Consider the following 56,142-nt stretch of genomic DNA (forward strand, 5'->3'; position numbering starts at 1 on the left):
GATGTGTTCTATCATCGAACGTGCGGCCGCTGTGGAACCGGTGACCCGCCAAGCATCGGGCGCACGAGATCAACATCAACTCCAGGGAGGACGAAGCAGATCAGTCCGCGTGCGATCCGAGCAACTCGTCACCGGCTCGGGCCACGGCAGCTGATCAACCATAGGCGTGATCCAACCGATCACGCTCAAGCGTAGCGGGGCAACGATTGGGTGCAGAACGGCGCCGTAACGCCGAAGTCGGACGAAGTTGCTCACTTAGTAAAGCGTATCCGGGGGACGACAAAGTTGCTGGACGACATCACCATCGAGACGCGTGATGCGGGAATGGATTCGGGTCGAGGGGCGGCCCGCAGGGTTGAATACTTGATCATCCTGCGCCGGATCGGTCCGCTGAGACGAAATACGGTCGCCAGGTCGGCGGTGAATCGCGCCGATCGCGTGCGCGCAGCTCTGGAGGCGCACGCATGAAGATCCGCAAGACCGACTATGGAACGATCATCCTGCACTGGACCCTGGTTGGGGCCACGGTGATCGCGTTCCTGACGGGGCTTCGCATGGCGACCGAAGCGCCTGGGCACGCATGGATCGCCAACAATCTCGACTGGCTGCTGCCCCGGCACCGGACCTGGACCTGGCACATGCCGGCTGGGGTCGTGCTCGCGAGCGTCGCCGTCGCCTACATGATCTATATCTCGAAGTCAGGGCTCGGCCGTCGCGTCACCATCGACAAGATGCGCTTCAAGGGCTTGCTCGGCCGCCGGCCGGCGCGGCTGGGCTCGATCAGCGTGATGCTGCATTGGGTGCTTTTCATCTCCATGGCGATCCTGATCGTCACCGGAGGCATGCTCTTCTTCGGCGTAGCCTCCGGCTACGTCACCATGATGATCCACTGGTACGCGACCTGGGTGATCCCGGCCTTCGTGGTGCTGCACGTCCTGGTTCACTTCAGCATCGGCGGAAAGATGCAGCTCTATCGCGTGTTCCGGCCGGCGCCCTTGCCGCCGCCGCCGCCAAAGCTCGATCCCGTCGAACTCCTCACGATGCTGGTCGAGCAGTCGGAAAAGCTGGAGGAAGCGGAGGCGCCTCCGAGGAGGCCGGCGCCAGCTGCGCGACCTGCAGCGCGTGAGCCGATGCCGGCGCCGCGGCGCATGGAGGAGCCGATGCGGGCCCGCTCCGAGCCGCGTGTGCCGCCGGGCCGCATGCGTCCGCCGCCGACACCTGCCAAGGGCAATTCCCGCCGCCGCAATCCGAGCTTCCAATCCAACCCGTTCATGGTCGCGATCGCCGCAGCCATCGTGATCGGTTCGGCGATGTTCGCCGCCGACTACTACGCCGAGGACACCGTCACGGTGTATCGAATCGCGACATCGGATGCGCCGACGCTTGACGGCGATTCGTCGGATCGTGTCTGGCGCAACATCCAGCCGCACATGGTGACGACCAACCAGGGCGACAATTTCGACGGTACCGGCGAATCGCGCGTCTGGATCAAGGCGGCGCATGACGGCACGTGGGTCTACTTCCTCGTCATCTGGGAGGATCCGACGCGATCGTTGAAGCAGCTGCCGCTGATCAAGAAGGCGGATGGCTGGCATCTCCTGCAGAATGGATTCGACAAGGGCGACGAGAACGATTTCAACGAGGACAAGTTCTCGCTGTTGTTCACGACGCTGCCGATCACCTTGGCCGCGGACCGAACGTTTCACATGAGCTCGCAGCCGATGCCGGACAAGCCGCCGACGCTGTCGGGTCGCGGCATCCACTACACGCCGGCGCCGAATCTCTATGCCGACGCCTGGCTGTGGAAGGCGACGAGCGGCGGCCCGACCGGATGGATGGACGATGATCATTTCGGTCCGCCTGCGGAGCCGACACCGGATCAGGTCAAGGGACTCACGCCCTACAAGGGCGGGTTCGCACCGGATCCGGGGACTGCGAACTATTCGGACAATTTCGTGATCGACAGGGAGGCCGCAAGACTGGGGAATCGGGGCGTGAGACCGAAGCGCCTTCCGAAGGACGTCGCCGCGATGACCGCGGCGATGGGCGAGATCAATCTCGATCCGAACATCGGCGAGAGTGAAGGCGCGCGCTGGTTCATGACAGAGGCCGAATCGGTGCCCTATTCGGCCGAGGCGGATGCCCAGACGCCGATCGGGACCGTGGTGCCCGGTGTTCTCGTCAGCGGCGAGTTCACCGGTGATCGCGCGGACATCCGTTGCGCTGCGCGTTGGGCCGCGGGCCACTGGACGCTCGAAATTGCCCGCAAAATGGACACGAAAAGCAAGTACGACGTTCCGATCAAGAATGGCGTGTTCATGCGTGTCGCAGCGTTCGACCATACCCAGATCAGACATACCAGGCAGATCCGGCCGATGCGACTTGAGGTGCAGTAATGGGTAAGATTTGCAAGATCCAGTACAACAGGGAAACGTTCTACGCGAATGTGGGCGATATCCTGCTCGACGGCGCCATCAACAGTGGCGTGGATCTGCCCCATGACTGCCGCAGCGGAATCTGCGGCTCCTGCAAAGTGACGGTCATCGACGGCAAGCTGTTCGGCGGCATGGAGGGCGACATGGCGCATGCGTGCCAGGCGCGTGTCGTGTCCGACCTCAAGATCATCACGGAGCCCGTGCCGGATACGGTGACGATGAACTGCGAGGTGGGCGATCTCGTGCGGCTCGCGCCCGACGTCGTCGGTGTCACCCTCGAGATGCCGAAACCGCTGCGATTCTTCCCCGGACAATACGCCAAGGTCCAGTACCGCGGTTTTCCGACACGCTGCTACAGCCCGACCTATCCGATGGTCGGCGCGCCCGATAGCCATCTGCTGTATCTGCACATCCGCATCCTGAAGGATGGCCTGGTGTCCTCGGCGCTCGGCCGTGACATCCAGGTCGGCCATCGCGTCAAGCTGACGGCGCCGCTCGGCACCGCGTTCTTCCGTCAGAAGCATCGCGGCCGGATCATCCTGGTGGCGAGCGGCACCGGCTTCGCGCCGATGTGGGCGATCGCGGTCGCCGCCATCACGGAGAATCCGAAGCGCGAGATCGTCTTCATCGTCGTGTCACGCACCTTGCAGTCGTTCTACATGCATCAGGCGCTGTGCCGCTTGGCGCGCTTCCCGAACGTGAAGATCATCCCGATCGTGTCGGAGCCGCAGAACGTCTCGCCGGCGATTCGCAGCGGTCGGCCGACCGAACACATGCCGGAACTCACGCCGAACGACGTCGTGTACACCTGCGGCGCGCCGGCTATGACGGAGGCGGTCGCGAAGATGTCGCGCGCGGCCGGAGCGAAGTGTCATTGCGATCCGTTCGTCTCGTCGGCGCAGCCCTCCGAGTCGAGCGGCGGACTCATGGATCGGCTGGTCGGGTGGCTCGACAGCCAGCGAGGCCGGCCGGCCATGTTCCAGCCGGCGGAATGAGATCGTTGCGGCCGCGACGCGCGCGGCCGCAGTCCGGCGCTCAGCCGGCCATGAAAGCGAGCAGAGTGCCGGTGGCCGACGCGGGCGGAACGATCAGGCTCGCGCCACTGCGCACCGCTGCCGCGCCCAGAGCCTTTTCGGTGGCGGTCAGATCGTGTGAGGCCAGCACCAGGCCTGCGCCGCCTCGCTCCGGCAGGCCGGCAAGCGACACACCCGGATAGCGCGCTGCGAGCTGGTCCCTGGTCAGGAATACGAAATCGGCGCGGTCACCGCCCGAGGTGACGGTCACGGCGCCGTCGGCTTCGTCCCGGCCGTCGCGATCGATCAGGCGCGACAGGTGAGCCGCGTCCTTGGCCGGATCCGGCGTCACGATCAGCGCCTGCTTCAGTTGCTTGGCGGCGTTGGCATGGCGCATCAGTTCCGGGATCCACACCGTTTCGCGCGTCTTGTGCTGGCAGGCGAAGATGCGCAGGCCGCCCGGAGCCTCCGCGACCGGCCATTGAAACACGCGGAATTTCGCTGCCGAGATGCTGCCGTCGGGCAGCGGCACCGGACGCTCGAAGTCGATGGGACCAATCGGCTCAAAACCTTTCGCGCGGATTTCCTCGGCGCCGGCCGCGGAATCGGTCGCCGTGAAGGCGATGCGCTCGATGCCTTCGCCGCGCTGGGCAAGGAAATTGCGGGTTGGAACGTTGTGATCGGTCTCGGCGAGGATGCCGAGCAACTCGATGTAGTCAGGATCGAGCATGATGGTGTAGTTGCCGGATCCCATCTTGGCACTGTGCGTGCCGCGCGGAGACAGCGTAAAACCAAGCCGCTTCCAGGTCTCCGCCGCGGCGTCGAGATCCTTCACCACGACGACCGCGTGATCGATACCGATGACATTCTTGAGGGCCACGCGTTTGTCTCCTTGCAGCGAACTTGGCATATTGGCGGCCGAACTATGCCCAATCGACCCATGCGCCGCAACCGGCGCTGCGGGGCGCTGGGCGCAAGGCAAGATCGATCTCCGGCAGGGTGGTCGACCAGCAAGGATGAGCTGTCCGCGATGAGCACCACCACAGATTCCGTTCAATGGCCGCCATCCCTTTGGGCGGCGCAGACCCCGCCTGGACCCGACCTGTCCGAGCTTCAGGGCAGTGTGCAGGCCGACGTGGTCATCATCGGCGGCGGCTTCACGGGGCTGTCGACGGCGCTGCATCTGCGCGAAGCTGGGACGGACGTCGCCATCGTCGAGGCGATGGAGCCCGGCTGGGGCGCATCCGGCCGGAACAACGGTCAGGTCATTCCGACGCTGTCACGTCCCGATCCGGACGACCTCGTCGCGCGTCATGGCGCCGCGGGCGAGCGCTTCGTGGCGATGTTGCGCGACAGCGCGTCCAATCTGTTCGATACCGTGAGACGGTACAACATCGACGCCGAGCATGAACAGGCCGGCTGGGTCCAGCCGGTGCATACGCCCGGCCGCATCAAGATCGCCGAGCGCAGGTTCAAGCAGTGGTCGAAGTTCGGTGCGCCGGTCGAGCTGCTGTCGCGCGATCAGGCGCGAGACATGCTCGGCTCGGACGCCTGGCATGGCGGTTTCTGGAACAAGACCGGCGGCCACATCAATCCGCTCGCGCTGGCGCGTGGCTTGGCGCGGACGGTGCTGAGCCTGGGCGGCCGGATCTATGCGCGCTCACCGGTCATCGACTTCGCCCGGCGGGGGGATCGCTGGATCGTGCGCACCGCACGGGGGGAGCTGTCGGCGCGCGCGCTGGTGCTGGCGAGCAATGCCTATAGCGGCGAGTTCTCCAAGGCGCTCGCACCGGATATCGCGCACGAGGTGATGCCCGTGCTGTCGTGGCAGATGGCGACGCAGCCGCTGTCGGACAATGTCCGCAAGACCGTCATCCCGGCGCGGCAGGCGATGTCCGATACCCATGGCGAACTCTATTTTGCGCGCTACGACGCCCGCAACCGACTGGTCACCGGCGGCGCCGTGATCGGCCCCGGCAATAAGGCCGAGCGGCTGAAGGCGCGGGTCGCCGAACGCCTGCAGCGCCTGTGGCCGCAGATCGGCGAGGTCAGGTTCGACTATGTCTGGAACGGCTATGTCGGCATGACCACGGACTACATGCCGCGGATTCATCGCCTCGGTCCTGATGCCTATGGCTGGACCGGCTGCAACGGCCGCGCGGTCGCGCTCACGATCCCCCTCGGTGCGGAGCTTGCGAAAGCGGTGCGGGGCGTGTCGGCGAACGAGCTGGCGCTGCCGTTCACGGAGCCGGTCACCATTCCGGCGCACGCCCTGCTGCGTCCGTTCGCGCCGCTGATGCTGCTGTTGTACCGATATCGCGACGCGCGTGAGATCGGCTAAGACGTGGGATGTTCGGTCCGGGCGAAGTCGCCGCCCGGAATGGCCTCGAGCAGAGCCTGCGTATACGGATGCTGCGGGTTGCCGAACACGTCGTGCGTGGGTCCATGCTCGACGACGACGCCGTCCTTCATGACCGCGACCAGATCGCAGATCTGGGCTGCGACGCGCAGGTCGTGCGTGATGAAGATGATCGACAGGTCGAGGCGCTCGCGCAGGCTGGTCAGCAGCTTCAACACCTGCGCCTGAACGGAGACGTCGAGCGCGGACACCGGTTCGTCCGCGACCAGCACCTTGGGCTTCAGTGCCAGCGCGCGCGCCAGCCCGATGCGCTGACGCTGACCTCCGGAGAACTCATGCGGGAAGCGATCGGCGGCCGACGGGTCGAGCCCCACCAGGCTGAACAGCTCGCGCGCCTCCGTCAGCGCCTGCTCTCGCGAGGTGCCGTGCACGATAGGTCCCTGCGCCACCAGATCGACCGCCTTGCGCCGCGGGTTCAGCGAGGCGAACGGGTCCTGAAACACCATCTGCATCTGCTGGGTCCGGTTTCTGACCTCGCTGCGGGAGAGGGGCGCCCAGTCCTCACCGTCGAGCAGGATCGTTCCTGCGTCGGGATCGATCAGGCGAATGATGCAGCGGGCGAGGGTGGATTTGCCGGAGCCCGACTCGCCGACGATGCCGAGCGTCGCGCCCTTTGGCAGCGCGAGCGAGACGTCCCTGACCGCATGGGTGACGCGCTCGCCGCGGCCGAGGAAGCCGCCGGTGCGATATGTCTTCGAGACAGCGGAGATGGTGAGGATCATCCGGTCCGACAGCTTGCGTGCCGGGGGCGCCGCTACCGGCGGCACCGCGGCGATCAGTTGCCTGGTGTAGTCATGCTGCGGCCGTTGCAGGACATCCGCCGCCGCGCCCTGTTCGACGACGCTGCCATGTTGCATCACGACGACGCGGTCGGCGATCTCGGCGACGACCCCGAAATCATGCGTGATGAACAGCACCGCAGTCTTGCGCCTCTGCTGCAGCTCGCGGATGAGCTTGAGGATCTGGGCCTGCGTCGTGACGTCGAGCGCCGTCGTCGGCTCGTCGGCGATCAGCAGCTTCGGATCGAGCGCCAAGGCCATGGCGATCATTGCGCGCTGGCGTTGTCCGCCGGACAACTCGTGCGGATAGGCCTTCGCCGCGCGCGGCGGATCGGGAATGTTGACGTCCGACAGCAGCGACAGCACGCGTGATTTGATCTCGACTTTCGACAGATCGGTATGGATGTCCAGAACCTCGCCGATCTGGTCGCCGATCGTGCGCAATGGATTGAGCGCGGTCATCGGCTCCTGGAACACCATCGCGATTTCGGCGCCGCGGATGCGGCGCATCTCGGCCGCCGTGGCGGTGCAGAGGTCGTGGCCGGCAAACAGGATGCGGCCGCCGTCGGTGGTCACGCCGTCCGGCAGCAGCCGCATGATCGTGTTGGCCATCATCGACTTGCCGGAGCCGGACTCGCCGACGATGCAGACGATCTCGTTTTCGGCGATCGAAAGCGAGACCTCCGAGATCGCATGCATGCGGTCGGCGCCTTTCGGCAGACGTACGCTGAGGCGGTCGACGGTCAGAACGGGCTTGGCTGGACTCATCGCTGCTTCAGCCGGGGGTTCAGTGCATCGTTGAGGCCCTGGCCGACCAGCGACACCGCAAGCACGGTGATGAGGATGGCAACACCGGGGATCGCCGATACGTACCACTGCACGCGCAGCACATCGCGTCCCAGGCCGATCAGATTGCCCCAGGAGGCGACGTTGGCGTCGGACAGCCGCAGGAAGGCGAGTGCACTCTCCAGAAGGATCGCAACCGCCATCACGACGCCGGCATAGACGATCACCGGCGGCAGCGCGTTGGGCAGGATCTCGCCCAGCATCAGCTGGGTGTCGCGCATGCCGAGGGTGCGGCCTGCCTGGACGAATTCGCGGCTGCGCAGCGAGAGGAACTCAGCCCGCGTCAACCGCGCCGGCGCCGGCCATGAGACGATGCCGACGGCGATCGTGACCGTCGTCAAGGTCGAGCCGAACACCGCGACCAGCACCAGCAGCAGCACGAAATTCGGCAGTGTCTGGAAGGCCTCGGTGATGCGCATCAGGATGTTGTCGACCCACCCGCCGTAGTAGCCGGCGAGCGCGCCGACCATGATTCCGATCGCCACGGCAATGAACGTGGCGACGCCGCCGATCAGGAGCGAGATGCGGGCGCCGTGAAAGATCTGGGCGGCGATATCGCGGCCGGAATTGTCGGTGCCGAGCAGGAACCGTGGATTGGCGAACGGCCAGATCAGCGGCCGGCCGGCGAGGGCGAGCGGATCGCGCGGATACAGATAGCCGGCGCTGATCGCCATGCCTACGACGATCAGCAGCAGGATCAGGCCCAGCACCGCAGCCGGACTGCGAAAGTAGCGCTTCGCGGCGTCCATGTTCAGCCCTCCGCCGTGATGCGCGGATCGAGCCGCGCGTAGAGCAGGTCGGTGACGAAGTTGACCAGGATCACCAGCAGCGCGGAGACGAAGACGATTCCGAGCAGCGTGTTGAGATCGCGCTGGACCACCGATTCATAGGCGAGGCGCCCAAGGCCGGGCAGCGAGAATACGGTCTCCACCACGACCGAGCCGCCGAGCATCGTTCCGGCCTGGAGTCCGATCAGCGTCACCATTGGCAGCAGCGCGTTGCGCAACACGTGGCGGGTGATGATGCGGGTTTCGTCGAGGCCCTTGGCACGCGCGGTGCGGACGAAATCGAGGTTCAGGACCTCGAGCATGGATGCGCGCATGATGCGCAGATAGATGGCCAGGAAGATCAGGCCGAGCGTCAGCGACGGCAGCACCAGATGGCTCGCAATGTCGAGCACGCGCCAGATCCCGGTGCTGACGGCGCCGATGTCCTCGAAGCCGCCCGCGGGCAGCCATTGCAGATAGATCGAGAACACCACGATGGCCATCAGGCCGAACCAGAACGAGGGCGTGGCGTAGAAGATCAGGCCGACCGTCGAGATCAGCGTATCCGGCCAGCGATTGACGCCGCGCGCCGCGATCACGCCGAACACGAGGCCGAAGAAGAACGCAAAGGAGAGAGCGGAGGTCATCAGCAGCAGGGTCGGCGGCAGCCGCTCCAGGATCACGGCGGCGACCGGCTTGCCGTAGATCGCGGAGAAGCCGAGATCGAGACGCACCAGCCGCCACAGGTAGTTGGCGAGCTGCATCGGGACCGACAGATCCAGCCCGTAGAAGCGGCGCAGCTCACGGGCGGTCGCCGCATCGCCGCCGCCCATCTGAGCCATCATCGCGTCGACCGTATCGCCCGGCGCGAGCTGCAGCAGGAGGAAGACGCCGATCAGGATCAAGAACAGGGTGGGGATCGAGGCGGCGAGCCGCCGCCCCGCAAGGCTCAAGATGCGCATGGCCTTATCCTGACGGATTCCGGCTCAGGCGGAAAGCCACAGATCGTGCCAGCTCGACGATCCCCAGCGCGGCGTGTTCGAGTGGTTGCGCGCCTTGGCCGTGATCACGGTGACGAAGATCTGCTCGATCGGCATCCACACCGGCAGCTCGGTATTGGCCTCGCGCACGAAATCTGCGTAGAGCGCCTTGCGCTTGGCCGGATCGACCTCGGTCGCCGCGTCATCGATGATCTTGTCGATCTTGGCATCGTCCCAACCCCACTGATTGGTCCACGGCGCGCCCTTGGGCTGACCGGAGCGATACCAGACCGTGGTCGAAACCGCGGGGTCGTTGCGGTACTGGTGCCAGCCGGTCGCGAGATCGAAGGCGTGCTCGTCATAGACCTGCTTGAGGAAGCCGCCGCCATCGTTGCGCACGATCTCAATCGCGATGCCGACCTCGCCCAGCGACTGCTGGAGGAAGGTCGCCCACAGCGAGATGTCCTCCCCCCATGGCGCGGGCAGCAGCCGCAGCGAGAAGCGGGTGCCGCCAGCGCCGGGCTTGTAGCCGGCCTCGTCCAGGAGCGCCGCCGACTTGGCCTTGTCGTAGGGATATTGCGGCGTATTGGCGCCGGGGTAGAAGTCGGTCGAGGTCGACGGGATCGGACCGGTGCCCAGCTTGGCGAAATCGCCGAGGAAGTTCTCGATGAAGAAGGGAACGTTGATCGCGTGCGCGATGGCGCGGCGGACCTTCACGTCCGCCAGCTCCTTGCGGCGGACGTTGAACTCGAGCGTATTGGTGCGCGCGTTGCCCTCATTGCCTTTGGTCGAGACAATGAAACGCTTATCCTTGCCGAGCCGCGCCATGTCGGAGATGGTCAGGCCCGAGAACGGGCTGTAGTGCAGCTCGCCTGCCTCCATTTGCGCCGCCGCCGCTGCACGGTCAGTGATCACCTTCCACACGATGCGGTCGAGATAGGGCGCGTTCGGCCGCCAGTAGTCGGCATTGCGCTCGGCGATGATATACTGGCCGCGTTCGTACTTCACGAATTTGAACGGACCAGTGCCAATGGGGGCGAGGTTCGCGGGGTTCTGCCTGATGTCGCCGCTCTCGTAGATGTGCTTGGCCGAGACGTAGCCGAGATCGGGCAGGGCGCGCAGCAACAGGTTGAGCGGCATCGGCCGCTCGTAGCGGAAGATCGCGGTTTGCGGATCTGGCGTGTCGACCGCAGTCAGGAACAACTGCAGGGTCGATCCGTAGTTCAGGATCTTCTTCCACATGTTCATCGCGGTGAAGGCAACGTCCTCCGACGTGAACGGCTTGCCGTCATGCCAGGTGATGCCCTTGCGCAGCTTGAAAGTGACGGTCTTGCCGTCCGGCGTCGCCTCCCAGCTCTCGGCAAGTACGCCGACCGGCTGGCCGTTGGCATCGAGGTCGACGAGGTTCTCCTGGATCTTGCCGCCGATGATGTAGACGCCGGTCGAAGCCTGGAGGCTCGGGTTGAGCTGGCGCTGCTCGGCGCCGTAGTGAACGTTGAACACGCCACCCTTGCGCGGCGTCTCCTCGGCGAAGGCGCGGAATGGATTGACCACGTTCGCCGCGATGGCAGCGGAGGTCAGGAGGGCGGTCCGGCGGCTGATCTCGAAACGGCTCGAATTCATCAAGGTCTCCCGAAGGCCAAGCGGGACGCTGGCCGATGGCGCAATCGGCGCGAAGATTACGCGGATCGCGGGTCCAAGTCATTTGCGAATTGCCATGCAGTTCTGCGGCATTCTCGGCCGGCCCATGCAGCCGGCGGCACCGTGGCATACATTGCTCGTATACGAACGATTGGGAGAAGATATTCGCCGACAGGGACTTGACTGAGGTGGGGATTGCCGGCTGCCACGAACAACCGGAGGCAACTCTGACGCGGCGCCAATAGACTGCGCTATCTCAGATCGACGTCATGGGGCGCCTTCGATCGGCAGCCGCAGCTCGAACGCGACACCTTTGTCGCCCGGCCCCAGCGAGATCTCGCCGCCATGGCTTGCCATGATGGCGCGCACGATCGCCAGCCCCATGCCGGTACCGCCGCTGTCGCGCCGGGTCGTGAAGAAGGCATCGAAGATGCGGTCGCGGTTCTCCGGCGAGATCGGATCGCCGTCATTGCTGGCGATGACGATCAGCATCCCTTTGCTCTCCTCGGCCTCGAGGCGGATGCGCCGGGCGCCATGCCGGACGGCGTTGTCGACGAGATGCGTGAGCACGATCAGCACGGTCTCGTTCGGGAGCCTAGTGCTGCGCTCGACCGGGCCGGACGTCTCGATGACAGTCGAGGGGAAACGCACTCGCAGCGTGCCGACGGCCTCGGCTATGCTACCGGCCTCGACCGTCGACACCGTCTCCGCCCGTGCCAGCTCGCGCAAGCGTTGGGCCAGCGCCGCGAGCCGGTCGGCGTCGCCAAGGATGTTGGTGAGGAATTTCTCCTGCTCGGCGCGGGTCAGGGTCTCGGAAGGGCTGGCCAGAGAGTCGAGCAGCAGCTCGGCTGCGCCCTTGATCGAGGTCAGCGGCGATTTGAGCTCGTGCGTCAGATGCGCGGAAAAGCTCCTGATGTAGTTGGAGCGTTGCGCCAGTTGCTCGGCCATGGCGAAGAAGTGCTCGGCGAGCTCCGCGAAGTCGCGGGTGCCGTAATGGGCAAGCGGACGGAAACCCGCGGGATCGTTGCGTCCGATCCTGCCGGCGCGATCGACCAGCTCGCGCATCGGCCGTGTGATCGTGCGTGCCACGACGAGGCCGACCAGCAGCGTCGTGAGGACAATGGTGGAGCCGGCAGCGATGAACTTGCCGCGCTCCTGATAGAGATGCTCGAAGATGTTGCGGGGCGTGCGCGAGGTATAGATGACCCCGGCAACGTGATCGTCGACGATCACGGGCATGGCCGAGAACACATGGACGCCGACGCCGCGGCTGATCGAATAGATCGGTGGCGGGGCCTTGTCCGGAATGCGAATGCGGAGCGCGGCGCTGTAGCGTCCCTTCAGGGCGGCAGCCACCTCGTCGATATGAGCGAGTGATTTGCCCATCTCATCGCGGCCGGCGATCACGACCCCCTGGGGATCGAGCACGCGATACCCGGCCAAGGTGACCTTCTGCGTCTCCCTGACGATCGGCAGCAGCCGCGTGCCGATCGCGACGTAGGCAGGATCCGCAGGATGGACCGCGTCGCGGGCGTCCGGGCGGCGGACGAAAAGATCGTTGGCCAGAAGATCGAGCAGGGGGCGAATGGGCGTCACCTCGTCGGACGCATCCGGACGTGACTCGGGCGGGACCTCGGCGCCGAGCGGAACGCCGGTGGCAAGGCGCGCGGAAACCTCCTCGGCGAAGACCGCCGCGAGGACACGGCTCTGCGCGATCAGTTCCGCCTGTGTCTGGCGGATCAGCTGGTTGTCATAGATGCGAAAGAAGAACAGCCCGACGAGCGGCAAGGTGCCGACCAGCGCCAGCACGCCAAAGACGATCTGTCCTAACGACGGCCGCCATTTTGCCTTGGGCTTGGGCGCGATCATGGGGTGCCGCAGCGGCCGAGCCGGAAGCCCACGCCATGGACCGTCTCGATCGCGTCCTCGCAATGCGCGGCTGCGAGCTTCGCTCTGATGTTGCGGATGTGGCTGTCGATCGTTCGGTCGGAGACCTGAATGTTGAGCTGATAGGCGGCGGCCATGATCTGCTCGCGGCTGAACACGACCGCAGGACGCGTCATCAGCGTGCGCAGGATGCTGAACTCCAGCGCGGTGAGCGTCAGCGGCATGTCATCGAAACGGGCCAGGTGCTGCTGCGGGTCGAGCCGGAGCCGGCCATGGACGAGCTTCTCCGGCTCGGCCGAGCGATCACCTCCGCCGTTCGCGACCCGGCGGAGAATGACGTTGACGCGGGCAACCAGCTCGCGCGGACTGAACGGCTTTGTCACGTAGTCGTCGCCGCCGATCTCGAGCCCGAGAATGCGGTCGATCTCCTCGTCGCGGGCCGACAGGAACAGGATCGGCACTTGCGAGGTCCGGCGAATGCGCCGGCAGACCTCGAGGCCGTCGAACTCCGGCATGCCGACGTCGAGCACGATCAGGTCCGGACGGTCTTCGGTGACCCTGGCCAGCGCGGCGCGGCCGTCGGCGGCTTCCCTCACCGCCATGCCGGCCTTGCTCAAGGCCACGCGCAGGACTTCGCGGATATGCGGGTCATCGTCGACGATGAGGATTCGGGGAGACACGAGCTTTACTCCGCGGCGAGGCATCAGCTTGGTTTCTGCGACACAGGATGTGTATCGAGATAGCGCTGCAGGCGCCAGCCGCGAAAACTCCAGGATCGCCAGGACGCCATGCTGCTTTCCTGTTGCTCAAGGAGCCGATCACGGTCGCTGGCCAGCCCTCGGTCCGTCGGTCGCAACAGCATCGCCCGCTCGATGGCCGGCAGTGCCTCGGGCCCGAGCCAGACGAGATAGGAGCCGTCGATGAGAGGGCCGCTCTGTCCTGCCTCACGACTATGGGAGACATTGAAGTCTGCGATCGGTCGGTCGAAATTGATCAGCGCACAGCCGTAGATGGTCGCCGAGAGCACGAGCAGGTTCATACGGATGAGCCATGCGTTGGACTTGTCGAGAGCGATCCTGAGCACGATGAGGATCAGGCCGATCGCGACCAAGATCATCCATATCAGGGCCGCGATTCGCCAATAGGTCAGAGCATAAGTCTCGATATACATGTGAAGCCGTTGAATCGAGGACACGACCAGCATCACGTTCTGAGCCACCCAGAGACAGACCAGCGGCCGGACCAGTCGCGACTCGTTTGCCGTGGTCTCGGAGCGGACGGCGACGATGACGAAGGCAGCCGCGAGCAGCGCCGTGACGATCAAGGGGTAGGCGCCTCGGTGCGCATAGGTCGCATAGGTCATGCCGTCCGGAAGCGCAGCATGTCCCCACAGATATGCGCCGTCGAGCGCCGTCTGGAGGGCAAACAGGATGTTGAACAGGATCAGTGCCCGGATCACGGTTTCAGGGCCGAGCACGGTCGTCAGCATTGACGGCTGATCGGGCTCGCTTTCGATCGGCGGGCTCGAGGTCTTGGTCCGCTCGCGCCAGCGAAGGTTGACGAATGGCCAGACCATGGACAACGTCACGAGCCAGAAGATCGTGTGCCCCATCGTGAGTTGGGAGGCGACGCGCTCGGGACTGAGGACGGCGAACCACCGCTCAATGACCGGATTGGCTGCTGCGAACAGAGCCAAGAACACGCAGCCGAGTGCCAGCGGGATGCTCCAGACAACGAGAGTTCGCGTGATCATGTTCGTGCGCAGCGTCACGATCGCATCAGGTATCAGTCGAAACGGCCCGATCAGGAGCAACTGCCGCGCGGCGGTCAGCGGAAGCCGGAAGCCGCGCGCGGATCGGTTGGTCGCCAGCGTGATAGCCGACAGCGTCGTGAGCAGCAGGACAGGAAAAGAAAGCAGGTTCAGCTCCTCGATGGCGGGAGCCAGGCCGGCAACGAAGAGAACTGCAGCTCCGACCAGACGGTTTCGATCGGTCTTGGCAAGATTGGCGAGAATGCTCGCTGCGGCGAGCGCGGCGAAAAACAGCGGGAATGCCAGGCCGATCGGCCGGCCGTTGTAAAGCAGCGTGTCGGCGAGGCCGACGAGGCCGGCAGTGATGGCGAATTTGAGCCACATGGAATCGGGCGCGACGGGCGCAGCCGTCGGCTCGGCGAGAGTCGTCATGGAGGAATCCTTGGTTTGGGTCATCGTTCGGGCCGGGAGGCACAAGCCGATGAGCCAAGCATGACGCCTGCCCATGCAGCAGCTCACGAGGGGATCTGCAGCATTTCAGGATTTGTTTGCAGATTTCGTGCAGACGCGATTCCACATCTGGCGCAGGGAAAACGTGGTTGTTACGGCAATGGCCGTCTTTCCCCTCGGATGATCGGCTGCACACATGCTCGGACTTATCAGGACCGCGGTTCTCTGGATCCTCGCTCTGCTCTTCATTTTCGTCACGCTGAACAGCAACGAGCCCTATCTGGTTCGGCTGCGGGGCAGCGGCCACGCAGCCCTGCTCCTCATCGGGCTTGCCGTTCCGCTGCTGCTGATGCTCGGCGGTCGGTGGCGGCGGGGGCCCGCCGGACGCGCTCTGGTCGTAGCATGGTGCGTTCCGCTGATCATGCTGACGTCGACGCAGTTCATGTTTGCCTGGCGCAAGTACGAGACGTTCCGGACGCCCCCCGACGTGGCGCATCTGCTCGGCCGGCATTTCATCGTCGGTTACACGGCCGTCGATGACGCAGCCGCGTTGGCCCGGCAGGGGTTGATCGCGGGCGTCTATGTGACACACCACAACATCCGCGGCCGGACCGAGCCTCAGCTGCGCGCCGAGATGGCGCGATTGCAGGACGCGCGCCGGAGTGCCGGGCTGCCGCCTCTGCTGGTTGCGGCGGATCAGGAGGGAGGCGCCGTCGCACACCTGTCTCCGACCCTGCCGAACATGCCCGGCCTCGCAACGCTGGCCGATCTGCCGGCCTCGCGGCGCGCGCAGGATGCGTTCGCGATGGGGCGCGCCCAGGGTGAGGCTCTCGCGGCTGCCGGCATCACCTTCAATTTGGCTCCGGTCGTCGACCTTCGCCCGAGCTGGACACGCAACCGACTGGACTTTCACACCTTGATCGGCCGCCGCGCGATCTCCAACGATCCCGCGGTGGTTGGCGACATTGCGCTCGCTTACGTCCGTGGCCTGGAAGCAAGCGGTGTCCGCGCGGCCGTCAAGCATTTCCCTGGTCTGGGGCGCGTCGCAGCCGATACGCATCATTTCTCGGCACAGCTCGGCACGCCGGCAGATGTCTTGGAACGGTCGGATTGGCGGCCGTTCCGACAGGTGCTGCAGGGCTCGCACGCGGCGATGATGGTCGGTCACGTGACGGTCGATGCGATCGATCCAGAGCGGCCTGCCTCACATTCCAAAGCCGTGCTCGAGGGACTCATTCGCGGCCGCTGGAACTATCAGGGCGTGATCGTGACGGATGATCTCGTGATGGGGGCGATCTACGGCCGCGATCTCTGCAAAGCTGTCGTGGAGGCTCTCAACGGCGGCGCCGATCTGTTGCTGGTGGCCTATGACGGCACCCAGTTCCACCGCGCGCTCGCCTGCGCCAAGGAGGCTCTGGCGGAAGGACGCATCGACCTCGATGCAATCAGCAGGAGCGATGAACGGCTGAAGCGATGGGCGCCGACGGTTGACAAATCACAGCCGTCGAATGTGTCTACGGTTCTGCAAGAACCTGGAGGCGTGCATCAGAAGATCGTGGACTGAATGGCAGCGAGCCCTCAGCGCGGGCCATTGCCGGTCCAGTTGCGCCAAGCGACATTCGAGAGGCTTCGCAGGTCGGTCGCCAGCGGGCGTCGCGTCTGCTTGTCGTGCTGAGCGATGAGGTGCTCGGATTCGCGGATCTTGACCTGGAGTTCCGCAACCTGCCGCTTGGTCTGTTCAAGCGCCTTCGCATCGGCGCTCTCGCCCACCGTGAACCGCGCCGTCTCGATCTGTTTCAAGGTCGCGCGATTCTTTTTGAGCTGGGCGCGATGCCAGGCAACCTTGCTGTCACTGTCCGCAACCATGGTGGACTCCCGCGAAATGCCGCGGAGACTAAACGACCGATTTCTGATTCGCGACAGCTTCGGACCGGCGTCGCCAACATTGGAGTACCGATCTGCCTTCCCATCGTCCTGGTGAGTCGAATATGCCGGTTCAATCCAACCCTGCGGCGCGTCTCATCTCATCAATCAGTTCTGACGCTTCAGCCTTCGTCATCTCCGCTCGCGTGGGATCGGATCGGCCAGCCTGCTCGCTGAGCGTTCTCAAGTAGGAAGCTTGGGCATCCGTCATCGGATCGGCTCCGGAAACCCAGTCCTCGGGATCTTTCTGCAGCTGTTCGGCCATGGGGATCTCCCGTTGTTGCCCGGCTTCAACGGGAAAGCTTGCAATGTGTTCCTATTTTGTTCTATTGTGCGATCCTACTCTTGCTCGGGTGCTTCATGCGCGATCTATGTGTGGTTCGAGCCGAAATCGACCGTATGCGTCTCCGGGTCGGGCGGCAGCGCCGTGAAATCGTGCAGCTACGGCGAGCTCGGGCCTCGACGGCGGCCGCCGAAGTGCTTTTGCACCACATGTTGGAGACGCTTGACCGGCTGCGGCAACAGCGAGAGCGGCTCAAGCTGGAGGAAGCGAGCCGACTGCCTCGCAAGCAGCGCGGCGCCCGGCGCGCATGAGACGCTGGCGGTAAGGCCGAGCGATCCGCCGCTCGTCCGTAGTCCGATGATCAGGCCAGGAACCGACATGGCCGACGAACACCTGAGCCGCAAAGGCCAACCTGCGCCGGGTCATGAGGACGTCCGCATCTTCAATTTGGCCGGTGAGGAGAAAGATTGGTCGGTAGTCCGGCTCCCTCGATCAGCATCGGGCGTGTGAGCTTCGGGCAATACGATGTCCGGCGGCGCGGCGGTAAGCTCTTCCGGTGTGGCCTCGCATGATTTGATCTCGAAATTGTTGTCGAGGATTTTCTCGCCATGCGTGCCGAGCGTGATGAGATCGGCCTGTTCCGCGGCCTCCCAGACCTCGCGCTCGGTGCGAAACGGGCGGGTCATCTGTTCGTCATTCTCAAACAATGCGTAGGGCACGAGCGCCTCCAGATTGCGATCCGCCGATGCAGCGATGCCGTGCCGCTCGACGCCGCCCATCCATTCAAGGCAGGGACGTCCAAACAAACGGCGCCATAGGCAGGCTGGTTCCACCCAGGCGAGCGCTGACTCGATCGACCAGTTGTGACGATCCGCCCGGCCTGCCAGGCGGAACATGGAGGCCAGCGCGAGGTTGCCGGCGGTGTCGAATGGCCAGGAGACTCCAATGGATATCAAGGGAAAGAAGATCGCGATCCTCGCAACCAACGGGTTCGAGCAATCCGAGCTCGAAGTGCCGCGCGATCGTCTCAAGCAGGCGGGCGCGACCGTCGAGATCATCTCGCTCGCGCCGGGCGAGATCAAGGGCTGGGATGAGAAGGACTGGGGACGGACCGTCAAGGTCGACAAGACGTTGGACCAGGCGTCTGCTTCGGACTACGACGCCGTCGTGCTGCCGGGCGGTCAGATCAATCCGGATCTGCTGCGGCTCGAGCCGAAGGCGCTGCGGTTCATCAAGGAGATCTTTGAAGCCAAGAAGATCGTTGCGGCGGTCTGTCATGCGCCGTGGCTCCTGATCGAGACCGGAATTGCCAAGGGGCGAAAGATGACGTCCTACAAATCGATCAAGACGGACGTTGCCAATGCCGGCGCGCATTGGCAGGACGCGGAGGTCGTGGTCGATCAGGGCGTGATCACTTCGCGCAATCCCGGAGATCTGGAAGCCTTCAGCGCCAAGATCATCGAAGAGGTCAAGGAAGGCCGCCATCTCAAGCGCAGCGCGGCTTGATGCTGAGATCGGAAGCCGGGAGAAAACCCGGCTACCTCAGTGGGACGGGCCCAGCGCCCGAGGGGTCGAACGCTGGGCCGCAGTCCACACGGAGTGCCTCCAGCGAGATGGGGGAACGCCGCCAGAGGCATGGAAATGACTCGCGGCGGGCCGGGTCGTTCCCAATTCCTAGCGCGGACCTTCGCCCGCGGGACTTCGACGATAGCCTCGCAACGTTCAGTGAGGAATCGGAACTTCGCTGCTCATCCCGGGTTTGCCGCTTTTGAACAGGCCGCGGAGAGCGTCGTGAGCGAGAAAGCAAAAATCCAGGACTACAGGGCTCCGGCCGGCGGATGGGGTTCGGTGCACGCGGTCGCCAGCATCCTGACGCAGGAGGAGGTGACCCTGCTTGGCAGCGAGATCCTGTTGAAACAGAACAAGCCAGGCGGCTTCATGTGCGTCAGCTGCTCCTGGGCCAAGCCGGCAAAGCCGCACCCGTTCGAATTCTGCGAGAATGGCGCCAAGGCGACCGCGTGGGAAATCACCGGCAAGACAGTCGGACCGGAGTTCTTTGCTCGGCACAGTCTGACAGAATTGCGATCCTGGTCGGATCATCAGCTCGAAGAGCAGGGGCGTCTTGCTCATCCGATGCGCTATGACGCTGCGGCGGATCGCTATGTTGCCGTGAGCTGGGACGAGGCCCTTCGCGACATCGGGGCGGAGTTGAACAGGCTCGATCCACGCTCGGTCGTCATGTACACGTCGGGCCGGGCCTCGCTCGAGACGAGCTACATGTATCAGCTTTTCGGCCGCATGTACGGCACCAACAATTTTCCCGACAGCTCCAACATGTGCCACGAATCCACATCAGTTGCTCTGCCGGAGGTGATTGGCGTCCCCGTCGGTACGGTGCTCCTTGAGGATTTCGACAAGGCGGATTGCTTCTTCTTCTTCGGCCAGAACACGACCACCAACTCGCCGCGCATGCTGCATCCGTTGCAGAAGGCGGCACAACGCGGCGTGCCCATCATCACGTTCAATCCGCTGCGGGAGCGTGGGCTGGAGCGCTTCACTAATCCGCAAAATCCCATTCAAATGGTGCTGACGGGGGGAACGCGGATCAGCACGCAGTATCATCAGCTGCGCATTGGCGGCGATGGTGCGGCACTACTCGGATTGTGCAAGGCCGTGATCGAGGCGGATGATGCCGCGGTCGCGACCAAGAGCCCGCCCGTGCTCGATGTCGCCTTCATCGAGCGGCACACGTCCGGCTTCGAAGCTTTCGCAACCTGCTGCCGGCAGGCGTCGTGGAGCGATATCGAACGCTCCTCCGGCCTCACGCGCGGCGCCATTCTGGAGGCTGCCAAGGTCTACGCAGGCTCGCACGCCGTGATCGCCAATTATGGGATGGGAATAACCCAGCATCGGCATGGCGTCGAAACCGCGAAGATGATTGTCAACCTGCTGCTGTTACGCGGCAACATCGGAAAGCCGGGGGCCGGCATCTCGCCGGTTCGTGGCCATTCCAACGTTCAGGGGCAACGCACCGTCGGCATCTCCGAGAAGACCAAGTTGGTGCCGCTCGACAAGCTTGCCGAGCTCTATTCGTTCGAGCCGCCGCGTTGGGACGGTCTCAGCACGGTCGATGCCTGCCAAGGCATCATCAAGGGCGACGTGAAGGGCTTCGTCAGTCTCGGCGGCAACTTCCTGCGCGCCGTCCCTGAACGCTCGCTGATGGAGCCGGCGTGGTCGAAGCTGCGGCTGTCGGTGCAGATCGCAACCAAGCTCAATCGCAGCCACATCGTGCCAGGCGAGGTGACGTATCTGCTGCCGTGCCTCGGCCGCATCGAAATCGACCGGCAGGCAGGCGGAGATCAGGCGGTCTCGATGGAGGACTCCACCACCTGCATTCACGGCTCGCGCGGGCAGCGCCAACCCGTCGCAGAGACCCTGTTGTCGGAACCAGCCATTGTCGCCGGTCTCGCCAAGGCCACCCTGAAGCCAAATCCGCGCGTCGATTGGGATGCCTGGGTGGGCGACTACGCGCGCGTCAGAGACGCGATCGAGCGGACCTATCCCGAGCAGTTCAAAGACTTCAACAAGCGCCTGTTTGAGCCCGGCGGCTTTCCGCGGCCGCTTGGTGCCCGCGAACGCAAATGGAAGACGCCGACCGGCAAGGCGAACTTCACCGTGCCCAAGGCGGCGCTCAATCCGCCGGAGGAAGGCAATGGCGTGTACCAGCTGATGACCTTGCGCGCCGACGGCCAGTTCAACACCACCATCTACAACGAGGACGACCGGTTTCGCGGCGTCACCGGTGGCCGTCAGATCGTCTTCATGAACGCGAGCGACATGGCTGATCTGGGCATCAAGCAGGGCGAGCCGGTTCGGCTCTCGACCGAGGCCGATGACGGCGTGGAGCGCTCGCTGGGCGGGCTCCAGGCAGTGGCGTTCGACATTCCGCGCTACAGCGTGGCGGCCTACTACCCCGAATGCAACGGATTGATTCCGCTATGGCACTACGCGGAAGGGAGCAAGGTGCCCGCCGCCAAGTCGATCCCGGTCCGGATCTCGCGCGACATGGCCTGAGCTATCCGGAGCGGTCAGCCCGCAGCCCGTTGTCGTGCGTCGCCCGGCGCCGCCGTCGCGCAAGGGCTCGTGATCTCCGGCGGGGTCGCGCCGGGGCGGAGCGGGACGACCAGCCGGCACACCAATCCCTCGGGACGCCAGTCGAACGAGGCGCGCCCACCGAGCTGGCTTTCCACACTGGCCATCAGGCTGCGCGTGCCGAAGCCGCGCGAGGTCGGCGCGCGCACCAAGGGACCGCCGGTTTCAATCCAGATCAGATCCAGGCGCTCATCCTCGATGCTCCATTTGACCGAGAGATGCCCGGAGCGGACCGACAGCGCGCCGTATTTGGCCGAGTTTGTCACCAGCTCGTGCAGCGCCAGCGCCAGCGTCTGCGCGGTCGCAGGCTCAAGTTGCAGATCGACGCCGTCAAAGGCGACCTGGCCGCCGGTTGCATAGGGCGCGAGCTCCTCGGCCACCAACCTACCTATTTTCGCACCTTCCCAGCTTGATAGCGAGAGGATGGTGTGAACGCGGGCCAGTGCGCTGATGCGCCCCTCTACCGCGTTGACATAGGTCTTCACGCTGTCGGCTTTGGTCAGGCGAACGATCGACTGAGCCAAGGTCAGCGCATTCTTGGCACGATGATCGACCTCGCGGGTCAGCAGGTTCTGGCGTTCCTCGGCGCGCTTGCGCTCGGTGATGTCGATCGTGACCCCGCTGACGCGGACCACGCGGCCGGTCCTGTCGGTGGTCGCCGCGGCCGTTCCCACGCACCACCGCTCTTCGCCATCGGGCCGGTGGATCCGGAACTCAGCCTCATACGACGTCGCGCCACGGCTGAATTCCGTGACCACCTGGCGGGCGCGCTCGGCATCCTCCCGGTGCAGCAGCGCCATGATGTTCACGGTGTTCAGCTCGAAGTTCTGCGGCGTGACGCCGAAGATGCGGTACTGCCCCTCGTCCCACATCCAGTCGCCATTGACACCGTCCCAGTCCCACGAGCCCATCCTGCCGGCCGCGATCGCCATGCTCCGACGCTGCTCGCTCTCGACGAGCTTTGCTGTCGATCGCTCAAGCTCGGCGGTGCGGGCCCGTACCCGGTCCTCCAGCTCAAGGTTCAGATGTTCCAGCTCGCGTGTCTTGCGATAGAGCTCGGCAAAAACCTTGATTTTGGCGCGCAGCACCTCCGGCACGACAGGAACCGGCACGTAGTCGACGGCGCCCATCTCATAGCCACGAAGGCGATCGAAGTCGCTCACCTGGATGGCGGAGATAAAGATGATCGCAATCTTCTGGAACCTCGGATGCTCACGGATCATTTGCGCCAGCTCGAAGCCGTCGAGCTCAGGCATGCAGACGTCGACGAGAATCACCGCGATCTCGTTCTTCAGCAGAATTTCGAGCGCCTCGCGACCAGACGTGGCGACTACGAGGTTTTCGCCGAGTTCCTTCAGGATGACCTCGTAGGCCAGCAGCTTCGCCGGCTGATCGTCGACCAAGAGGATGTTGACCTTCGCATGTTCCATCATGATGAGCCGTTCAGCGGTGCAGCCACATGCGGATCGCAAGAAGCAGCTGCTCGGTGTTGACGGGTTTTGCCAGATAATCGGAGGCGCCAGCTTCGAGACACTTTTCGCGGTCTCCCTTCATGGCTTTCGCGGTCAACGCGATGATGGGGAGCCGGACGAAGGCGGGGTTTTGCCTAATGACGCCGATCGTCTGATAACCATCCATCTGCGGCATCATGATGTCCATGAGGACGATCGCGATCGCGGGATTGCTCTGCACCAGGTCGATCGCTTCGCTGCCGGTGGTGGCCGTCAGCACTTTCATGCCGCGGCGTTCCAGCACGCTGGAAAGAGCAAAGATGTTGCGGGCGTCGTCGTCGACCAGCAGCACCGTCTTGCCGATCAGATCCTCGTCGGAACTGTTCAGCTTCTCGAGCATGCGCTGCTTCTCGAGCGGCAGTTCCGTAATCACGCGGTGAAGGAACAACGACGTCTCGTCGAGCAGCCGCTCCGGCGATTCCACGCCCTTGACGACGATGCTCCGCGCCATCGTATGCAGTTCCGCATCCTCTTCGGCCGACAATTCCCGCCCGGTGAAGACGACCACCGGAACGCTCGACAAGAACTCGTCGGAGCGCAATTGATCGAGCACGTCGAACCCGCTCATGTCGGGCAGCCGCAGATCGAGAACCACGCAGTCGCACGGTGCGCTGCGCAGCGTCTCGAGCGCCGCAGCTCCCGTATCCGCCGCGATGATCTCGATGTCGTCGTGATCCAACAGCTGGCGGATGCTGAGCTGCTCGGCCGCGTTGTCCTCCACGATCAGCAGCCGCTTGCGTCGCGGCTTCGCGTATTCCTTGATCTGCGACAGGGCCGCGCTGACGCCTTCCGTTGTCGTGGGCTTGCTGACGAAGGAGAAGGCCCCACGCGCCAAAGCGTGCTGGCGGTCTTCGTCGAGCGTGATGATCTGCACCGGGATGTGCCGCGTCAGCGGATTATGCTTGAGCTGGCTCAGAACGGTCCAGCCGAGCATGTCCGGCAGGAAGACGTCGAGAGAGATCGCGGCCGGTTGATACTGTTTGGCGAGATCCAGCGCCTCGGCGCCGCGGCTGGCGGTCAGGACCTTGAAGCCCCTGTCGCGCGCGAGGTCGATCAGGACGCGCGCGTAGTGTGGATCGTCCTCGACCACGAGCAGGATCGTATCGCCGGGTTCGAGATCGAGACGATCGTCCGGCGGGGGCTCGATCCCGCGCTCTGGCGCGGCCGCTTGCTGTAGGGCTGGAGGTTGAACGTAGGGAACGGGCGATGCCGGACTGACGCGCGGCGCCGTTGCGGGACCTGAATATTTGAGCGGCAGATACAGCGTGAAGGTGCTGCCCTTGCCGGGGGCGCTCTTGAGGTGGATCTCGCCGCCCAGGAGGTTGGCGAGCTCGCGGCTGATCGCGAGCCCGAGACCAGTGCCACCATATTTGCGGCTCGTGCCGGCATCCGCCTGCTGGAACGCCTCGAAGATCAGCTTCTGCTTGTCTTGCGGAATGCCGATGCCGGTGTCCGAGACTTCGAACGCGATCACGGCCGGTGCCGTATTGAGCACCGGATGTTCTGCGCTCCATCCGCCGAGCGCCGCAGACACCTTCAAGCGCACCCCTCCTTCGGCGGTGAACTTGAAGGCGTTCGAGAGCAGATTCTTCAGCACCTGCTGCAAGCGCTTGGAATCCGTGACGATGCTACGCGCAAGGTTCGGGTCGACGTCGATGTTGAAGGCGAGCAGGCGATTTTCCGCCTCGTGGCGGAACGGACGCCCCACGGTCTCCAGGAGGTTGGTGGTGAGGATCTCCTCGGCGTCGACCGTCACGGTGCCGGACTCGATCTTCGAGAGATCGAGGATGTCGCTGATCAGATTGAGCAGATCGGTGCCGGCGCCATGGATGGTGCGGGCGAACTCGACCTGCTTGAGCGTGAGATTGCCGTCCGGATTCTCGGTCAGCTGCTGGCCGAGGATCAGGATGCTGTTGAGCGGCGTGCGCAGCTCGTGCGACATGTTGGCGAGGAACTCGGACTTGTACTTGGATGTCAGCGCGAGCTCGGTCGCCTTTTCCTCGAGCGCGCGGCGGGCCTGCTCGATTTCCTGGTTCTTGCGCTCGACCTCGACGTTGCGCTCGGCGAGCTGTTGCGCCTTCTGCTCGAGCTGCTCGTTGGTCTGTTGCAGCTCGCGCTGCTGGGTCTGAAGCTCCGCGGCGAGCTGCTGCGACTGCTTCAGCAGTCCCTCGGTCTGCATCGTGGCTTCGATCGAATTGAGCACGATGCCGATGGAGTCGGTGAGCTGCTCGAGGAACGTCATCTGCGACGTCGTGAACGGACTGAGCGACGCCAGCTCGATCACCGCCTTGACCTGGTTCTCGAACAACACCGGCAGCACCACGAGGTTCTTAGGGACGGCGCGGAGCAGGGCGGAGCCCACGGGGATGACGTCGGATGGGATCTCCGAGACCAGCCGCTGGCGTTTGTCGATCGCGCATTGCCCGATCAGCCCCTCACCGAACTGGACGTGCGTCCGGTGAGGATAGATGCCGTCATCGGCGTATGAGGCGAGCAGGCGCAGCTGCGGCGCGGACTCGGTCTCGACCTGGTAGATCACACCGCGGTGAGCGTTCACCAGTGGCGTCAGCTCGGTCAGCAGCAGGCGGCCGACGGTGGTCAGGTCGCGCTGGCCCTGCAGCATGTTGGTGAACTTGGCGAGGTTCGTCTTGAGCCAGTCCTGCTCGGTGTTGAGGTCGGTGGTGAGCCTCAGATTGGTGATCATCGTATTGATGTTGTCTTTGAGCTCGGCCACCTCGCCGCGGGCATCGACCTGGATGGAGCGGGTGAGATCGCCCTTGGTCACGGCGGTCGCGACCTCGGCGATGGCGCGCACCTGGGACGTCAGGTTGGCCGCGAGCAAGTTGACGTTGCCGGTCAGGTCCTTCCACGTGCCGGCCGCGCCGGGCACGTTGGCCTGGCCGCCGAGCCGGCCCTCGACGCCGACCTCGCGGGCCACGCTCGTCACCTGGTCGGCGAAGGTCGCCAGCGTCTCCGTCATGTTGTTGATGGTATCGGCGAGCGCTGCGACCTCGCCCTTCGATTTGACCGTGAGATTCTGCTTGAGATCGCCGTTGGCGACGGCGGTCACGACCTTGACGATGCCGCGGACCTGCTCGGTCAGGTTCGCGGCCATGAAGTTCACGGTATCGGTGAGGTCCTTCCAGGTGCCGGCAACGCCCGGCACCTGCGCCTGTCCGCCGAGCTTGCCTTCGGTGCCGACCTCGCGTGCCACGCGCGTCACCTCGCCGGCGAAGGCGTTGAGCTGATCGACCATGGTGTTGATGGTGTTCTTCAGCTCCAGGATCTCGCCCTTCACGTCGACGGTGATCTTGCGCGACAGGTCGCCGCGCGCCACTGCCGTGGTCACCTCGGCGATGTTTCGGACCTGCGTGGTCAGATTGGCCGCGAGCAGGTTGACGTTGTCGGTCAAATCCTTCCAGGTGCCGCCGACGCCGGGCACAACGGCCTGGCCGCCCAACCGGCCCTCGGTGCCGACCTCGCGCGCGACCCGCGTCACTTCGGCCGCGAACGAGCGCAACTGCTCCACCATCGTGTTCAGGGTGTCCTTGAGCAGCAGGATCTCGCCGCGCACGTCGACCGTGATCTTCTTCGACAGGTCGCCCCCGGCGATCGCGGTCGCGACCTCGGCGATGTTGCGGACCTGCGCGGTCAGGTTCGAGGCCATGAAGTTGACGCTGTCGGTGAGGTCCTTCCAGGTACCTGCGACTTCGGGCACCTCGGCCTGGCCGCCCAGCTTGCCTTCGGTGCCGACCTCGCGCGCCACGCGCGTCACCTCCGATGCGAAGGCGTTGAGCTGATCGACCATGGTGTTGATGGTATTCTTCAGCTCCAGGATCTCGCCCTTCACATCGACGGTGATCTTGCGCGACAGGTCGCCGCGCGCCACCGCCGTGGTCACCTCGGCGATGTTGCGGACCTGCGCCGTCAGATTGCCGGCCATCGAGTTGACGCTGTCGGTGAGATCCTTCCAGGTGCCGGCGACTCCGGGCACGTTGGCCTGGCCGCCGAGCCGGCCCTCGGTGCCGACCTCGCGGGCGACGCGCGTCACCTCGCCCGCGAAACGGTTGAGCTGATCGACCATCGTGTTCAGCGTCTCTTTGAGACTCAGGATCTCGCCGCGCACGTCGACCGTGATCTTGCGCGACAGGTCGCCGCCGGCGATGGCCGTCGCCACCTCGGCGATGTTGCGCACCTGCGCCGTCAGATTGCCGGCCATCGAGTTGACGCTGTCGGTGAGGTCCTTCCATGTGCCGGCCACACCGGGCACCTCGGCCTGGCCGCCGAGCTTGCCGTCGGTGCCGACCTCGCGCGCCACGCGCGTCACCTCACCGGCGAAGGCGTTGAGCTGGTCGACCATCGTGTTCAGCGTCTCCTTCAGCTGAAGGATCTCGCCGGAGACGTTGACCGTGATCTTCTTCGACAGGTCGCCCTTGGCGACGGCGGTGGCGACCTCCGCGATGTTGCGGACCTGGCCGGTCAGGTTCGAGGCCATCGAGTTGACGCTGTCGGTCAGGTCCTTCCAGGTGCCCGCGACGCCGCGCACCATGGCCTGGCCGCCGAGCTTGCCCTCGGTGCCGACCTCGCGGGCGACGCGGGTCACCTCGCCGGCGAACGCGTTGAGCTGGTCGACCATCGTGTTGATGGTGTCCTTCAGCTCCAGGATCTCGCCGCGCACGTCGACGGTGATCTTCTTCGACAGGTCGCCGTTGGCGACGGCGGTCGTCACCTCGGCGATGTTGCGGACCTGCGCCGTCAGGTTCGACGCCATCGAGTTGACGCTCTCGGTGAGATCCTTCCAGGTGCCGGCAACGCCGAGCACGTTGGCCTGGCCGCCGAGCCGACCGTCGGTGCCCACCTCGCGCGCCACGCGCGTGACCTCGCCGGCGAACGCATTGAGCTGGTCGACCATCGTGTTCAGCGTCTCCTTCAACTGAAGGATCTCGCCGGAGACGTTGACCGTGATCTTCTTTGATAGATCGCCGCTGGCGATGGCGGTCGCGACGTCGGCGATGTTGCGGACCTGTGCCGTCAGGTTCGACGCCATGAAGTTCACGTTGTCGGTGAGATCCTTCCAGGTGCCGGCAACGCCCGGCACCTGCGCCTGGCCGCCGAGCTTGCCCTCGGTGCCGACCTCGCGCGCCACGCGCGTCACCTCGGATGCGAAGGCGTTGAGCTGGTCGACCATCGTGTTGATGGTGTCCTTCAGCTCCAGGATCTCACCGCGCACATCGACCGTGATCTTGCGTGACAGGTCACCGCGGGCGACCGCAGTGGTGACGTTGGCGATGTTGCGGACCTGAGCGGTGAGGTTGCCGCACATCGCGTTGACGGAGTCGGTGAGGTCCTTCCAGGTGCCGGCAACGCCGGGAACGATGGCCTGACCGCCGAGCTTGCCGTCGGTGCCGACCTCGCGGGCCACGCGCGTCACCTCCGACGCGAACGAGCGCAGCTGGTCGACCATCGTGTTGATCGCCTCCTTCAACTGCAGAATTTCACCACGCACGTCGACCGTGATCTTCTTCGACAGGTCGCCATTGGCAACCGCGATCGTCACCTCCGCGATATTGCGGACCTGGCCGGTGAGGTTGTTGGCCATCGAGTTGACGCTCTCGGTCAGGTCCTTCCAGACGCCCGTGACTTCGGGAACCTGGGCCTGTCCGCCGAGCTTGCCCTCGGTGCCGACCTCGCGCGCCACGCGGGTCACTTCGGACGTGAAGACGCTGAGCTGCTTGATCATCGTATTGACGATGGTCGCCGACTGCAGGAACTCGCCGCCCAGAGGCCGGCCATCGACATCCAGCTTCACGGTCTGCAGGAGGTCGCCTTGGGCCACGGCGGCGACCGCGCGAGTCACCTCGCGCGTGGGCCATAGAAGATCGTCGATCAACGTGTTGATCGAGCTCTCCATATCCGCCCAGGAGCCGCTGGCGATGCCGAACCGCACGCGCTGGCGCGTCTTTCCCTCGCGTCCCACGACCTGGCCGACGCGCTCGAGCTGCTGCGCCATCCGCTCGTTGGCTGCAATGATCTCGTTGAACGTGTCAGCGATTTTGCCGTCGATGCCGAGATAGTCGCCGCTCATGCGCACGGAGAAATCTCCGGAACGCATGGCCTGGAGGACGCGGAGCAGATCCTGGCTGGCATCGGCCGCCTCGGCTCCGTTGCCGTGGCGACCGAACCCCTGGCGCATGGGCATCGCACCGGCAGCAGCATCATCGCTCATCAAGTTCCCCCAAGTCAGAATCGTCTACCATCAAGAATCTGAGACACTTATGACGGGCGGCATAGAAGCCGCGGCAACTAATCAAATCAAGCCGGGAGGCCGATTTCTCCGGCTGATGGAACCGGCATTTGCCGGCACAAATGGCTCAACTCCACTCCAGGCGGAACGTTCCAGAATTCTTTTTCTCTCTTGCGAGGATGAGCCATCCCTTTCCGGAACCAAGCCAGAGATTAGCCTTCGCTGGTCGTGCCGAGGGGTTACGAGAAGCACGATTCTCAACTCAGTGTCGTGGCCGCCTTCATGGTCGTCCACCGCCAAGTCCCGCGGCCCGGGAGCGACGGGCGATGCGCCCGCCAGTTCCGCAACGCTCCGACCGCAGCGCAGCAAGTAGCGGGTGCAGCGGGGACCTCGTTGTTCGGAGCGCGGGATGACAATGCAGTCCAGGGCTGCGCCGCGATCCCGAAGGGGAAGAGGTCAGAGAGTCAGCAAACCACGGCAGAGCGTTGTGATGCTCGGTCTCACGACCATCTTGCAACTTGGAACAGAACGTACTGCTCCCCGCTTTCGATAGAGAACTGCCGACAGTTCCATGATCATTAATATCGTGTAACACGATTGCATCGGCGCGCGGCGCCCACCAGCTAAATTTGTATGAAACAATCAGATCTTTTCAGAGAGAACGCGGACAACTGCCTCCAGCTTGCGGAGCGCACGCAGGAAGAGCCGGCCTTCCGGCGCTATCGGCGCATGGCCCAGGGCTGGAATGCGCTCGCCCTCCAGCAGGACTGGCTCGACGGCGAGATTGCGCCGCTCGGCGAGCCGAAGGCTGCGCGGCACGAGTAACCAATTGGAATGCAGGAGCGTCCGATGACCCCACGAACGATTCTCATTGCCCTACTGACTGCGTTCAGCTTGGCGTCGGCTGTCGCTGCGTTCACAACGATCCGTCAGGTGCATACGGAAGCGTATTCGCTTCCGCAGCCTGTCACCCGCATTTGAGCGAGGCGGGCGGCTTCAGGGCTGCCCGGACCCTCCCGAAGATCCATAGACCTGCCCGTTGGCGTAGCTCGCGTCCGCAGCGGCCAACTGGACGTAGATCGATCCAAGCTCCACCGGCTGGCCAGGACGACCGAGTGGAGTCTGACCACCAAATTTTTCGAGCTTCTCCATAGTGGCCCCGCCTGAGACCTGAAGGGGCGTCCAGATCGGCCCGGGAGCGACGGCGTTCACGCGAATGCCCTTCGGCCCGAGCTGTTTGGCCAGGGACTTCACGTAGTTCATGGTCGCCGCCTTGGTCTGCGCGTAGTCATAGAGGTCGGGAGAGGGATCGTAGGCCTGCTCGGACGAAGTGCCGATGATGACCGATCCCGGCTTCAGATGGGGCAGGGCGGCCTTGATGATCCAGAACGGGGCATAGATATTGGTTTTCATCGTCGCGTCGAAATCTTCGGACGAGACATCCAGGATCGATTGGCGTGCCTGCTGCCGCGCGGCGTTGTTGACGACGATGTCGAGTCCGCCCAGCGCTTCGACGGCCTGTTGCACCAGGCGCCGGCAGAACTCCTCTTCGCGCAGATCGCCGGGGATGGCGACGGCCTTTCGCCCCTCGGCCTCGATCAATGCGATGACCTCCTGCGCATCCGGCTCCTCGGTCGGGTAGTAGTTGATCGCGACGTCGGCTCCTTCCCGCGCGTAGGCGATGGCGGCCGCGCGTCCCATACCGGAATCGCCTCCAGTGATCAGCGCCTTGCGCCTGGCGAGACGCCCGGAACCCTTGTAGCTGGCTTCACCGTGATCCGGCCGCGGCGACATCTTGCTCGCAAGACCCGGCCAGGGCTGCGACTGGTGTTCGAACGGCGGCTTCGGATATTTGTCCTTGGGGTCCACGAGCGGTTCGGGCGGGGTTGAATTTGCGGCCATCGTCTCGCGTCCTTTCGCTGTTGCCGAGGTCAGCGATGCGGCCGCAAGTGTTGCGGTGCCTCCGACCATCTCGCGGCGGGACATCGACGTTGTGCGATCGCCTGCCATGCGGTGTCTCCTCTCGAGGGACGTGGTCAACGGCCTGAGACCGCCAACGTTTCATTTGGATCGCTGAAAGCACCGTGTCGCGCGCCAGATGCACTGGTCGGCTCTGCGGCCTGTTGGCTCAGGGAGGAACGAACAGGCGCGGCCCGCGTCGTTTTCGATCGAATCGGAGTGGCGTCGGCACTATCCAATCCGACGCCCTGCGTGGATTACCAACCAAGGAGAGCCATCCGATGGCGCAGCAAGGCCAAGGCATCGTCAGGACAGGACGCGGGGAGGATCAGCCCGCCGACAAGGAGCGTGCGCAGCAGGTTCATAGGACCACATCTCCCGATGCTCCGTCCCGCGAGGCGACACGTCATCCCGAGCAGGACAGTAATCCGTCGGCGAGTGACTGAGAGCCCTTCAGGCCCTTGGGAACGGCCGGTGACGGCCGAACGTTATCGATCCATTAGCACCGGGAGGATCACGTGACATCGATGCTCGATGAACGCGAATATGGCAACCTGATTGGAAGCGACAAGGTCGAAGGCACGGCCGTCTATGGCGCCGACGACACCAAGATCGGCACCATCGAACGCGTGATGATCGACAAGCTGAGCGGGCGGGTCTCGTATGCCGTCCTGGGCTTCGGCGGTTTCCTCGGGCTTGGCAATGATCACTACCCGTTGCCCTGGCAATCCCTGAAGTACGACACGCGACTCGACGGCTACGTTACCGGCGTGACCGAAAACCAGCTGCGGGGCGCGCCGAAATATTCCGACGAGCGTGAGTGGGACTGGGGGGATGCCGGGGCGGGGCGCAAGGTCGACGACTATTACGGCGTCCAACTCGCTTAGGACCGCCGACCTCGTTCATTGCGCTGGCGAGGCTGCCGACGAACCTCGCGTATCGCGGCCTTGTCCGCGACCCCCGATGAAATCTCAGGCGGCCGGCGGCTGAGCGCCGTTTTCGGCCGCCGATCCAGCCATCATGCTGCGGCGGCTCGATAGCCAGATCGGAATCTCGCGGTAGCAGGTGCCTTTTTCATTCATCTCTGCGACCGTCCACCGGCTCGGATGCCGTTCCTTGCCGACGAAGACCCAGTCATCGGCGGTGGGGGGCGGCTCATTCGGCCTCGTCCTCAGCCATGCCGAACGCGCTCCTTTCGGCAAGCGATCCTGCTTCATCTGATAGAGATCATATACTGGTGAACGCATGACGCTACTCGTCCTCAAGCAACCGCAATTCTCAACACCCCCAGCGTGTCGCGTCGTCGCGGCGGAATTGTGGGAGCGGCGCGGCCAGGCTGTGCAAAAGCACGATCAAGCCTGTGATTGACGGCATCTGCCATATTCTTCGCGTGGCGCGTATCGCTTCGAAAAGGCGACGCGCGGGGCCGTTCAATAACCCCGCGAGTCGGGACCGACGCCGATCGCGTCCGGCAATGAAGAGTCGCCAGCCCGCGACCGGTTGACTGATCAAATCAGAAGAAGGCGTAGCTGAGATCGAGACCGTAGGTGGCGTGGAGGATGAAGCCAAACGCCGTGGCGCCGCAGAGCATCAGGATCGTGCGCAGCTTCTCGGTGTCGATACGGGTCTCTTCGAGATGGGTCGGGAGAGCCTTGATGAGTGTTGTCATTGTGGGACCTCTGTACGCGAAACGAAGACGGAGAGTGAGTTATGAAAAGTATATCCGAGGTTGTTAGATCCCGTTTCTGGGGAGGTGGTTTTTGTAGAGTCCCAGAAGAGTTCTAATTGTGAAAGAGGAACCCAGCATCGTGCAGTTTTTGGGGCAAAGTTGCGGAAAGTAAATGATCAGTAAATTAAATCTGAGGTTGATATTAGTTGCGTGCAGTATTGTTGCACGTCTTGGCTGTTGAAAGAAGTTGCCAGGTTGCGGAGACGCGGCGCCGCACGTTTTTAAGCTTAATTCCTTCAGGGAGGCGGTTTGAGCGTGCTCATCCGGTGCGGCCCGGTGCCGATGAGCACCGTGCGCGCCACGGCGCCAATGCGGTTGCAAAAGCAATTCTAAGTATAGAGGCAGCTCACCTCGACCTCGGCCAATTTGTGGCGAGGTGTTAACGGCTATGGCGATGTCGCCACTCGCTCGCCGGGTTCTTTGGCATGACTGGTATCATGTGGGTGGTGACGACGGAAGCGGGTCGCTGAAATCTCGCTGGCGGGTGTGCTGATCATACAACAGCCCCACCATCATCGAGCGGGGATCGCACGGGCGTCTCGTGTCGAGCCCAGTTGAGGCGCCAGCATGATGGGCAGTTCATGAATCATGATGGAGGAAGCGCGCGTGGCATGCCCGCCCTCGGTGATGAAGGCGCGTTGCTAGGCTTGAGCAAGAAGAGAAGGCCCAAGGTTGAGCAGTTACCGACACCCGAGCGGCCGTCGGGTCGAAGGCTGCGTTGGGCAGCGCGCGCGAGCGCGGCGCATGGATCTGGCTTGCTCGCAAGGTGGGCCTGGACGGATGCTGCGCGTTCTCGCTGCTCTGTCGAGCTCTCGATCACCGTCCCCATGTCAGTACCGGGATGTCGCGACCGATCGGCAATCCTGCCGATGCGAAGCGGATGACGCCGCAGGCGGAATGGGCGCCGGCCGTGCCCGCTATCCTCCAGCATCCCCGCGTGATGGGCTCCTGAGGCGGTGCGGCAATTCGGATACACCAACCAACAACGGTATTTCCGTGTGTTTCTGAACGTTGCAATTCATTTTGGAACATGTCAGCAGGTAGCCTGTTAGGGCGAACGGCCCGCCCAGGCTGCCAGCATGACGCGCACAAAGGTTTTGGAATACCGGCCGGACATCAATTGGCTGCGCGCCGTAGCCGTGATTTCGGTCATTGGATTTCATTACGAGCTGCCGGGCTTTGGCGGTGGGTTTGTCGGCGTCGACATCTTCTTCGTCATCTCCGGTTATGTGATCTCCCGGCTCATTTGGACGGGCATTCAATCCGATTCGTTTTCCTTCATTGAGTTCTACGAACGGAGGGCGAGGCGGCTGCTTCCGGCGCTCTATTTGATGATCGTCGTCACCGGGATGGTCGCGTGGTTCTTGGCGCCTCCAGGCGACTACCGAATGTTCTTCGGAAGCGCGATCTCCACGGTGCTGTTTTCGTCGAACGTCTTCTTCTGGTCGCAGACCGGCTATTTCGATCTACCAACGATCGGGAAGGTTCTCATCCACACCTGGTCATTGTCGGTGGAGGAGCAGTTCTACTTCCTATTTCCGGTCGTGACTTGGCTCTGGAGCCGGCTGTTTCCCGATCCAACGTCGAAGCCGTCGCTCGGGCTGGTCATCCTCGGAACGATCGCGCTGTGTGTGCTCGACGAGCTTTGGATCAAGCAATCGCCCTCGACCGCCTTCTACATCGCCCCGCTGCGGGCCTGGGAGTTCCTGATCGGAAGCATTGCGTTTTTCCTGCATCGATGGTCGCCGGTTGGAAGCGTGACGCGCCTGGCCTTCGCGGCCGCGGGCATGGTCTCCATGCTGCTTGCCGTGGTCATCTTCCGCGCAGAGACCCGCTTCCCGGGATTGCACGCGCTGGTCCCCTGTGTCGGTGCTGCGGTCTACATCGTCGCGTTCAATCAGGAGAAGGGCAGACCCGGGCTGCCATTCAGTGAGCTCGGAGCATTCCTCGGCCGTTTGTCCTACTCGCTCTATCTTTGGCACTGGCCGGTTTTCGTCCTCGGCAGGGCCGCGCTGCCGCTGGATGTGGCGACCTCGGCGGCAGCTACGGTTGGACTCCTGCTGTGCTCGCTGCTGCTGGCCTATCTGTCCTACGTCATCGTCGAGCGGCCTGCGCGCGCACGAACGGTATGGGGTGGCGTGCGTGGCTCCCCGGTGATCGCGGGCATTGCCACCGTCATGGTCGCGGTCGGAGTTCACGGCGTCGCGCATGACGGCTACGCCGATCGCTTCCCGCAATCACAGGCACGAATGCTCCGGTACGATTCCCGGACGATGGAGCCGTTCTATCGTGCGCACAGCTGCTTCTTGCAGCCCGATGAGCCGGCATCGGCCTACGATTTCGAGGCGTGCCTGAAACCGGCTGCGAACAAGCGCAACATTCTGCTCGCCGGCGACAGCCTTGCCGCGCATTATGCCTGGGCGTTGCGCAGCTACCTGTCGTCCGATGCCTACCATCTTCTGCAGCTCACGTCAGGGGGCTGCCCGCCGTTCGTCGAGCTCAAGCTGAGCAGCTCGCGAAACTGTAACGACGTCAATCAGCTGCTGCGCGATCAGATCAAGGCGCACCGCTTTGACGCCATCATTCTTTCCGGCAATTGGCGCGCCTATCTCGAAACCTATGGCCGGCCTCCCGCACGGCGCGTCGACGGTTATTTGAACGCGCTGCTGGCGGTCGCTCAGGAAACGGGTGTTCCCGTCCTGCTGCTCGGTCCCTCGATCGAGTTTCCAGTTCCCTTGGCTTCGACGTTGTTCAACCATGAGCAGACGCACGTCCCGATCGGCAATTCGCTGGTGCCGAAAGACGCGTCGTTCGAGGCGGACGATCGTCTGAGAGAGATCGCCCGCGCGTATCCGCTCGTTCAATACGTTTCCATTCTCGACACGATTTGCAGCAAGAGGCGTTGTCCGCTGACGATTGACGCGGAAACCCCGATCGTCTGGGATACCATCCATTTCACCCCGGAAGGCTCGAGGTTCGTCGTCTCGCAACTCGCGCCGCAACTGGATGCCTTCTTGCGAAGGCTGGAGCAGCCCTCCGAGACCGGAACGAACGAGCTCATGGCTGGTGACGGTCCGGCGGCAACCCGGAACCTTGCCCCCTCCCGCGTTCAATGATGGAAGCGACCGAGCACGGGACCTCGGGAGCCATGAACTTCGGCGGGTGTCGTGCGTTCGCCTGCCGTTGATGTCGGACATTGCCTTCGGGCGGCCGCGAAAGTGATCCAACGTCATCGCGTTCTCAAGCCGTTCGGGACGACACACATGAATCCGATCATCAAGGCGATGGCAGTGCTTGCGTGCGCCGCCTGCTGGAGCACCGCCGCGACGGCCCAATCGGTTCGCTGGAACACCTATAGGATCCCGGAGACCGGCACATCGGTCGACATTCCGGTCTCGATCTTCAGCGACACGGCGGGCCAACCCGAGGGCTACGGCCAACGCTTCCAGACTGCCGACGGCCGCGCCAATCTGACCGTGCAGTCGGTATCGAATAACGCGCGGGAGTCACCTGCGCGGTTCCTTGCCAGGAAGAACCCTCCGCCGAATATTCAATACAAGCGCGTCACCTCGCGATTCTTCGCGGTGTCGAGCTACAAGGGCGACTATGTCTGGTACAATCGCTGCAACTTCGTTGGCGGCTACGTGCATTGCGTGCTGATCAACTACCCCCGGGTCTGGGAGCGCGCTTGGGACGGCATCGTCACCCGCATCAGCCTGTCGCTGAACCGAAGCTGAGGGGGGCGCTTAGCGAAGTCTTCGGCTGGCTGCTTTGATCCACCTCAATGATACCGTCGGGCTCCTCTGAATAAGCTTCGGCTTCATTTCAGCCGCCGCTTACAGATGAGCCAGTCCTTCATGGCCGCAGCGTCCTTCACCGTACGGGCCGAAAGCGCCAGCGCGATCGCCACCATCAGGTGCCGCAGCGCGCAGGACGCGCTGCTGACGGCCAATGCCTATCTGCGTCTCGGCGCCGCCTGCGTCAGCATCGAGATGCCCGGCGGACAAAGCATGAGCCCGGACCGGCTCGATGCGCTGCTTAACGATTCTGGCGGGCGCATCGGCTTCTGAAATCGGGCGTCGGGCGCACCGCCACTCTTCCCTGGCGTGATCGCGACGGCTTGTGCGGGAGCATTCCGGGAGTGCGTCCAGGCTCAGGATGACGACGCTTCGACGCGGTCGTCGGGGAGCGCCGTCCGCCACGAGACATCGGTAATGTAGGGGCCGTACAGGACATCCTGGCGCCGCTGGTAAATGATCGTAAGGGCGACGGCGGCGATGAAACAGATTGCAGTCAAAATGGCTAGTTCGAACATGGTTCAACTCCATCGCCCAGCACGTGGCGGACGAAGGGCGTCGGCGTCAAATGGAAGCCGGCGTTAAGCTGAAGAGGAAAGCTTAATGCACGCGAGGCATCCTGCGTCGCAGGCGAACAGCCAAAGCAGAACCTCTGGGTCCGCGCGGCTGAACCTCGGGTCGAGAGTCCGGCCGCTCGGCGCGCGCTACTCAGCGACGGTCGGCTGACCGGTATCAAGCTCCGGAAACATCGCCCGGCAGCTCAGGCAATAGGATTCGAAAATAAAGCTCAGCAACGTGGACATCGGTAACCCCCATCAGTCGATGTGATGCTGGGCAACTTGCCGGGGGACTGTTTCAGGACGACTTCGTGCGCCCGGCGAAGTGGTTTCGATCGGTGCCAGGAAAGCTTCGTGGTCACAGGACGTCGGCGCGCGCACGCTCCTGAAGATGAAGTTGTTGCAATAGTCCTTCCGCTTCCAGAACCATTCGCCATCGGCGCGCTGATGGATTTCCGGGTCGAAGGCAGACAACGGAAGCAATCTCCCGCGGCTCAGGAATTGGCCCCGATAGCCGAGACCCCGCAGGAGCAAGAATGTCTCCTTCACCCTGTCGAGCGTCGCCAGGCGGCGGTCGCACTCGACCACGATCAACGGCCGGCATCGGCGCAAGGTGCGCTCGGCGCCGCGCAGTACGTCGAGTTCGGCACCCTCGACGTCGATCTTGATCGCAGAGACGTTTGCGGTGTCAGGGAGATAGTCGTCCAGCGACGTCGTCTGCACCTGGATCGCCTTCGAGGTCTCGGCGGGCCGGAGCAGCGAAGCTCCGGGCTGATGCCCTTCGGGAACGAACAGGGTTTTCCTGCTGGAGCACGAATAGACGGCGCGCGGTTCGACGACGACATTGTCGAGCGAGAACCGGGAGCAGAGCCGCGCCAATCGTTCGGCAAGGTCCGGCTGGGGCTCGAAGGCGATGACCCGCCCCGGCGCCGACCACCGTGCCAGCCAGTAGAGAAAACTGCCCTTGTTGGCGCCGATGTCGCAGACGATGTCGCCGCGCCGGATGTGACGCTGCAACTCGGACAGCTCCGTCTTGTGGTCGCGGAATCGGGACCGCAGGATTCTGACCAGAAACCGGGATGCCTCATGTTTCGCCAACCGAGCCCCCCAACGCCATGGCTACGCGCCCGCCAAACGAGGGCGGGCTCGGGTGCGCACGCCCTGTCGTTCACGGCAATGCTTCAAAATGGACGAGTGGCGGGGCGCCAGGATGGCGCTGGCGTGGCGATTGGCGATCCCAGCAGGACTCGAACCTGCAACCCGCGGAGTAGAAATCCACAAGTGATAGTCAAAAATCTTTAGGAATATCAGGGTGATATTCGCAGTAGATTGCGAGCTTCGGAGAGAAGTACGGGACTTGGAACTTTCAGTCTCTGAACGTCTTTGGTTGTGCTATCATCGCGCATGTCCGAAACAGCGCCTCCGCCTCATCCACTGACGCGACGTTATTCCATGGCTGCATTGATCGTAGCGGGAGGTTCTCTCGCTGTTGGTCTCGTTTTCGGCGCACTCAACTACCTGAAACCATCGGGCACAGTCCAACATGTTTCGACTCAGAATAATACGGCGATTGCTGGAAGCAATAATTCAGCATCGATCTACAATGGTCCCGTCTATCAGAATAACCTTGTAAAGCCAGCTCAGCCAGAGACCGCGGCAGCTGGCACAAAGCCATTTTCTTGGATCTGGGAAGCACTGACACACGATGAGATGGAACGCTTATATGGATCCCTCCAAGGTCTAGGGCTGCAATCGGTACAAGTCGTTTGCAACAGAGACACGTGTACGGGGCTGGCCGAGAGTTTTAAGGAAGTCTTTCGACGGCTAGGATGGCAGCTGATGGAAGATGGACGGGCGGCGTTTTTATATGCAAATGGTGTGACGGGCATTCAGCTAAATAGAACTGATAGCACGGGCGCTGCATTTAAAAGTGCAGTAGAATCTGCAGCGCGCCTGTCGATCCAGTTGCAAGCGCCAGCGCTGGGTAAGCCGGTGATAGCGCATATCTTAGTAGTTATCGGAGGCAAAAATCTCCCGGAGCCCATGCCAATTGAGTTGCGTAATGGCCTGCAGGACTTAGGCTACAAACTCACTGATCTATCGATGGAGCTGTTCAATTTTAGTGCAGACAGAGAACGCGACAAGCCTTCGCTTCAGGAGGGTTTCGATAAGTCGCGGGCTTATGAGAGGGAAACTGCGTCGATCGTTAAAAGAAGTTTTGGAGCCAAGATCCTGGCCTATGAGTCAGACCTAAGGATGCTTGGAATCGACGTTCCGTTTGGGTTTCAACCTGGGTCCGCAGACTATCGTCCAGAACTGTGGGCTAAATGGTTTGGTGCTGTTGGAGGTTATTTCAAGCAGGGAAAAGTTGCGGAAGCAAGAATTATGAGTGCCGATCGGGACCTATGGTTCCATCAGTGAGATAGACTCATCTTCGGGGTGAGGCCACTACTTTGTTTTGAACGCGTCTCGGGAGCTTTCAAATTCAAGCTTCTCCGGTTCGCTCCGACTGCTCTATTTTAGTACCCTGCGAGTGGTGTGCGGCTTTGGCGCGTCCGCGCGTGCGGTTGCTTCCTCCATCGCCTCGCGAAGGTCTTCGACCAGCGCGTCGGTGTAGAAGGTCGCGGTGGTCTTGATATCAGTGTGACCGAGCAGTGTCTGAACCACTTTGAGATTGCGTGTCTTGCGCAGCGTGCGCATCCCGGTGGTGTGGCGAAGATCGTGAATGCGCGCCGTGATGCCGTGTTCTTTCCACTTCCGGCAGTAGGTGGTGAACCCGTAATAGCTCATTGGATAGCGCTGGCCTCTGATCCGCTTCTCGCCGTTTTTTGGATGCTTCTTCCAGGTCCGCTTTGCGATGAACGTGAAGACGTGCACAGGGTGGTCGCCGCGGCGGCGCCACAGCATCTGATAGGCTTCCTTGGTCAGCGGGATGACGCGCGGCTGGCCGCCCTTGGTGATGACGCGGATCACGGCAAGGTCGAAATCGACCTGCGGCCAGGTCAGGAACAGATTGCCCTTGCGCAGGCCGGTGATGATGGCGAAGCGCCTGACGTCGGCATAGTCGCGGTCCTCGGCGGCGTCGAGCGTCGCTTCCTCGGCCGCCGAGATCTCGCGAATGTGGCGCTTCACCTGCTTCAGCCGGTGCTTGCGCCACTTCGGCATCTTGACGATCGCCGCGTTCCAATTGTCGGCCGCGCGGTACATGACCTGGCGCAGCAGGTCGATGGTGCGATTGACCGTGCGCGGGGTGATCGGCCGGCGCAGGATGACCTTGCGGTCGTTTTCGACCACGGTGCGATCGCGCCTGGTATCCTTCCGCCGCTCGGCGACCATGCGCGAGACGGCGTCGTCGTTGATGGTGTGCAGATAGGTCCGGGCGCCCATGATTTCGACCAGGCGGTCGAGCACGCTGCGGATGCGCTGATCGGCCAGGGTCGAGCCGTGCTCGGTCCACCAGCGGTCGCAGGCAGCCTTGAGCGTAAGGGGCGACGAGCCCTCGGCCTTCAGTCGCTCGACGAGGGCGCGGGCCTCGATCTTGCGCGCTTCCTCGAAGGTCTGAGCCTGACGTTCATCCCGGAGCTTGGTTGAGCCGTAAAAGCGAAAATGTTCGATCTCGAAGTCGTACTGCCAGTAGGGGCTCTTTCGGGTCTGGTAGATGGACATGAGCGCGCTTTCGGCTGGGCTGGCTCCGGGACGGCCAGGGCCTCGAGGAAGGCGACCACGTCGCGTGGCATGAACACGCGGCGGGGCTTCTTCCGACCGCATCCCTTGATCCGCCCGGTGAGCCGCCCGGCCTCAATATGCCGCGCCAGCGTCTTGCGGTCCATGGGGAGCAGGCGGCAGAGCTCCGGCAGCCCGATTGTCGCTTGGATGGCGAAATGGGCCTCCAGTGCGGCCGGAAGGGCTGGCAGGGGCATGGCGCGTCAGGCCTTCGGTGGATCGCGCGCGGGCAGGCCAGGGACGGCGGCGACGGCCTTCTCGGCAACCTCGGACGTGCGCTCGATGACGGCGCGCAAGATCTCGGCGCAATCCGCGCGGCCGATGCCGAACACGCCGCGCGCCTGGAGCTCCTCGTCGAGGTACATGGCCATGACAGTGATCACGCTCATTCTGCCGCCTCGCGAATGACCAGGAAGATCTTATCGCCCCTGCGCTCGGCCAGGCCGCGCGCGATCGCTTTCTCGACGGTGGCGTTTCTGAAGCGGCGTCCGCGGCCGGCGGCGCGCCACTGAGCGTTGCCTTCCCGGTGCAGCGGCCCCCGTGCCAGCACGGCGATGCACTGATCGACCGTGCTCGGCCACGGCTTGCGGTGATATTCGTAGATGCGGCGCTCGCCACGCTTGGTGATGTAGGTGACCCGCTGCACTGGATGTTTCAGCTTCATGACTCGGCCTCGATGCGGGCGAGGAGGGCAGACCGTCTGATGATCATCGCGACGCCGCGCAGTCGGTCAAAACGGCGAGAATGGGCCTGTCGTAGCAGGCCGGACGCTCCGACGATGCGAGGCGGGCAATCAGTCCGGCGCCGGCAAGCGGCACCATCGCAGCCAACACGATGACGACGAGTGCGGCGGCCAGCGGGGCATGGGTCTCCTGCGGGCCGTGCCGCAGCAGCTGTTCGCGCCGCCAGCGAACAGTTTGTTTCTGTCTGTTAACCATCGGAACTAACCTTTCGTTAGCCACGGCTTGCGCCACCGGAGGTAGGCGAGCACAGTTGCAACCAATCAAAGGGCAACGCTGCCGTCTGCCGAATGTGCTGCACCTTACTCAAATAATTTGAATATGCAAACCGCTTACTCAAATATTTTGAACAAAGAGCTGCGCCTGCCCCGGGGTTAGGGTCAGAAGGGCGGACTGGGAATGGGGAAAAGGGGTGAGGGTTGGCACCGGCGCCGCGCGATGGAGCTGTGCTGCCAACTGCCTGAAGATCCGGAGGACGCCGCGATCGTCCTCGCCTATATGCGCGATTTTCTCGATAGTTTCCTGGCAGCCGACCGTCAGCCTGGCGGGTTAGGCCCGCGCGCGGTCCTGCCCGGGCTTCGGCTCGTTGAGAGCCCGATCCAGATCCACGCTCAGGCCCCTCCGCTCGCCGTTATAGAGCCAATCGAGGGTCAGTCCGGGGATGATTCGCACTAGTTTTTGCGCGACGTCGATACTCAAGGGCATCCCGCCAACAAAGTTGGCCCATCGCTGCGGAGAAATCCCCAATCGATCAGTGAAGGCCTTTTGCGTATCGAGCTTTAATAGGGCCTGCACGCGCCTAAGCCGTTCGATACGTTCAAGAACTTCCTGGGGGAGTTGTGGTTTTGAAGGGGGCTTTGGCATCGCCGCGGAGGATGGCGCAGGCATCACTAAAATCCCATTAAGGAAACTTGAGCGTTGCGTATTCAAATAATTTGAGTATCGCTCGGGTGCATGAAGAAGATCACCCGACGATTCGAAACGACCGGACAGGTTTTCGACGCCCTCGGTGTTGGCGGCGTGATGGCTCTGACACGCGGCAACAAAACCGCAGTCTACTACTACAAGGCCTCCGGCAAATTCCCGCCCAAGACCTACGTAGTCCTAAAGGCCGCTCTGTCTGCCATCGGCGCCGATGCACCTGACAGCCTCTGGCAGATGATCGAGCCCGACCCCGTCGCGCTTGCCGGCGTCGTGCAGCGCCTGCCGTCCGCTGCTGGTGATGAGGTGCAACCATGAGCGGCATCGTATCGGGCCGAGGCGGCGCCGGTCGATCCGGCGGGCAGGGCGCGCAAGGCGATTATTTCGGCCTGTGGATATCCGGCTTTGGCGCTTCGCCGCGCGGCTGTGCGCGGCTGTGGAAAAGTCTCGCCGCGCCTGTATTTCAAGGCGTTTGCGCAACGGGCTCCCGGGGTGGGCCCTCACCGGCTGGGGCGGGTTATGACGCCGCCTCAGAAATCGAAGCTCAACTGGGTCGGCCAGGAACGGGTGTGAGCACAGACGTGCTCTTTCCGTCCCAGCCGGCGCCGGTCGTACGCTCGCACGTACACGAACTGCGGCTTCGCCATGTCTGTCATGGCGGACTCCTTCGCTGGTCGCGGGTGGAAGCCCGCGGGCTCCGGCGCGCGGACACGCGCCGTCGAGCATGTGAGCCTGGCCGATTGGCCGGCAGCGGAGGCAGGCCGGTGAGGGCCCCGCTTGGGATTGTAGCGGATGGGGCCCGGTTGCAAGCGGCAATCCACAGCAATCGTGGGGTGCTGGCATGAGACCGGATGGCTCCATCGGCCCGCGCAAGCGCAATGACCGGATGACGGCCGTGCAGGCTGTGGCCGACGAGGCGCTGATATCGGCCGCCGGCGACATGTTCGCGGCGGGCCTCGACACCCGTGAGATGGCGGCGCGGCTGATCGTGCCGGAGGCGGCCGTCACGGCGGCGCTGCGCATGGCGCGTGAGCGGCAGCTCGGCCTGGCGCCTGCGCCGATGTCTGTGGCGCGCGTGGATGCGGCTGGCTTCTCCGAGGATGCTGAGACCGTCGTCGGCGCCGAGCAGGTGGTCTCGATGCCGCACGTGATGGAGCTGTCGGTGCGTGGGGATCTCGCGGTCCGCGTTCGTATCCGCGGCATCGACGGGCAGCTGCTGGTCGACGTCGCGATGACGGCGAAGCGCGCGCTGCGCGCCGCCGGCTTGTTCAAGCTGGCCGCTGAGCGCGCCGATCCGTCGCTTTTGGCCGATGCGCAGATCCTGGAGTTTGGCCGATGAGCGTCGCCACCACCGAAGGCCGCGAGCTGCTCAGCTCCTATATCGAACGGATCGAGCGCATCGTCGAGGAGATCGTGGCGCTCAAGGATGATCAGAAGGTGCTGTTCGCCGAGGCGAAGGCAAAGGGCTTCGACACCAAGGCGATGCGCCGGATCATCAAGCGGCGGCAGAAGGACCAAGGCGAGGTTGCCGAGCAGGAGTCGATCGACGGCATCTACATGCATGCGATCGGTATGACGTCGGAGCATCCGCTGCACGCCCAGGTCAAGCGCCTGACGGCTGACGGCATCGGACGCGAGCAGGTAATCGAGGCGCTGCAGCTGCTGATCCCGGTCAATGGCGAGATCATCGCCAGCGTCGGCGGCCACCCGATGCGGCTCTGGCGCACGGCGGACGGCAAATCGTTTGCCGAGGAGTACGTGCCGCCGCTGTTTCAGGACTTCATGAACAAGCGCAAGGCATCATGAGGAACGCGTCGTGATGATCCGCGAAAGCTTCGTCTCGCCTCAGCCATTGCCCGGGGTCAGCGCTTTCGACCTCGTCGACCTGAGCTGGACGCCGTATCGCCGGATTTGGCTGTCGGTGCGCGACGACATCTCGTGCCTGGTCGATGTCGAGGACTACGAGTGGCTTTCGGAGACGAAGTGGAACGTCTCCTGGGGCTCGCGCACGCCTTGGCAGAAATACGCCAAACGCAATGTCGGACCTGACCGCGCAACGCTGCGCATGCATCGCGAGATCATGGTCAAGGCCGACCCGCGCTCGGACCGCTTCATGCGGACGCACGTAATCGACCACATCAACGGCCAGACGCTCGACAACCGCCGCTGCAATCTCCGCTGGCTGACGCATCGCCAGAACTGCGGCAACCGCACGCCGCGCGAGCAGATCCCGTCACTCGATTCCATCGTCCTGCGGCTCCTGGCCGATCTCGGTCACCAGCCGGAGCCTGCGGAGGTGCCGTTCTGATGACGCCGCTCTCGTTTCACCCGTATGCCGACCTGTTTCCGCTGATCGAGGGGCAGGAGTTCTACGACCTTGCGGAGGACATTCGGGTCAACGGACTGCACGACAAGATCGACCTGATCGAGATCAATGGCGCCAATCAGATCCTCGATGGTCGCAACCGATACCGCGCGATTGTATGGATCATGTCGACCGGCGAGGCGCTTGGGCCTGGCTGGGGCATCCATGCGGGCAGGGCGCTGTCACCCGCCGACTTGATGAGCGAGGACCAGCCGTGGCGTTCCTGGCTCTATCAGGATGGTGACGCCAACGACTACGGCAGCGATCTGCTCGCCTATGTCCTCTCGAAAAATCTCAAACGGCGCCAGCTCGACGAGAGCCAGCGCGCGATCATCGCCGGCCGGCTGGCCAACATGCGGCAGGGCCAGCGCACCGACCTCGAACCTTCTGCAAATTTGCAGAAGGTCTCGACGGCAGCCGCCGCGGAGGCCGTAAATGTTAGCGAGCGTTCGGCCGCCGCTGGCCGCAAGGTCGTACAATCGGCGCTGCCGGAGGTCGTGGCCGCCGTCGAGCGTGGTCAGATCAAGGTCTCGGTCGCGGAGCAGATCGCCGCCCAGCCGGCAGAGCGCCAGGCCGAGATCGTGGCTGCGTTGCCGCGTGATGCCGAAGGGCGGCTGACGCCGGAGGTGAAAAAGGCGCTGGCACCGGTCATCAAGGAAATCCGGAAAGAGAAGATCGCGGCCAAGAAAGAGCAGCGTGCCGAGCGCGAGGCGAAGCTCGGCCGCAAGATCCAGGCGCTGCCGGAGAAGATGTTCGGCGTCGCGATCGAGGATTTCGAGTGGGACCATGAGACGTGGTCCGCCGAGACCGGCACCGAGCGGCATCCGTCGATGCATTATGAGACCGCCACGGATGCGCATACGCCTGAGGAAGTCGTCGCGCGTTGCGCCGAACGCTTCGCCTGCCTCGCCGACGACTGCATCCTGTTCAAATGGACGACAGGCCCGCACGCCTACATCGCGATGCGAACGATGGAGCTTCAGGGCTTCAAGTACGTCAGTCAGCTCGTCTGGAACAAGGAACGGCCGGGCAACGCGCGGGGGCCTGGCTATTGGGTCACCGGCGAGCACGAGATCGTGCTGATCGGCACGCGCGGCAAGGTGGTGCCGCCGGCCACGGCGCATTTCCGTTCAAACTTCTCGGCGCCGGTCACTGACCATAGCGAGAAGCCGAACAACATCCACGAGATGATTGAATTCCACTGGCCGAACGTGCCGAAGGTGGAATTCAACGCGCGTCGTCGCCGGCCCGGCTGGGAAGCCTGGGGCTTTGATGCCCCCGCAATTCCGGCTGAGCCGGAATTGTCGGGAGACGCGCCAGCGCAAGGCGAAGCCTTGTCGCAAGCACGTCGGCTGCCACCTTCGGACGATCCAATCCTCCTCGAATGGAAGGCTCTCTCGGCGATCGATGCCGGCATCGTGGTCACCGGCTTGGCCGTCGAAGGGCTGATCCGAGACGGCTGGGTCGTCCGGGATATCGATGAAACGCTCGTTGTGACCGACGAGGGAATCGAGCGCATGCGCGCTCTCGATGCCGAGTTTATTCCAACCGCGAATTCTCAGTTTGCGGACAGCGGCCAGTCATTGCGTGCCGCCGATCTGCCAGCCCCGCCGGCATCACCTCCAGCGCCGGAAGATGGGATAGTCGAACCGGCTCGGGTCGACCAGGACACCGGAGCCGAAACCGCCGTTCCGCCGGCGGGCAGACCTGGCTCGAATTCTCCTGGCTCTGGTTTTCCTGATCTCGAGATCCCGCCGTTCCTGCGCCGGACATCGTCGCAGACTGCGGCCGAACAATCCGAGATGGATCTCGCGCGCCGCGACCGGCTGCCCCGCGAGGTCGTCGACGGGCATCTGCAGACGCGGCTGCCGCTGACGTTGGATGAGCTGGAGATGCAGGCGGCGCTGCGTGCGATTGACGCGGGAGAGGCGGTCGAATGGAGCATCACGCGCCATCTGATCGGTGCGGGCTTTGCGCACGCGACGACGAAACGACTCCTCGTCACCGACGAGGGGCGGGACTTCCTGGCGCAGCTCGTGCAGCCGGCGCTCGCGGCTGCGGCCGAGGTGCGGCCATGAGCGACAAGATCCCGCTGCGCCAGCAGATCGGCGCCATCAACCTCAAAATCCGGCAGCGCAAGAGCAGGCCGGGGATGAGCCGGTCGCAGGCGGGATACCACGTCTCCCGGCTCGAGGCTGCCGCCGCGACGCTGGAATGGTTGCAGGCGAACGAGGCACGTATCAAGGGAGCCGAGGGCAATGGCTGAGATCCTCGCCTGTCGGACGCTGACGCCGCGGCAAATGCGGCGCGTCATCCTGGAGTCGCCCTATGCCGGCGACATCGTCGCCAACGTCGCCTATGCGCGCGCCTGCGTGAAAGACGCGCTGCTGCGCGGCGAGGCGCCGTTGGTGTCACACCTGCTCTATACGCAGCCGGGCATCCTTGACGATGACAATGAGCGCGAGCGCGCACACGGCATCAATGCTGGACACGCCTGGATGCACCTGGCCGATGCGGTCGTCGTGTGTACCGATCGCGGCATCTCGCGCGGGATGGAAGCCGGCATCAGCATGGCCCGCTTCAACGGCGTGCCGATCGAGTATCGCAGCGGCATCACCTATCAGGTCGGCGGCGCGGACTACCTCGCGGGGTATCGCCGATGATCAATCAAGCCGTTCTCGCCGGATTCTTCGCCGCCTGCTGCCTCTGCTGGTTCCTGGGCTATTGGCTCGGTTGGCGGCATCGCGGGTATTCGCCGAGCAGCAGCTGGGCCGTGCGGTGCGTTGGCGGCGAGACGTTCATCCAATGCGACGGGCCGTTGGCAGCTCCGGAGCTTGAACAGCTTCGGCGCGATTGGGCGGAGGGCTTCGAGGCTCGCGCGCGAGGTGGCCAATGATCATCATCCGCGTCGAGCTCCATTCCGCCATCACGCGCCAAGTCACCGAGATCGCCCGCATGCGGATCTGCAACATCGGCGGCACGCGCGAGTATGGCGACTATCGCGCGGAGACCTTTCGCGGGCGCTCGGCGCAGCAGCTGGCGCGCCTCGTTCGTCAGCGTTCCGCCGATCTCACGAAATACCCGCGGCTGCGCGTTCACGTCTGGCATCTCGTTGCCCAGGCGCTGGTCGCGATGGGCTACGCGGGCGCGGGTCATATCGAGCAGCAATCTGATCTTCTGGAGGGGCCATGAGCGAAGCGGGCGCGTCGAGCAAAGGCAAACAACTCATCAAGGCATGGCAGCAGTCCGTCGAGCGCGAGGCGCGCGCTCGTCGCGAAATGACGGAGGCGGGGAACGCCGAGCGTGATGCGCGCAAGGCGCTCGGCGGCTGGCTCATGCCGTCGGACGCGAAGCCGAATGAGACCTTCTCGATCTGGGATCGTGATCAACACGATCAGGAAGTGATGTTCGAGGTCAAGTGCTGCGGCGCGGGCTCGATTCCGGAGATCAGGACCCGGGCGCGCCGATGACCAGCACCCGCCATAGCTGGGGCGAGAAGGTCCGCTTCCTCAACAAGACAGAGCAGGAATGCGTTCGCTGCGAAATGGTGAAAGTCGGCCGGCGCGAGGCGCAGGGCGGCCACGATCTCTACTGGACCGAGTTCTGGCGCGACGAAGAGCGCATCGACGACGGCGGCCACACGCCGCCGTGCGATTTCAGATGCGAGCAGCCGAAGGCAACGGGGGCCATATGGACACCAGGGGCACACGGCATCTCTCGGTAGCGGAGTTCGTCGAGGCCGTGCGCAACGCCGCGCCTGGCGCCTCGATCATCTACGCGACCGGCGATCTCGCCTATAGCGCACAAGGCGCGCTAGAGCTGCATGCCGTCCGCGCCAACGCGCAGTTCTGCGTGCAGGCCAAGCAGGGCGTTCTCGTCCAGCGCCGCCGTCCTGATCTGCCCTTTGCCGGCGCAGGCGGAGGTTGCTGCTTCGACTATCTATTCGTGAAGGCGCGGGGCCAGGCGTTACCCCCAAGCTCCTCGATGCTGGAGGCTGCCGAATGACGGACGTCCTGTTGCGCGCTCTGGCCGGCAATGGGGAGGTCTCGATCAAGCTCGCGACCGTCATCTGCTTGCTCGCCACCGACGGCGCCAAGCTGGGCGAACTCGAAGATTCCGAAGTGCTCGGCCCGGATGGTCAGCCGAAGGCCTGCAAGCGGCTGCGGCGCGCCTGGTTGGATCGGCTGACGCTGGCCGTCGAGCGCGGGGCGCTGGCCCGGATGAAGCCGGAGCGCGTCGTGATGATCCTTCTGCAGGGGTGACCCTGCTGTGCGTGGCGTGAACTGCTTTCCCTGCCTTTCGAATGTGAGACTGCCAACATGACTGCGTTTCGTGAGAAGCGCCGGGCCCGACACGTCGCCTCCGATGAGGCACATGCATGGGCGCGCTCGCTAGACCTGAGAAACCCTCCGGCGAAAAGCGTGCTGCGCTCGGCCGCGCTCTACGTCAACGGCGAGGCGTGCTGCTTCGTCGGTCTCGACCAGCTGGCAAAGGACACTGATCTCTCGGTTGACACCGTGCGCCGCCGGCTGGTCTGGCTCGAGGAGATCGGCGCCGTGTCGCGCATCGCGCAATGGATCGACGACAAGGGCGTGCGCAACGGCGACGGGCGCGGCAAGCGGACGACGGACCTGATCCGGCTGCATGTCGAGGCCGATCCCGATGAGATCGAGGGACGCGCGCTCGGCCGGATCGAAATCGAAGATAAATCAACGGCGTTTAGCCCTGGCAGGCAGCAAGGGCTAAATTCCGCGCCGGAAACGGTTAGCCCTGGCGTAGCCCTCGGCCAGCCCTCGCAGTGCTGCGACCACCTAAACTCTGAACCTGAACCTGAATCTCCCCCCTTACCCCCCTCCGGGGGGCGGGAGGCTGCTGGCGCTTGTGAGGAAGGCGAAGCGGAGCCGGAGCATTTCGGGCCGGCATGGCAGGGGTATCCGGAGCACGAAGCGATGCGGCGTGATCTCGCGCTCGCTGAGTTTCGCGCGCTGTCGGCGGCTGATCAGAAGCTCTGCAGGGCGGCCGTGCCGGACTACGCGGCGCAGGTGCGGCGGCTGAAATGGAAACCGCGGGCGTTCCACCTCTGGGTCCGCTCCGGCGGCTTCCGTGAGTTTCCGAACGCGAAGCTGCCGGATGAACGGCCGCCACCGCCGGAGCGTAGGCTGATCCAGGGCGAGGAGCTTTCCGGCTTCACGGTCGCCCTGCGCATCGCCGAGCGGCGCGATCCCGTGCTCGTCGCCGATCAGCAGCTTGGCCGCGGCGTCTGGCGCACGATGCCCGTGCAGCCGGATCTCGTCGCCGTGGCGGCGTTCCTGGACGATCCCGATCGCGAGCACTGGGAGATCGTCGCCGAGGGCTCGGAGCGCTTCGCGGCCTGGCGTGACCGGCTGAAGCTGTGGCTCGGCGCCGAGCCGAAGGCCGAACGCATCTGGCTCGAGCCGCATGATCCCGCCGTGCACGGCCTGTCGCCGATGCACCCGAATTTCCGTGTCCGAAGATCCATCAACGGCTTTCGCGTCCCTCGGTCCTTTCCGCCGCGCCGCGACGGCACGTGGTCACCAGCAGCAGGGGAGAGAGCATGAACATGGGTTATCAGATTGGGGATTTCGCGGGCTACGTCGACCTCGCCAAGCTGCATGCGCCGGAGGCGGCGCCAGTGCCGCAGTGCTGGTACATCTTGCGCACGCATCCGAACTGCGAGGCGAAGGTGATGAAGGCCTTCCGGCTGCGCAACATCAGCGCCTATCTGCCGGTCATGACGGTGATGAAGGAATTCCAACGCATCAGGCGCGGCTTCGAATGGATCGAGCGCCGGAACGTCGTATCGCCCTTGATCCTCGGCGCCGTGCTGATCCCGGATTTCGAGGAGCGCTGGGAATGCTGGCGTGGCATCGATGGCGCTATCGGCCTCCTGCGGTTCGGCGAGTGGACGCCTCACCTGACGCCTAAGCTGTTTCAGGACATCAGGAATATCGAGGACATCGCCAACACGCCGAAAAGCAAGCGGCAGCGCGCTTTCGAGGTTGGTCAGCTCGTCAGGGTCCTGAATGGACCGTTCCGCGGCTTCTCGGCGCGAGTTGAGAGAATTGACTCAAGGGGCCGACTCAGTGTCGGTGTCGAAATATTCAGGCGCATCACTCCCTTGGAGATCGAGGAGAGTGACATCGAAGCGGTTGAAGCTGAGTGCGCATGATCTGAGCGCGCTTGGTGCCAGATGGCCAAGGTCATCAGGACGCTTCGAACGGAGCTAACCGCTTCGGCGCATCCGCCACCAGCAAGACTGGTTCGCGGTAAAATGGTGGAATCTGCCTAAAAGCCCAGCCCTCGCGCTGGGCTTCGCGCGTCACGGGTTAGGTGCACGCGCGATTGGCTGATGGTGGTCTGAGCGCACCCGCTTTCTTTGTTGTTTCCTCCCTAGACTTGGGCCGCCTGTGGCAACGCAGGCGGCCCATTTGTCTTTGGGCAGATGCCTCCGCAACCACCCTGGAAGTCCTGGTACAAGACCGCCCGCTGGCAACGCCTGCGCCTGCAGACGTTCCTGCGCGATCACTACACTTGCCGGTGTGGCTGCGGCAGGATCGAGGGCAACACCTCGCTGCTCGTATGCGACCACAAGATCCCGCACCGTGGTGACGAGCGCCTGTTCTGGGATGAGGACAACACGCAGACCCTGCTGAAGTCCTGCCACGACAGCCGCAAGCAGCAGGCCGAGCAATCATCCCTCCACACCCGCGGCATCTGGCACTGATCATCACCGCGAGCCGAACGGAGGGGGGTGGTGCAATCTCTAGACCCTCTCCCTTCCAGGACCTCTCACCCGCAGGTTTTTTTTCGTCGTGGCTCGGAATTTCGACCTGTTTGGTGATCCCATCCCGGCCAATCATGGTGGCAAGGGGAGGCCGCCTCATATCCCGACGACGGAAAACCGGAATCGCGTCAACATGTTGCTCGCGTGCGGTTGGAGCAATGAACGGATTGCCGGCGCGATGCGTATTACGGAGCCGACGCTGCGGAAGCATTATTTTTCGGAGCTTAAGAGCCGCGAGGTCGCGCGCGACCGGTTGAACGCCGCGTTGCTGATGAAGGGCTTCGAGGGTGTGCAAAAGGGCAACGCCACCGCAATCCGGCTCTTCCTGCACCTGATCGAGCGCAATGACCTGATGCAGTTCGGCCAAGCGTTGCGGCCCGCTCGCATCGACAAGTCGGAGAAGGCGGCCAAGCCAGCCAAACTTGGCAAAAAACAGGAAGCACTGCTGGCCGCGCAGCAACCGGACGTCGGCACGCCCATGGGCGAACTGATGGCCCGTCGCCAGCAGAGCATGAACTAATTTCGAGAGCGAGGCATAAGGCCCCACATCGCCGCAACGTTTGCCTCGATAGCGCGATCCTGATCTCGCCTGCTCTTAAGCTTGTTCGTTTCGATAAAGACCGGCGTTACCGTTTCCCTGGCCGCGAGCCGATCGATCTCGCGACGGGTGGCGCCGCTCGGATGGCAAGCAACGATCATCACTCTGAGGCCTGAGTATTTCAGTAGGAAATCTCGGCCTTGTTTGATCTGCCCGGGGGTGTCGCCGCGACTGGACACGCCGACAGCATATTTGCGAATGGGCAGGCGAAAGATGCCCAAAACATCACGAGCCGCTCCCTCTCTTCGATATTCGAGGTATCGAGCTGTAAACTCTCGGATCGAGCTGCTCTTACCGGTATTTGCGGGTCCGCAGAGGCAAATGATTGTCAGCGCCATGTCGGTTCAATCTCCCTTAATTAAGCTGCCAGGGTAGCAGAACTCCGCCATGTGGGACACCTCCTGCCCGGACTGGGAAGATCGCATCCGGAACGGCCGCTCGCTGATGCCGGATCTGCCGCTGTTTGCCGATGAGGCAGCAATGGGTTTGGCGTTCTTTGATGAGCTGCGGCTACCGGATGTGAAGGGTACTCCGCGGCTCGGGGATGCCTCAGGCGAATGGTTCCGCGACTTGGTGCGCGCCGTGTTCGGCTCGTGGGACCCGGTCAACAAGGTCAGGATGATCCGCGATTTCTTCGCGCTAGTCCCGAAGGGGTCGTCGAAGACGACCTATTCGGCGGCGCTGATGCTGGTCGCCATGCTGATGAACTTTCGCCCGCGGGGCACCGCGCTGTTTCTCGGCGAGACACAGGCCGTCGCCGATCGTGCCTATGAGCAGGCGGTCGGCATGATCGAGGAATCGCCGGACCTGCGCCGGCGATTCAAGCCTCGCGACTATGACAAGACGATCGAGGACCTGGTCACCAAGTCCGAGATCATGATCGCGAGCTTCGATCTGAAGATCCTGACGGGCGCGATGGCGCTGATCTTCGTGCTGCTCGATGAGCTGCATCTGCTTGGCAAGCGAGCGCATACCTCGCGTGTGCTGCGCCAGATCCGCGGCGGCCTCGACAAGACCGAGGAGGGCGTGCTGGTCATCACCACGACGCAGAGCGACGAGGCGCCCGCCGGTGCGTTCAAGAGCGAGCTGAAATTCGTTCGGAACGTCCGCGACGGCCTTTACCGGGGCAAGATCATCCGTCCGACACTGCCGCTGCTCTACGAGCTGCCCCGTGACATCGCGACCTTGACGCGCGAGGAGCGCAAGCATGGCGTCGTGCCGCGCTGGATGGACCCCGCCGTCTGGCCGATGGTGATGCCGAACATCAACCGCCCGATCACGGTGGCGTCGATGCTGGCTGATTTCGCCAGCGAGCGCGAGAAGGGCCCGGACGCAGTTAGCGTCTGGGCCTCGCAGCATCTCAATATCGAGATCGGCACGGGAACGAATGACGACGGCTGGTCCGGCGCGGATCTCTGGGACGCGCAGGGTGACGAGACGCTCGACCTCGAGGCGCTGCTAGCCCGTTGTGAGGTGGTCACCATCGGTGTCGACGGCGGCGGCCGTGACGATTTGCTCGGCCTGGCGGTGCTCGGCCGCGAGACCGGTACGCGCCACTGGCTATCGTGGTGCTACGGCTGGGCGGATCCGATCGTGCTGGAACGGCGCAAGGATATCGCCGCGTATCTCGACGACTTCGTGAAGGAAGGCTCGTTCCAGATCGTCGCGGTCGCCGAGGCGCTTGCCGAGCTGACCAGCCTGGTCGCGCGCGTCAAGGCGTCCGGCTTGCTGCCGCAGAAGAACGCCGTTGGCATCGATCCGAACCGCGCCGCGGCGCTGTTCGAAGCGCTGTTTGCCGGCGGCATCACTGAGGACATGGTCCGCCGGCTGCTGCAGGGGCCGGCATTGGCGCCTGCGGTCTACGGCCTCGACCTGAAGCTCTCCGATGCGACCTACTTCCATGCCGACCAGGCGCTGATGACGTGGGTCGTCGGCAATGCCAAAGTCGAGCAGCGCGGCAACGCCGACATGATCACCAAGCAGGTCGCCGGCCGAGCCAAGATTGATCCGCTGATCGCGCTGCTGCAGGCCACGATCCTGATGAGCTGGAATCCTCAAGCCGGTCTGCTGGTGACTGGCTCCGACGTCGCGGAGATGGTGTAGTGGGGATTTTGTCCGGCCTCGGATGGGCGCTGCGCGGCATGGCCAGTGCGGTCGATGGCGCGATGGATCATCGCGACGTCTGGGGTGAGAATTGGTGGGGCGGCGGCTATCCGACGATCGCAGGCGTCATCGTCAACGATGAGCGTGTATCGCAGCTCGCTTCCGTGCAGTCCGTGCGGCAGGGGCTGTCCTCGGCAATGTCATCGCTGCCGGTGTCGGTATTCCGCAAGGGTGCGAACGGTGCGCGAGAGGCACTTCCGCAGCATCCTATCTCCAGGCTGCTCGGTTGCCGGCCGAATGCCCGGCAAACGCCGGCCGAATTCATCGGCGAACTGGCCTGGCATGTGTCCTACTACCGTAACGGCTATTGCCGGATCATCCCTGGAGATGCCGGCGGCGATGACTATGCAACCGGTGCGCTGGAGATCCTGCATCCGCGCCGCTTCGCCAAGCTGGAGCGCGGAGCCGACGGACACCTCTACTACACGTTCAATCCGCCGCGCACGATCGTGCAGGGAGCCCAGATCGCGACCGAGACCTATCGCGATGACGAGATCTGGCACATCAGAGGCAATCCGCTGCAGGAGGAAGGGCTGCTCGGTGAACCGATCTGGGCAACAGCCAGGCAGGTGTTCGCTCGCGCCATCGCGGTGCATGAGTATGGCGACATCTGGTTCGCCAACAACGGCCAGTCGGGCGGCCTGATCAAGCACCCGGGCACCTTCAAGGACAAGGCCGATCGCGATCAGTTCCTCGACAATTGGCGCTCGATGGGCACCGGCCGTAACCGGCATCGCGACCGGCTGCTGACCCATGGCGTCGATTACACGCCGATCAAGGTCACCAATGCCGAGGCGCAACTGCTCGAGACCGAGAAGGCCAGCGACATCGACGTGTTCGGGCTGTGGTCCTATCCTCCGCATCTTGCCGGCCGCCTCGATCGCGCGACCTTCTCGAACATTGAGCAGCAGTCGCTCAATTTCGTCGTCTACTGCCTGGCGCCGCTGGCCATTGCGCTCGAGCAGGGCGCCGAGCGCGATTTCCTCGGCGGCCAGGATGCCGAGCTGTTCATCGAGTTCAACTTCGCCGGCCTGCTGCGCGGCGACCTGTTGAATCGCTATCGCGCCTATCTGATAGCCCGCCAGGGCGAATGGCTGTCCGCCAACGACATCCGTCGTTTCGAGAACATGTCGCCGCGGGCCGACGAAGGCGGCGACGACTACACCAATCCGCAGACCAAGAGCGGCACGGCGGGCGGCAACGACGGACTCGAAAGCGACGGCGACGGCACCGACGACGAGCAGCCCGGAAAGAAGGATTGACCATCATGGCGAAGGACAAGCACCTGCAGAAGGTCATTGCGCAGATCTCGGCCATCGATCCCGTCGTGGTGCTCGACCTGGAGGCGCTCACCGGCTGCCTGGCGCGCGCAATCGCCCGTGAGGAGCAACGCGCCGCTGCGGCGGTGAGCGTGCCGACGCAGCCGAGCAAAATCGCGCTGATCTCGGTCTCCGGTCCACTGACGCCGCGCGGCAGCTGGTATGGCTCATCGCTGGCGCAGATCGCAGCGCAGGTATCGCGCGCCACTGCCGATTCCGACGTCGCCGGCATTATCCTCGACGTCGACAGCCCAGGCGGGACAGTCGCCGGTACGGCGGAGGCGGCCGCAGCGGTCGCCGAATCCGCGCAGAAAAAGCCGTGCGTCGCCTGCATCAACACGCTGGCGGCCTCGGCGGCCTATTGGATCGCCTCGCAAGCCTCCGAG

At 63.8% G+C, this 56,142-nt stretch carries 55 protein-coding genes and 1 pseudogene (1 of these 56 running past the window's edge); 32 read left to right on the top strand and 24 right to left on the bottom strand.

Features of this window, described 5'->3' with window-relative positions:
• Positions 1–285: 285 nt before the first annotated feature.
• Genes QX041_RS11510 through QX041_RS11520 form a run of 3 tightly spaced genes read left to right on the top strand, consistent with a single transcriptional unit; the run spans position 286 to position 3,430 of the window.
• Positions 286–468 (top strand): hypothetical protein, encoded by a 183-nt coding sequence (locus QX041_RS11510; protein WP_315711801.1) that lies wholly within the window; start codon positions 286–288, stop codon positions 466–468.
• Positions 465–2,396 carry an ethylbenzene dehydrogenase-related protein gene (locus QX041_RS11515; protein WP_316165358.1) on the top strand — a complete coding sequence of 644 codons (1,932 nt, stop codon included), beginning with the start codon at positions 465–467 and terminating at the stop codon, positions 2,394–2,396. The genes QX041_RS11510 and QX041_RS11515 overlap by 4 nt, the downstream gene beginning before the upstream one ends.
• Entirely contained in the window at positions 2,396–3,430 is a 1,035-nt protein-coding gene (locus QX041_RS11520; protein WP_315711805.1) for a 2Fe-2S iron-sulfur cluster-binding protein, read from the top strand. The genes QX041_RS11515 and QX041_RS11520 overlap by 1 nt, the downstream gene beginning before the upstream one ends.
• Positions 3,431–3,470: 40 nt before the next feature.
• On the opposite strand, the gene QX041_RS11525 is transcribed toward QX041_RS11520, so the two are convergent.
• Positions 3,471–4,328 (bottom strand): VOC family protein, encoded by an 858-nt coding sequence (locus tag QX041_RS11525; protein ID WP_316165359.1) that lies wholly within the window; start codon positions 4,326–4,328, stop codon positions 3,471–3,473.
• 150 nt (positions 4,329–4,478) lie between these two features.
• On the opposite strand from QX041_RS11525, the gene QX041_RS11530 reads away from it, so the two are divergent.
• Positions 4,479–5,789 (top strand): FAD-binding oxidoreductase, encoded by a 1,311-nt coding sequence (locus QX041_RS11530; RefSeq protein ID WP_316165360.1) that lies wholly within the window; start codon positions 4,479–4,481, stop codon positions 5,787–5,789.
• Here QX041_RS11530 and QX041_RS11535 read toward each other — a convergent pair.
• The 7 genes from QX041_RS11535 to QX041_RS11565 all read right to left on the bottom strand — a co-directional run bounded on the left by QX041_RS11535 (position 5,786) and on the right by QX041_RS11565 (position 14,949).
• Complete coding sequence (locus QX041_RS11535; protein WP_315711809.1) at positions 5,786–7,414, bottom strand: ABC transporter ATP-binding protein; 1,629 nt, start codon at positions 7,412–7,414, stop codon at positions 5,786–5,788. The two genes, QX041_RS11530 and QX041_RS11535, sit on opposite strands and share 4 nt — an antisense overlap.
• On the bottom strand, positions 7,411–8,241 hold the full coding sequence (locus QX041_RS11540; RefSeq protein ID WP_315711810.1) for an ABC transporter permease: 831 nt from the start codon (positions 8,239–8,241) through the stop codon (positions 7,411–7,413). The genes QX041_RS11535 and QX041_RS11540 overlap by 4 nt, the downstream gene beginning before the upstream one ends.
• Positions 8,242–8,243: 2 nt before the next feature.
• Complete coding sequence (locus QX041_RS11545) at positions 8,244–9,221, bottom strand: ABC transporter permease (RefSeq protein WP_315711812.1); 978 nt, start codon at positions 9,219–9,221, stop codon at positions 8,244–8,246.
• Positions 9,222–9,245: 24 nt separating this feature from the next.
• Positions 9,246–10,862 carry an ABC transporter substrate-binding protein gene (locus QX041_RS11550; protein ID WP_316165361.1) on the bottom strand — a complete coding sequence of 539 codons (1,617 nt, stop codon included), beginning with the start codon at positions 10,860–10,862 and terminating at the stop codon, positions 9,246–9,248.
• A gap of 285 nt (positions 10,863–11,147) precedes the next feature.
• Positions 11,148–12,749: an ATP-binding protein gene (locus QX041_RS11555; protein ID WP_316165362.1), complete on the bottom strand. Its 1,602-nt coding sequence runs from the start codon at positions 12,747–12,749 to the stop codon at positions 11,148–11,150.
• Positions 12,746–13,447 carry a response regulator transcription factor gene (locus QX041_RS11560; RefSeq protein ID WP_315751067.1) on the bottom strand — a complete coding sequence of 234 codons (702 nt, stop codon included), beginning with the start codon at positions 13,445–13,447 and terminating at the stop codon, positions 12,746–12,748. The genes QX041_RS11555 and QX041_RS11560 overlap by 4 nt, the downstream gene beginning before the upstream one ends.
• A 23-nt stretch (positions 13,448–13,470) precedes the next feature.
• Entirely contained in the window at positions 13,471–14,949 is a 1,479-nt protein-coding gene (locus QX041_RS11565) for a DUF4173 domain-containing protein (RefSeq protein WP_316165364.1), read from the bottom strand.
• A 214-nt stretch (positions 14,950–15,163) separates the two neighbouring features.
• Here QX041_RS11565 and QX041_RS11570 point away from each other — a divergent pair, with 214 nt between their 5' ends.
• Positions 15,164–16,531 (top strand): glycoside hydrolase family 3 N-terminal domain-containing protein, encoded by a 1,368-nt coding sequence (locus QX041_RS11570; RefSeq protein WP_316165365.1) that lies wholly within the window; start codon positions 15,164–15,166, stop codon positions 16,529–16,531.
• A gap of 14 nt (positions 16,532–16,545) precedes the next feature.
• Here QX041_RS11570 and QX041_RS11575 read toward each other — a convergent pair whose 3' ends face one another.
• The 3 genes from QX041_RS11575 to QX041_RS11585 form a co-directional block, all read right to left on the bottom strand.
• Complete coding sequence (locus tag QX041_RS11575; protein WP_315711818.1) at positions 16,546–16,833, bottom strand: hypothetical protein; 288 nt, start codon at positions 16,831–16,833, stop codon at positions 16,546–16,548.
• Positions 16,834–16,963: 130 nt separating this feature from the next.
• On the bottom strand, positions 16,964–17,155 hold the full coding sequence (locus tag QX041_RS11580; RefSeq protein WP_315751073.1) for a DUF3072 domain-containing protein: 192 nt from the start codon (positions 17,153–17,155) through the stop codon (positions 16,964–16,966).
• 440 nt (positions 17,156–17,595) lie between these two features.
• Entirely contained in the window at positions 17,596–18,129 is a 534-nt protein-coding gene (locus QX041_RS11585; RefSeq protein WP_316165366.1) for a hypothetical protein, read from the bottom strand.
• On the opposite strand from QX041_RS11585, the gene QX041_RS11590 reads away from it, so the two are divergent.
• On the top strand, positions 18,119–18,679 hold the full coding sequence (locus QX041_RS11590) for a type 1 glutamine amidotransferase domain-containing protein (RefSeq protein ID WP_315711823.1): 561 nt from the start codon (positions 18,119–18,121) through the stop codon (positions 18,677–18,679). The two genes, QX041_RS11585 and QX041_RS11590, sit on opposite strands and share 11 nt — an antisense overlap.
• Positions 18,680–18,964: 285 nt before the next feature.
• Complete coding sequence (locus QX041_RS11595; RefSeq protein ID WP_315711825.1) at positions 18,965–21,247, top strand: FdhF/YdeP family oxidoreductase; 2,283 nt, start codon at positions 18,965–18,967, stop codon at positions 21,245–21,247.
• Between the two features lie 14 nt (positions 21,248–21,261).
• On the opposite strand, the gene QX041_RS11600 is transcribed toward QX041_RS11595, so the two are convergent.
• Complete coding sequence (locus QX041_RS11600) at positions 21,262–22,755, bottom strand: HWE histidine kinase domain-containing protein (protein WP_316165451.1); 1,494 nt, start codon at positions 22,753–22,755, stop codon at positions 21,262–21,264.
• A gap of 13 nt (positions 22,756–22,768) precedes the next feature.
• Entirely contained in the window at positions 22,769–29,029 is a 6,261-nt protein-coding gene (locus QX041_RS11605; RefSeq protein WP_316165453.1) for a HAMP domain-containing protein, read from the bottom strand.
• 684 nt (positions 29,030–29,713) lie between these two features.
• Between QX041_RS11605 and QX041_RS11610 the strand changes: the two genes are divergently transcribed.
• Positions 29,714–29,905: a hypothetical protein gene (locus QX041_RS11610; protein WP_315711826.1), complete on the top strand. Its 192-nt coding sequence runs from the start codon at positions 29,714–29,716 to the stop codon at positions 29,903–29,905.
• A 171-nt stretch (positions 29,906–30,076) separates the two neighbouring features.
• Here the strand turns inward: QX041_RS11610 and QX041_RS11615 are convergent, their stop codons facing one another.
• Positions 30,077–31,090, bottom strand: coding sequence for an SDR family oxidoreductase (locus QX041_RS11615; protein WP_316165367.1), 1,014 nt, complete (start codon positions 31,088–31,090; stop codon positions 30,077–30,079).
• Between the two features lie 476 nt (positions 31,091–31,566).
• On the opposite strand from QX041_RS11615, the gene QX041_RS11620 reads away from it, so the two are divergent.
• Positions 31,567–31,926 carry a PRC-barrel domain-containing protein gene (locus QX041_RS11620; protein ID WP_316165454.1) on the top strand — a complete coding sequence of 120 codons (360 nt, stop codon included), beginning with the start codon at positions 31,567–31,569 and terminating at the stop codon, positions 31,924–31,926.
• A gap of 84 nt (positions 31,927–32,010) precedes the next feature.
• Here the strand turns inward: QX041_RS11620 and QX041_RS11625 are convergent, their stop codons facing one another.
• Together QX041_RS11625 and QX041_RS11630 are read right to left on the bottom strand one after the other, a co-directional pair.
• A complete protein-coding gene (locus tag QX041_RS11625; protein WP_315751081.1) occupies positions 32,011–32,286 on the bottom strand; it encodes a hypothetical protein in 276 nt (91 codons plus the stop codon).
• A gap of 266 nt (positions 32,287–32,552) precedes the next feature.
• On the bottom strand, positions 32,553–32,708 hold the full coding sequence (locus QX041_RS11630) for a hypothetical protein (protein ID WP_315711831.1): 156 nt from the start codon (positions 32,706–32,708) through the stop codon (positions 32,553–32,555).
• A gap of 1,139 nt (positions 32,709–33,847) precedes the next feature.
• On the opposite strand from QX041_RS11630, the gene QX041_RS11635 reads away from it, so the two are divergent.
• The 3 genes from QX041_RS11635 (at position 33,848) to QX041_RS11645 (ending at position 36,838) form a co-directional block, all read left to right on the top strand.
• The gene (locus QX041_RS11635) at positions 33,848–35,884 is read left to right on the top strand and encodes an acyltransferase family protein (protein WP_316165369.1); all 2,037 of its coding nucleotides are present in this window, start codon (positions 33,848–33,850) and stop codon (positions 35,882–35,884) included.
• Between the two features lie 147 nt (positions 35,885–36,031).
• Positions 36,032–36,505, top strand: a complete 474-nt coding sequence (locus QX041_RS11640) for a hypothetical protein (RefSeq protein WP_315827573.1) — start codon at positions 36,032–36,034, stop codon at positions 36,503–36,505.
• Positions 36,506–36,625: 120 nt separating this feature from the next.
• Positions 36,626–36,838, top strand: coding sequence for a hypothetical protein (locus QX041_RS11645; protein WP_315711835.1), 213 nt, complete (start codon positions 36,626–36,628; stop codon positions 36,836–36,838).
• Between the two features lie 83 nt (positions 36,839–36,921).
• Here QX041_RS11645 and QX041_RS11650 read toward each other — a convergent pair whose 3' ends face one another.
• Positions 36,922–37,083: a hypothetical protein gene (locus QX041_RS11650; RefSeq protein WP_315751088.1), complete on the bottom strand. Its 162-nt coding sequence runs from the start codon at positions 37,081–37,083 to the stop codon at positions 36,922–36,924.
• A 402-nt stretch (positions 37,084–37,485) separates the two neighbouring features.
• Positions 37,486–38,220 (bottom strand): annotated as a pseudogene (locus tag QX041_RS11655) (FkbM family methyltransferase); the annotation flags it as partial.
• Positions 38,221–38,574: 354 nt separating this feature from the next.
• On the opposite strand from QX041_RS11655, the gene QX041_RS11660 reads away from it, so the two are divergent.
• Positions 38,575–39,543: a hypothetical protein gene (locus QX041_RS11660; RefSeq protein ID WP_316165370.1), complete on the top strand. Its 969-nt coding sequence runs from the start codon at positions 38,575–38,577 to the stop codon at positions 39,541–39,543.
• Between the two features lie 93 nt (positions 39,544–39,636).
• On the opposite strand, the gene QX041_RS11665 is transcribed toward QX041_RS11660, so the two are convergent.
• The 5 genes from QX041_RS11665 to QX041_RS11685 all read right to left on the bottom strand — a co-directional run bounded on the left by QX041_RS11665 (position 39,637) and on the right by QX041_RS11685 (position 42,473).
• Positions 39,637–40,788 carry a tyrosine-type recombinase/integrase gene (locus tag QX041_RS11665; RefSeq protein ID WP_316165371.1) on the bottom strand — a complete coding sequence of 384 codons (1,152 nt, stop codon included), beginning with the start codon at positions 40,786–40,788 and terminating at the stop codon, positions 39,637–39,639.
• Between the two features lie 260 nt (positions 40,789–41,048).
• Positions 41,049–41,234, bottom strand: a complete 186-nt coding sequence (locus tag QX041_RS11670) for a hypothetical protein (protein WP_316158742.1) — start codon at positions 41,232–41,234, stop codon at positions 41,049–41,051.
• Positions 41,231–41,509, bottom strand: a complete 279-nt coding sequence (locus QX041_RS11675; protein ID WP_316165372.1) for a hypothetical protein — start codon at positions 41,507–41,509, stop codon at positions 41,231–41,233. The genes QX041_RS11670 and QX041_RS11675 overlap by 4 nt, the downstream gene beginning before the upstream one ends.
• A 43-nt stretch (positions 41,510–41,552) precedes the next feature.
• Complete coding sequence (locus QX041_RS11680; protein WP_316165373.1) at positions 41,553–41,783, bottom strand: hypothetical protein; 231 nt, start codon at positions 41,781–41,783, stop codon at positions 41,553–41,555.
• A gap of 351 nt (positions 41,784–42,134) precedes the next feature.
• Positions 42,135–42,473 (bottom strand): helix-turn-helix transcriptional regulator, encoded by a 339-nt coding sequence (locus QX041_RS11685; RefSeq protein WP_316158745.1) that lies wholly within the window; start codon positions 42,471–42,473, stop codon positions 42,135–42,137.
• Between the two features lie 66 nt (positions 42,474–42,539).
• Here QX041_RS11685 and QX041_RS11690 point away from each other — a divergent pair, with 66 nt between their 5' ends.
• From QX041_RS11690 to QX041_RS11765, 16 genes are all read left to right on the top strand, one after another.
• On the top strand, positions 42,540–42,824 hold the full coding sequence (locus tag QX041_RS11690; protein WP_316165374.1) for a hypothetical protein: 285 nt from the start codon (positions 42,540–42,542) through the stop codon (positions 42,822–42,824).
• Positions 42,825–43,347: 523 nt separating this feature from the next.
• Positions 43,348–43,845, top strand: coding sequence for a hypothetical protein (locus QX041_RS11695; RefSeq protein WP_316165375.1), 498 nt, complete (start codon positions 43,348–43,350; stop codon positions 43,843–43,845).
• Positions 43,842–44,312, top strand: coding sequence for a DUF2312 domain-containing protein (locus QX041_RS11700; protein ID WP_316165376.1), 471 nt, complete (start codon positions 43,842–43,844; stop codon positions 44,310–44,312). The genes QX041_RS11695 and QX041_RS11700 overlap by 4 nt, the downstream gene beginning before the upstream one ends.
• Positions 44,313–44,325: 13 nt before the next feature.
• Positions 44,326–44,814 carry an HNH endonuclease gene (locus QX041_RS11705; protein ID WP_316165455.1) on the top strand — a complete coding sequence of 163 codons (489 nt, stop codon included), beginning with the start codon at positions 44,326–44,328 and terminating at the stop codon, positions 44,812–44,814.
• Positions 44,814–46,949 (top strand): MT-A70 family methyltransferase, encoded by a 2,136-nt coding sequence (locus QX041_RS11710; RefSeq protein WP_316165377.1) that lies wholly within the window; start codon positions 44,814–44,816, stop codon positions 46,947–46,949. The genes QX041_RS11705 and QX041_RS11710 overlap by 1 nt, the downstream gene beginning before the upstream one ends.
• The gene (locus tag QX041_RS11715; RefSeq protein ID WP_316165378.1) at positions 46,946–47,137 is read left to right on the top strand and encodes a hypothetical protein; all 192 of its coding nucleotides are present in this window, start codon (positions 46,946–46,948) and stop codon (positions 47,135–47,137) included. The genes QX041_RS11710 and QX041_RS11715 overlap by 4 nt, the downstream gene beginning before the upstream one ends.
• A gap of 34 nt (positions 47,138–47,171) precedes the next feature.
• Positions 47,172–47,534: a hypothetical protein gene (locus QX041_RS11720; protein ID WP_316165379.1), complete on the top strand. Its 363-nt coding sequence runs from the start codon at positions 47,172–47,174 to the stop codon at positions 47,532–47,534.
• A gap of 229 nt (positions 47,535–47,763) precedes the next feature.
• Positions 47,764–48,063 (top strand): hypothetical protein, encoded by a 300-nt coding sequence (locus QX041_RS11725; protein ID WP_316165380.1) that lies wholly within the window; start codon positions 47,764–47,766, stop codon positions 48,061–48,063.
• Positions 48,060–48,341 carry a hypothetical protein gene (locus QX041_RS11730; protein WP_316158757.1) on the top strand — a complete coding sequence of 94 codons (282 nt, stop codon included), beginning with the start codon at positions 48,060–48,062 and terminating at the stop codon, positions 48,339–48,341. Before QX041_RS11725 ends, QX041_RS11730 begins: the two co-directional genes overlap by 4 nt.
• The gene (locus tag QX041_RS11735) at positions 48,338–48,595 is read left to right on the top strand and encodes a hypothetical protein (protein WP_316165381.1); all 258 of its coding nucleotides are present in this window, start codon (positions 48,338–48,340) and stop codon (positions 48,593–48,595) included. The genes QX041_RS11730 and QX041_RS11735 overlap by 4 nt, the downstream gene beginning before the upstream one ends.
• Entirely contained in the window at positions 48,562–48,876 is a 315-nt protein-coding gene (locus QX041_RS11740) for a hypothetical protein (protein WP_316165382.1), read from the top strand. The genes QX041_RS11735 and QX041_RS11740 overlap by 34 nt, the downstream gene beginning before the upstream one ends.
• Positions 48,873–49,133, top strand: a complete 261-nt coding sequence (locus tag QX041_RS11745; RefSeq protein ID WP_316165383.1) for a hypothetical protein — start codon at positions 48,873–48,875, stop codon at positions 49,131–49,133. The genes QX041_RS11740 and QX041_RS11745 overlap by 4 nt, the downstream gene beginning before the upstream one ends.
• Positions 49,134–49,388: 255 nt before the next feature.
• Complete coding sequence (locus QX041_RS11750) at positions 49,389–50,450, top strand: hypothetical protein (RefSeq protein ID WP_316165384.1); 1,062 nt, start codon at positions 49,389–49,391, stop codon at positions 50,448–50,450.
• Positions 50,420–51,061: a transcription termination/antitermination protein NusG gene (locus QX041_RS11755; protein ID WP_316165385.1), complete on the top strand. Its 642-nt coding sequence runs from the start codon at positions 50,420–50,422 to the stop codon at positions 51,059–51,061. The genes QX041_RS11750 and QX041_RS11755 overlap by 31 nt, the downstream gene beginning before the upstream one ends.
• Before the next feature lie 273 nt (positions 51,062–51,334).
• On the top strand, positions 51,335–51,616 hold the full coding sequence (locus QX041_RS11760; RefSeq protein WP_316165386.1) for an HNH endonuclease: 282 nt from the start codon (positions 51,335–51,337) through the stop codon (positions 51,614–51,616).
• An 88-nt stretch (positions 51,617–51,704) separates the two neighbouring features.
• A complete protein-coding gene (locus tag QX041_RS11765) occupies positions 51,705–52,196 on the top strand; it encodes a hypothetical protein (protein WP_316165387.1) in 492 nt (163 codons plus the stop codon).
• Here QX041_RS11765 and QX041_RS11770 read toward each other — a convergent pair.
• Positions 52,193–52,612, bottom strand: coding sequence for a hypothetical protein (locus QX041_RS11770; protein WP_316165388.1), 420 nt, complete (start codon positions 52,610–52,612; stop codon positions 52,193–52,195). The two genes, QX041_RS11765 and QX041_RS11770, sit on opposite strands and share 4 nt — an antisense overlap.
• 49 nt (positions 52,613–52,661) lie before the next feature.
• On the opposite strand from QX041_RS11770, the gene QX041_RS11775 reads away from it, so the two are divergent.
• The 3 genes in view from QX041_RS11775 to QX041_RS11785 are tightly spaced (at most 5 nt apart) and all read left to right on the top strand, a layout consistent with a single transcriptional unit that may run on beyond the window.
• A complete protein-coding gene (locus QX041_RS11775) occupies positions 52,662–54,377 on the top strand; it encodes a terminase large subunit domain-containing protein (RefSeq protein ID WP_316165389.1) in 1,716 nt (571 codons plus the stop codon).
• Positions 54,377–55,699, top strand: coding sequence for a phage portal protein (locus tag QX041_RS11780; protein WP_316165390.1), 1,323 nt, complete (start codon positions 54,377–54,379; stop codon positions 55,697–55,699). Before QX041_RS11775 ends, QX041_RS11780 begins: the two co-directional genes overlap by 1 nt.
• Before the next feature lie 5 nt (positions 55,700–55,704).
• Positions 55,705–56,142: the 5' portion of a S49 family peptidase gene (locus QX041_RS11785; RefSeq protein ID WP_316165391.1), read on the top strand. The gene runs 417 nt beyond the window's last position; only the first 438 of its 855 coding nucleotides appear in the window; its start codon is at positions 55,705–55,707; the stop codon falls past the right edge of the window.

Source organism: Bradyrhizobium sp. SZCCHNRI2009 (assembly GCF_032485115.1).
Lineage (GTDB): Bacteria > Pseudomonadota > Alphaproteobacteria > Rhizobiales > Xanthobacteraceae > Bradyrhizobium.

Excerpts from the sequence above, each read along its gene's own strand:
- QX041_RS11640 (WP_315827573.1), top strand. The coding sequence starts at position 36,032 with ATGAATCCGATCATCAAGGCGATGGCAGTGCTTGCGTGCGCCGCCTGC.
- QX041_RS11540 (WP_315711810.1), bottom strand. The coding sequence starts at position 8,241 with ATGGACGCCGCGAAGCGCTACTTTCGCAGTCCGGCTGCGGTGCTGGGC.
- QX041_RS11605 (WP_316165453.1), bottom strand. The coding sequence starts at position 29,029 with ATGCGCCAGGGGTTCGGTCGCCACGGCAACGGAGCCGAGGCGGCCGAT.
- QX041_RS11690 (WP_316165374.1), top strand. The coding sequence starts at position 42,540 with ATGAAGAAGATCACCCGACGATTCGAAACGACCGGACAGGTTTTCGAC.
- QX041_RS11630 (WP_315711831.1), bottom strand. The coding sequence starts at position 32,708 with ATGACAACACTCATCAAGGCTCTCCCGACCCATCTCGAAGAGACCCGT.
- QX041_RS11770 (WP_316165388.1), bottom strand. The coding sequence starts at position 52,612 with ATGGCGCTGACAATCATTTGCCTCTGCGGACCCGCAAATACCGGTAAG.
- QX041_RS11550 (WP_316165361.1), bottom strand. The coding sequence starts at position 10,862 with ATGAATTCGAGCCGTTTCGAGATCAGCCGCCGGACCGCCCTCCTGACC.
- QX041_RS11570 (WP_316165365.1), top strand. The coding sequence starts at position 15,164 with ATGCTCGGACTTATCAGGACCGCGGTTCTCTGGATCCTCGCTCTGCTC.
- QX041_RS11520 (WP_315711805.1), top strand. The coding sequence starts at position 2,396 with ATGGGTAAGATTTGCAAGATCCAGTACAACAGGGAAACGTTCTACGCG.
- QX041_RS11680 (WP_316165373.1), bottom strand. The coding sequence starts at position 41,783 with ATGGTTAACAGACAGAAACAAACTGTTCGCTGGCGGCGCGAACAGCTG.
- QX041_RS11660 (WP_316165370.1), top strand. The coding sequence starts at position 38,575 with ATGGCTGCATTGATCGTAGCGGGAGGTTCTCTCGCTGTTGGTCTCGTT.
- QX041_RS11710 (WP_316165377.1), top strand. The coding sequence starts at position 44,814 with ATGACGCCGCTCTCGTTTCACCCGTATGCCGACCTGTTTCCGCTGATC.
- QX041_RS11515 (WP_316165358.1), top strand. The coding sequence starts at position 465 with ATGAAGATCCGCAAGACCGACTATGGAACGATCATCCTGCACTGGACC.
- QX041_RS11600 (WP_316165451.1), bottom strand. The coding sequence starts at position 22,755 with ATGGAACATGCGAAGGTCAACATCCTCTTGGTCGACGATCAGCCGGCG.
- QX041_RS11700 (WP_316165376.1), top strand. The coding sequence starts at position 43,842 with ATGAGCGTCGCCACCACCGAAGGCCGCGAGCTGCTCAGCTCCTATATC.
- QX041_RS11590 (WP_315711823.1), top strand. The coding sequence starts at position 18,119 with ATGGATATCAAGGGAAAGAAGATCGCGATCCTCGCAACCAACGGGTTC.
- QX041_RS11650 (WP_315751088.1), bottom strand. The coding sequence starts at position 37,083 with ATGTTCGAACTAGCCATTTTGACTGCAATCTGTTTCATCGCCGCCGTC.
- QX041_RS11740 (WP_316165382.1), top strand. The coding sequence starts at position 48,562 with ATGGACACCAGGGGCACACGGCATCTCTCGGTAGCGGAGTTCGTCGAG.
- QX041_RS11735 (WP_316165381.1), top strand. The coding sequence starts at position 48,338 with ATGACCAGCACCCGCCATAGCTGGGGCGAGAAGGTCCGCTTCCTCAAC.
- QX041_RS11705 (WP_316165455.1), top strand. The coding sequence starts at position 44,326 with ATGATCCGCGAAAGCTTCGTCTCGCCTCAGCCATTGCCCGGGGTCAGC.
- QX041_RS11610 (WP_315711826.1), top strand. The coding sequence starts at position 29,714 with ATGAAACAATCAGATCTTTTCAGAGAGAACGCGGACAACTGCCTCCAG.
- QX041_RS11565 (WP_316165364.1), bottom strand. The coding sequence starts at position 14,949 with ATGACGACTCTCGCCGAGCCGACGGCTGCGCCCGTCGCGCCCGATTCC.
- QX041_RS11665 (WP_316165371.1), bottom strand. The coding sequence starts at position 40,788 with ATGTCCATCTACCAGACCCGAAAGAGCCCCTACTGGCAGTACGACTTC.
- QX041_RS11530 (WP_316165360.1), top strand. The coding sequence starts at position 4,479 with ATGAGCACCACCACAGATTCCGTTCAATGGCCGCCATCCCTTTGGGCG.
- QX041_RS11745 (WP_316165383.1), top strand. The coding sequence starts at position 48,873 with ATGACGGACGTCCTGTTGCGCGCTCTGGCCGGCAATGGGGAGGTCTCG.
- QX041_RS11775 (WP_316165389.1), top strand. The coding sequence starts at position 52,662 with ATGTGGGACACCTCCTGCCCGGACTGGGAAGATCGCATCCGGAACGGC.
- QX041_RS11625 (WP_315751081.1), bottom strand. The coding sequence starts at position 32,286 with ATGCGTTCACCAGTATATGATCTCTATCAGATGAAGCAGGATCGCTTG.
- QX041_RS11545 (WP_315711812.1), bottom strand. The coding sequence starts at position 9,221 with ATGCGCATCTTGAGCCTTGCGGGGCGGCGGCTCGCCGCCTCGATCCCC.
- QX041_RS11555 (WP_316165362.1), bottom strand. The coding sequence starts at position 12,749 with ATGATCGCGCCCAAGCCCAAGGCAAAATGGCGGCCGTCGTTAGGACAG.
- QX041_RS11675 (WP_316165372.1), bottom strand. The coding sequence starts at position 41,509 with ATGAAGCTGAAACATCCAGTGCAGCGGGTCACCTACATCACCAAGCGT.
- QX041_RS11720 (WP_316165379.1), top strand. The coding sequence starts at position 47,172 with ATGCGGCGCGTCATCCTGGAGTCGCCCTATGCCGGCGACATCGTCGCC.
- QX041_RS11635 (WP_316165369.1), top strand. The coding sequence starts at position 33,848 with ATGACGCGCACAAAGGTTTTGGAATACCGGCCGGACATCAATTGGCTG.
- QX041_RS11670 (WP_316158742.1), bottom strand. The coding sequence starts at position 41,234 with ATGAGCGTGATCACTGTCATGGCCATGTACCTCGACGAGGAGCTCCAG.
- QX041_RS11575 (WP_315711818.1), bottom strand. The coding sequence starts at position 16,833 with ATGGTTGCGGACAGTGACAGCAAGGTTGCCTGGCATCGCGCCCAGCTC.
- QX041_RS11580 (WP_315751073.1), bottom strand. The coding sequence starts at position 17,155 with ATGGCCGAACAGCTGCAGAAAGATCCCGAGGACTGGGTTTCCGGAGCC.
- QX041_RS11535 (WP_315711809.1), bottom strand. The coding sequence starts at position 7,414 with ATGAGTCCAGCCAAGCCCGTTCTGACCGTCGACCGCCTCAGCGTACGT.
- QX041_RS11615 (WP_316165367.1), bottom strand. The coding sequence starts at position 31,090 with ATGGCAGGCGATCGCACAACGTCGATGTCCCGCCGCGAGATGGTCGGA.
- QX041_RS11760 (WP_316165386.1), top strand. The coding sequence starts at position 51,335 with ATGCCTCCGCAACCACCCTGGAAGTCCTGGTACAAGACCGCCCGCTGG.
- QX041_RS11620 (WP_316165454.1), top strand. The coding sequence starts at position 31,567 with ATGCTCGATGAACGCGAATATGGCAACCTGATTGGAAGCGACAAGGTC.
- QX041_RS11685 (WP_316158745.1), bottom strand. The coding sequence starts at position 42,473 with ATGCCTGCGCCATCCTCCGCGGCGATGCCAAAGCCCCCTTCAAAACCA.
- QX041_RS11730 (WP_316158757.1), top strand. The coding sequence starts at position 48,060 with ATGAGCGAAGCGGGCGCGTCGAGCAAAGGCAAACAACTCATCAAGGCA.
- QX041_RS11725 (WP_316165380.1), top strand. The coding sequence starts at position 47,764 with ATGATCATCATCCGCGTCGAGCTCCATTCCGCCATCACGCGCCAAGTC.
- QX041_RS11645 (WP_315711835.1), top strand. The coding sequence starts at position 36,626 with ATGGCCGCAGCGTCCTTCACCGTACGGGCCGAAAGCGCCAGCGCGATC.
- QX041_RS11715 (WP_316165378.1), top strand. The coding sequence starts at position 46,946 with ATGAGCGACAAGATCCCGCTGCGCCAGCAGATCGGCGCCATCAACCTC.
- QX041_RS11695 (WP_316165375.1), top strand. The coding sequence starts at position 43,348 with ATGAGACCGGATGGCTCCATCGGCCCGCGCAAGCGCAATGACCGGATG.